Consider the following 51,818-nt stretch of genomic DNA (forward strand, 5'->3'; position numbering starts at 1 on the left):
TGAATGACTACACCGCAATTCGGACAATGATCAATTAAATTTATTTGATGTTTTTCACAACAACAATGCCACCCCATTCGCCACATTAACCGTAAATAAGCTGATCTACCATCACTTTCAAAACATTGAGTACACACCTGCCGACCTGAAAAATTTGATCTACTACGCTGACCTAAACTTAAAACCCATCCACTATTTGAACTCTTAACTAGATAGGGAGCCACATTAGTTAGCATTGTTTTCAAAATTTTTTGTTTATCATCAAAAGAATGTACAAATAATAATTCAAGCCGATCTTCCGTCATACCTCGATCAAGATCAATCGTTAATGCTCTCCATCTACCCCACAATGCTTCTATAAGTGTTAAAGGGGAACATCCCATGTCTAAGGCTGAACGAATGAGCCATGATGATAATACTTCACCTTGTTCAATGGGGGTATGTATAAACCAATTTTGAGCATAATTAGGCATATTACACCCTCAATAATACTAAATAGAATTAAGCTGAATAGTGCGAATATTACGAGCACCCTCTGTTGGTTTAAGCCACTTGAATTTTTTAACAATTTCGAGGGTAATTTCTTCTTTACCAGTCAATATTGCTTCTTTTGCACATTCCACCAATAAACGATTTAAATCACCAAAATTACCACCTGAAATTTCATAGAGTAAGGTCGCAATTTCTTGTGATGCCAAGTTTGATAATTTTTTTAGGGGAAGTAAGCGAACATAACTTAAAAGAAGTCTTAAAAAATCCGCATCCAATTTCCATAAAGGCAAATCTATAATTTCAAAGCGACTGGCATACTGAGTATCCGTATGAAGAATAAGAGATGCATCACGAGTACCAACACCAATGATATTCATACTAAGTTCATTGCTTAGCGTTTTAAGTGTATTCATCACTTCTTGCCGTTGCCTAGCACTCCCACTTAAACAATTATGCAACTCATCAATAATTAACATTTTGGTTTCATATTTACGCAGTAGATGGGTTGCTTGATACCTTAATTTGCTTTCAGGATCAGTGACACGAAAAGGGACAAAAAAATGATCTAAGATATTAATATATAAATCTTTTACATTTGCCCTAGCAGGGGCTTGAATAGGAATGACTGGTTTAGTCAATGACATAAGCTGCATGTCCATATCATCAACTCTCTTAGTATAGTATTCTTTTGCAAACTCATGAATAATCTTAGTTTTTCCCATATTTGAATCACCAACAATTAAAAGACATTCTGGTCTTAATTTTCTAGGTCGTTTCAAAATATCAGTCAGTGTATTCAAAACTGCAATTGCTTTCTGATAACCAATCCACCGATCCTCATAAAGAATATTAATTCTTTCAGCATCACTAAGAATCATAGTGTCAAGGACATGCTCAGCAAGGTAATCATATTGTTTCATGGTCTTACCTCAAATCGTCAAAAGCAGTTAAATTTTGATCCCATAAACTATTTTGTGACTTTGGAGCATCTACATTTGTATAGATAACTGAATTATTTTTATTTTCATGGTGTAGTGCAGCAACTATCTTACCATTCTCTTTTTTTCTTTGATTCATTCGGCGTTGCTTTTTAGTTAAAGTCACGGCTTGATCTACTTTTTCACGGAGATAAATAATTGCTCTGTAAATAGCATCTTGATCAACTGTATCTAATCGCTCACTCTTAAGATATGCTTGGACTTGTCTATATTCATGCAATCCGATTGATGGAATTTCACGTTTGGCTGTAGGTACTTTAAAATATGTATTTGTATTCGGTTCATAAAACCAAATCATTGAAATATCACGAGGATCTCTTTTAAAAATAAACTTTCTTTTACGCTTTTTCTCATCGTCAGTTGGATCAATCGCATTGATCCAAGGTCTTAAACAATCAGCAAAATAAAAAAGTTTATCTTTTTTTACGCCCGTTCTTTGAATGGTTGATTCAAATTCAGGGGCGAAATCCAAAAATAGTGTTGCTTCATCCGCAACCCTTTCTTTTAAACCAGTACCAACTTTAAATTTTGTTCCCCAAATACCCTCTTCCCACATTTGTTGTGGCGGAATTTCAAGTATTGAATGCTTGCTTTTATGATAAACATTTACAATCCAATAGACGATGTAATGTTCTAATTCACGAAGTGTTAAACAAGCATTCTTAGCGGAATCATAAGTTCCTTTTTCAAAAATATTAGATTTAGTCGTTCCATCTAAAACATGCATTTCAAGATTTACGATTCCAAGTAAACGCTCAATATGCCCACCATATTTTGCACCACCAATAGGTCGATACTCCCAATTAATATCGTACTTTAGACATGCTTTATGCAGATGGTTTGTTCTAAAATCAGAACCATTATCAGAATGGACTGAATCCATAATACCTTCGATATCCCACTCACCATCCACATCTAACTCAAGCAGTTTTCTTTTCTTTGAAATAATGGCTGATGAAATACACATTGCTACCGATGTTGCACTTGGAGCTTCTAAAGAAAGGTAATAACCAACAATCATTCTACTAAAAACATCAATTGCTAATGTCAAATATGCCTTGCCTATTGTTTCACGGTATTGTTCATCAACGATTTCTATATCTAAAGGAGTGTGATCAATCTGCACATACGCCAAAGGATAGTCTGCATTCGGAAAAGTCCCTGCTGATGCTTCATACTTATCTTTAGCAGCCTTTTTTCCGTATCTTGCCTTAGTCACTTCATAGCCATTAAGGGCTTCAATTCTATAGCGAATCGTATTGTCATGAGGTGGTTCAATTTTTCTTTTGAAGCACTCAAGCTTCACTTCCAAAATTGTTTTGGCAACACTTGGCTTTAAACTTGTTAAATACTTAGTATGGATCGCTTGTTGAATAATATGATTTAATTCAGGCGACAACCTTGTTTTTTCTGTTGTCCAACCACGTTTTTTTGGGACTAAAGCTAAGATAGACTTGTTTTCTCGGTAAGCTTTAAGCCATTTCCAAATAGTATTTACATGAAGATTATGTTCACTTGCAGTCTTCTTAACCGCCTCAACTGTGGAATAGTCAATGAGTTCCCTAATAATTTCATAATGATCTAAAGCGATTTGCCATGACTCAGCAGAAATATCCTCACCTTGGTTAAGCTTAGAATTATCTTCACTTAAAACAGATAATTCCCTTATGCTCACTTGTAAACTTCGAGCAGATTCCAAATTTGCAATCACGACATCTTTTGCATTTAAAATATTGATAATTTTATATTTATCACCTTTATAACCAACAATTGCATTTGGTTTAATAACTAGGCGTTTTCTATCAATCTTTACTGAATCATCCTGTATCATTTAAATAACTCCTTGTGCTTTAGAGCCATCATTTACCCAAATAACAGTTTCAGTAGTAAAAGGGTTATATAGATCGCAAGCAAGTATATTTTTTGAAATTAAAACCCATATTTGGCGAATAGCCTTTAATACATTTTTTTCATCTTTAAAAATATAAGCAGGCAATTGATTAACTGTTGAAAAGCCTAGTTTTAATAAAGTTTCAATTAATACTCTCTGATCTACCTCATCAACATGAGAACGTCTGAATCTTTTTAAAAAATTGATATTTTCCCAATATTGATCATACAAACGAGACTCATCAATAATTTTGAATTTCCATGCCTTTTCAGAAGCTAAAGCATAAGCTGCCCTAAATTTTGGTCTAAGGGTATTCCAATCTTCCTTTAATTTTTTTCTAGGCTTAATTTCAATCAATAATGGTGCAGGAAAGAAATCAATATCATTATAAATTGCACTTGAAAATTGCACCAAATAATCAGGGGTATATACCGATTCATTTCCTAATTCAGTTATATAAGGAATAGAAATAGGCTGTTCAACCACATCAATAACATTACTGTTATATTCTTGCTTAAAAAGAAAATCACGCTCCAAAGTGGATTCAAACCAAATCGTTTTTTCTCCCCTAAAAGAGTAATTCCCCGAAATACTTCCGTAAACGGTTTGGGCTTTTCTAACGGGACTATATTCATCACTTATTCTTTTCATATCAGACCTCAAGAGTAATCTACTAGCCCCTATTATTGTAGTTTTGTAATCTACTAGCCCTTATTATTGTAAAAACTAGCTTTTATTTCTGTACAAAACGACATGCAACTAGCTGAATTTATATAATGCCACTAGCTTCTATTATTGTAAATGACAGTGGCTCAAATCCTAAACCTGGTGAAATTACTTTAGCGCATTTAGGCGTTTTATTTTTGGACGAATTGCCTGAGTTTGACAAAAAAGTTTTAGAGGTTTTAAGACAACCTTTAGAATCCAAAGAAATTGTGATTTCTAGAGCCTCACGTCAGATTACCTTTCCTGCCAATTTTCAATTGATTGCTGCGATGAACCCCTGCCCTTGTGGTTATGCCTTTAATCAAGATAGCCGTTGCCAATGTTCTGCCGAAGTAATAAAACGTTATCAAGGGCGAATTTCAGGACCGTTGCTTGATCGGATTGATTTACACATTGATGTACCACCACTAAAAGCACAGGAATTACAAGATCATACCCCTGTTGAAAACTCTGCCACCGTTCGAGAACGGGTGATTCAAGCTTTTGACTTTCAAATTCAACGCCAAGGCAGTTTAAATCACAGCTTATCGCCCAAAGATTTAGAAAAATTTGTAGTGCTGGATGAAGCCTCTAGAAAAATGATTGAAATGGCACAACAACGACTTAATCTGTCTGCACGTGCTTATCATCGTGTATTAAGAGTTGCCAGAACCATTGCAGATTTAGCACAAAGTGATGACATACAAAGCGCGCATTTAACAGAAGCTTTGTCCTACAGAAACCCGCTACAGTCTTAACCGAGAAGCTCTATTAAAATGTTGCAAGATTTAATATTACGTAATGAAACTGTTGAAGATATTGAACCTATTTTCAAACTCACTCAGTCTGCATTTGAACATGCAGAACACAGTAGTCACACTGAACAATTTATTGTCAATGCATTAAGAAATGCACGGAAATTGACGATTTCACTGGTGGCGGAACTCAACCATGAAATCATCGGGCATGTCGCAATTTCCCCTGTTGAAATATCTTCTGGTGCGCAAGGTTGGTATGGTTTAGGTCCAATTTCGGTTGCACCAGAATATCAGCAACGCGGTGTGGGTACAGCGTTAATGAAACAAGTAATACTGCAACTTCAACAACTTGATGCTGCGGGCTGTGTACTATTGGGTGATCCTCATTATTATGCAAAATTCGGTTTTAAACCGCATGAAAACTTAACACTGGCGAATGTTCCTGCTGAATATTTTCAAGTTTTAGCATTTAAGCAACCTGTTCCACAGGGCGAAGTGAAATATCATGCCGCTTTTGAGGCAACCGAATAATTCTTTTCTAAGTTTTAAACATAAAAAAGGTGACTATCGTCACCTTCTTCATTTTTATCAGTCTTAGAAAGCTTTGGTTAAGGTAAATACAGCGCCAGTTTCTACAGCACGTTTTTGAGCATGACTTAAACCATCTGTCTCTGTATTTGTTCCTATTGCTGCCAATTCTGCTGTCACAGTTGGAATTGATTTCAGTGTATAAATCACACCAACTTTCCAATCCACATAATTGTCATCCCCATTGAAGCTATATTTATCTTCATCTACAGTGGTATAACCGACATTGGCAACGCCACCAAAACCTGTCGCCCCAAAAGGCACTGAATAACCAACATTTATATTCCAACTATCAGCCTTAACACCTGCATAATCATTGGTATAGTTGATATTGGTGAGAATACTATCACCCTCAGTAAGCGCATTTTTAAAGGTTAATTTTCCGTATAATTCTGCCCAATTTAGATCACTTGCACTCGGATAGTTATAATACCAAACACCTACATCTAAGACGGGTTTGCTTGCAAAACCATCTAAAGTGGTTGAATAACCAATGAAAGGATCAATCTCTAAGTGTGGATCTGGAGTCCCAAAATTAACATTTGAACCCCACAAACCACCATATACACCCGAACTATGCGACAACGTAAAACCTGCTTGTACAGCTGGATCATTTTGAGTTTGTGTAATCCCACGGAAACGGTAGTCACTGGTGACGGCTGCACTGCCTGAAAAACTTACACCTAATTTTGAAAGTGCAGTATCTTCCGCCATCGCCATTGTTGCTGTAGACGATAAAACTGCCAATGCCAGTGCTTTAGTTGAGAATTTCATCTTGAGTGCTCCCCCATCATACGATGTTTATTTGTTATGCTAAAAATTGATGAACTCCCTATGCATTTAGCAATTGCCATGCCAAATATGAGAAAACACCTCTTAGTTAACTGATATGAAAGACTTAATTTACTGATATTTAATGTTTTAAATTTTGATTTTCGATTTTCATTGTTTAACTGTTGAATAGCATCAATCTCTTTCAACACGAGGCTAAGTTGATTCATGGTGTCCTACTTTGGGTCTACTTTTCACTCAAAATAGTATGGAAAACCAATGCATAAATTTGCTATCACAAGAATGTATAACTGCGTAAAAAGATCATTAACTTTATAAAAGCGTGGTTTGGATAATAATTAGAAACAATATGTGCTGTTTTTGCTCATAAAAATAAAGCATCTTAAAAAATGCTTAAAAAAAGTGCATATCGTTTAAATATGCACTTTATAAAAATTTGCTTAGAAAGCTCAGTTTAATTAAAAGCTATAATTTAAGCCCAATACAGCATTGTCATCAAAATCCTGACCTAAACGATCTTCGCCACCGATCACATAATCAAATGATGCTGTCACACCTGTATCCGCAATCGCTTTACTCACACCAATACGCGCTTCGTTAAAGGCAAAGTCCTGAGTGGTTTGAATCAGACTATCATCACGACTACTGTTATAAGCAGAACCACCAATAGATGCATTCAAGATAAAATCTTGAGGCAATGCATGACTATAACTTGCGCTTAAATATACATCCCCAGCATTACCAAAAGAAGCATCTGCCAATAACACCGAGGCATCAAGACTCACATCTTTATATGCAAGTTCTGCCAATACATCAAATGCTGTGGTACGACGATGCTCATTGCCCTCACCGTAAATAGAGCCACCATTTTGATACACATAAGCTGTTGTTTGAACTTTATAGCTCCAGTCTGAATTGATTTGTTGAGCATAAGCTAGATAGAAATCATGTTCAAAACCATGATCACGACGCTCATCTGTCGCATCATAATCCAAAGTCGATCCCCAATAACCTACACTCACACCACTTTTATGTGCATAGTCCAATCCACCCTGTACGGCAATATCATCATTCTCGACACCACCACGGTAGACATATTTTGAAACGAGCCCAATATTTCCTGATACAAGACCATTTGCAACGGAAATGTTTGATTCTTCAGCACATACCGCAGCTGAAGCTATACATAAAGGCACAGCCCAAAACAGTGGAGAAATAATTGAGTTCATGATATCGAAATAGCAGGAGAATAAGAAAGCGCAATTTTACCGATTTTTTGAATGTTGGGTAAAAAATAAATCATTTAATTCACAATTTCTGAGATATATTTGATATTGCTCATTTTTATATAACCCAGTGGCTTATTAAGCATTTTTTCTGATAAACAAACAATTAAATATTCAAGAATATTTATGACAAAACTGAAATATTTTTAACCAAAATGATGCCCTTTTTATCGAATAAATATACAATTCATACACAAATTGCGCTGAATTTATCAGGCAATGCCAAAATCTCTCGCTTACGAGGCAAAAAATGCTTAAAGCAACAAAATTAACATTAGCAGTACTTATCAATGCTGCAATTATTTCACCTACATTTGCTAGCGAACAAAGTGAAGCAAAAGGTTTTGTAGAAGATGCTGAGGGATCAGTTTTATTCCGTAACGGTTACGTCAATCGCGATAAAAAACATGGAAATACCAATGACACCAGTTCATGGGCACAATCTGCAATTGTGAACATAGACTCTGGTTTCACCCAAGGTGTTGTTGGTTTTGGTGCAGGTGTTGTGGGTGATGGTTCTTTCAAAATTGGAAAGAATAAACATGCCGGTAACCAAATGATCCCTATTGATGATCAAGGCGATGCTTATGATCACTGGGCACGTGGTGGTGCAAACGTCAAAGCACGTTTTTCAAATACCACTGTACGTTATGGTACCCAAGTTCTAGATCTTCCTGTACTTGCAAGTAATACAGGTCGTATGGTTCCTGAATATTTCGAAGGGACTTTAGTTACTAGCAATGAAATAAAAAATTTATCATTAGTCGCTGGTAAATTTACCAAAGACCAAATGTCGGATCAAATTTCTACAGATGCAGATGCAAATGGCAATGGGCTTGATCGTGCAATCGTTTGGGGGGCTAAATACAAATTTGATGACCAACTTAGCGCATCATATTATGGTTTAGATTCTAAAAATGCGTTAGAACGTCATTATATCAACGCCAACTATAAACTCCCGCTTGCAAACAAAAGTTCTTTAACTTTTGATTTCAGTGGTTATCACACTGAATGGGATAAAGATGCTGCAACTTACTCATCTTCTATCGGAAATTCAGATGTCGAAGGTCGTAAAAATAACATCTGGGCACTATCAGGAACTTATAACCAAGGCCCTCATTCTGTGATGTTGGCTTATCAACAAAACACTGGTAATACAGGTTATGACTACGGTCAAAATGCTGATGGTTTCCAAAGTATTTACCTTCCAAACTCTTATATGTCTGATTTTATTGGAAACCGTGAAAAATCGGCTCAACTCCAATACAATCTTGATGCAAGTGCCTATGGCGTACCAGGCCTGAATTGGACAAGTGCTTATGTCTATGGTTGGAATATCCATACAGGCGCTGAAACCAATGCAAAAGAACGTGAATTCTTTAACCAAGTGAAATACACCATGCAAAGTGGTTTTGCCAAAGATGCGAGTTTACGCGTTCGTTATTCACACTACCGTGCTAGCGATGCATACCAATCGAATGCCTACATTGGTGACACTAACGAATGGCGTTTATTCCTTGATATTCCTGTGAAATTCTTCTAATTCACAACTGAATATTTAGCATAAAAAAACCTGCATCAACTGATGCAGGTTTTTTTATTGAGTTAAGGTTCAAAACCCTCACTCAAATTCTGATATGGAATTATTTATTTGCCGCTTTATAAGCTTCGATTGAGTCAAGAACTTCTTGTTTTGCAACTTCAGAACCTTCCCAACCGCTGAGTTTAACCCATTTGCCAGCTTCAAGATCTTTATAGTGAGCAAAGAAGTGTTCAACTTGTTTGATCAATAATTCTGGAAGATCTGTATATTCTTGAACATCTTTATAAATTGGTGTTAATTTATCATGTGGAACTGCGATCAATTTCGCATCAACACCACCATCATCTTCCATGTTCAATTTACCCACTGGGCGGCAACGAATCACTGAACCTGGCTCAACTGGATGTGGCGTTACAACCAATACATCTAACGGATCGCCATCTAAAGATAATGTATTTGGAACATAGCCATAGTTTGCAGGGTAGAACATTGCTGTACCCATAAAACGGTCTACAAATAATGCATCAGAATCTTTATCAATTTCATACTTAATCGGTGCTGCATTTGCAGGAATTTCGATAATTACATAGATGTCATTTGGGGCATCTTTACCAGCAGGGATATTGCTATAGCTCATAGGATACTCTTTCAAGTGAGGTCTTATTTAAAATCGTGCCGATTATAACGCTAAATGCAGTCAACTGATAATGAATTGCGTTAATCTGTAGCAGACTTACATCATCCGAACAATCATTAACAATAAAATAATCGGGCATGCCATCGACAAAGTCCAAATAATCGAACGTAATGTCGCCAAATTGGCAAGATAACAAATCCCGTAAATAATCCGTAAAATAATATATGCCATCCCCAACATCATGATGAGATATTGTGAGACCACCATATATTCTGCCATGAGAATTGCGGCGATAAATAAAGGCAGACTTTCAAAACTGTTCTGTTGTACTGCATTGGCACGTGCTGCCAAGCCTGTGGTTTTGGCTAAAAACTCACGCGGATTTTGATTATCTGCAATTTTAAAGCCACCAGATAGTTTGGCAATCGCCATAAAAACATAAGGAAGTAAGCAAGCAATTAAAATTAAATATATGATGCCATCTATCCCAGACATGATTTTTTTCTCATGAAGTATCAATGCGGTTATCATAGCATGGCATGAACAAAATAATTTTTTGTTCCAGACAGAGATTTGCAAAATTGTGTAGTGAGGACAATATCGTGCAACAAGATCAAAAAGAGTTGTTTGAGGTTTTAGAAAAACAACGTCAACAACAGGCTGAGATTGACCGTATATTGAAGATTGTATTGCCGATTTTGGCTTTTCTACTGTGTGTGATTTGTGCCAATTACAACTGGCAATCGACCGTAGGCACGCTCATCGTTTTAGTTGTGGCTTTTCTTGCTGTTGGCATTAAACGTATGAATTTATATTTATGGCTAGCGATCATTGCGATTTATTGTCTAGTTGATATTTATTTGAGTTATGGAACCATTCAGCCGTCTGCACTTGGACGTCAAATGGGTACCATGCTGACCTTTACAGGTATTGTTGGTATCAGTCGCCCATATATTGATGGTTGGTTTATCCGCTCTAAGAACAATCAAATTCTTTAATCATCATACTAAATTTAAATTTAATGTTCATTGCGTATTGATCATTAATACATTTGAACCACACAAAATAAAGCACCCATTGTGGGTGCTTTATTTTTATTTATAAATTACTTACGTAAATCTTTACGTAGGATTTTACCCACGTTTGATTTCGGTAATTCATCCATAAACTCAACATAACGAGGACGTTTATAGCCTGTTAAGTTTTCTTTCGCGTACTCAAGCACTTCTTCTGTTGTTAAAGATGGATCTTTTTTCACCACGAATAACTTAGGTACCTCACCCGACTTCTCATCAGGTACACCAATCGCAGCAACTTCAAGCACTTTAGGATGTTTCGCAATCACTTCTTCAATTTCAGAAGGATAAACGTTGAAACCAGATACCAAAATCATGTCTTTTTTACGATCTACGATTTTGAAATAACCGCGTGTGTCCATTACACCAATGTCACCAGTACGGAAATAACCATCCGCAGTCATCACTTTGGCAGTTTCATCAGGACGGTTCCAATAGCCTTTCATCACTTGAGGACCACGGATCGAAATTTCACCCTGCTCACCTTGAGCCAAGTGATTACCATCATCATCCAAAATCGCCACATCTGTTAATGGAAGTGGAACACCGATCGTGCCACTGAACTCAGTTGTTGCAGGTGGGTTTGCTGTTGCCACTGGTGAAGTTTCAGAAAGACCATAACCTTCGATAATGATCGTTCCTGTGACTTTTTTCCATTCTTCCGCAGTTGATGGCAATACAGCCATACCACCACCCATTGCCATTTTCAATTTACTGAAATCTAGCTGACGGAATTCTTCGTTATGTACTAAAGCATTGAATAACGTATTTACCGCAGGGAAGAAACCTGGTTGATACTTACGTAATTCCTTAATCACGGCAGGTAAATCACGTGGGTTCGGAATCAAGATATTCGCTTGACCTTTGTACATGCCGTACATAGCACAAACCATGAATGCAAAAATATGATATAGCGGTAAAGCACAGAAGATACGGTCATCTTTCGCACCATCTCCCGCACCAAATTTACTTTGGAAAATACCATCACATTGCAACAAGTTCGCCACTAAATTACGGTGAGTCAGTTCAGCGCCTTTCGATACACCTGTAGTACCACCAGTATATTGTAATACAGCAGTATCGCTCAACGTCATACTTGGGCGTTTATAATTACTTGGACTTACTTTCGCTAAAGCAGTATTAAATTTGACGTGACCTGGAATATTCCAATCTGGAATTTGTTTACGTACTTTACGCAACACAAAGTTAACCAGTGTCCCTTTTAACGTACCGAGCATATCCCCAACTGAAGCAACAACGACATGCTTCACAGGTGTTTTACCTAAAATTGCTTGGTAAACAGTCGCAAAGTTTTCAACGATCACTAATGCTTCTGCACCTGAGTCATTGAGCTGATGTTCTAATTCACGTGCGGTATATAGTGGATTGACATTCACCAATACCAAACCAGCACGGAACACTGCCAAAGCAACCACAGGGTATTGAAGAACGTTCGGCATCATCACAGCAACACGTGAACCTTTAGCCAAACCTAAACTTTGCAAATATGTTGCAAATTTACGGCTTGCAAGTTCAAGCTCACTGAATGACATCACTTTATCCATGAAGATAAAGGCATCTCGTGAACCAAATTTTTGGAAATTACGCTCAAAAATATCAATAAGAGAGGTATTTTCCTGTGGCAATTCTACTGTCTCTGGAATCCCAGTCTTTTGGTATTCAGCGAACCAAATCTTTTCCATAATGCCTTAATCTCCAATCAGTAATCCTTAGTTTTGAACTGTTTTTCTCTATATCGAACATAATTTTTTAGCTTGTTTGTGTTCAATATTGCATCCATCATTCCGAATACATTGCATATATAACGTATTTTGATCAATGGATGCTAGTTTTATCTTTGAATCAACAGTTTATTTGCTTTTTGATAGCCACGTGGTAAGAGTTGACCTTTCGATGCACGCTTACCGATATATTTCTGTAAATCATCACCTTTTAGTTTTAATTGTTGCTGTCCTGCAAGCACTTGAATTATTTCATCTAAATTCAAAGTTAGCATAAACTGAATCTGTTCATCAGCCTCAAGTTGTATCAACTTATTACCTTTCCCTTTATTGAGTGTTGGCAATTCTGACAAATCAATTAAAAGTAACCGGCCCCCTGAACTGAGTATAGCCAAATGCGTATGATTTTCAATCACTTCAATTGGCATCGCTTTAGCATCATCCGCGACAGTCAGGAATGCTTTGCCCGCCTTCGCATTGGTATCCAGTTGTTTTGCTTGAGATTTAAAACCATAACCTTTGGTACTCACAGCAATAATTTCTTTTTCCTCATCTTCCACAAGGACTTGTATAAAACTCACACCATTGGCAGGAGCAAGTTTTGAACTCAACGGTTCACCTAAGCCACGTGCTGAAGGTAAACTATTAATCGCCAAGGCATAACTTCGCCCAGTTTCATCCAAGATGTAGACTTTCTGATTGGATTTACCTTGCGCTGAACTGAGGTACTGATCACCTGCACGGAAATTTAAATTCTCGGCATCAATATCATGACCTTTGGCAGAACGAATCCAACCTGCTTCAGATAAAACCACAGTGACCGATTCGGCAGGAACGAGATCTTGCTCACTGATTGCATGCGCTTCTTCACGTAAAACAATTGGGGATTTACGATCATCACCAAATTTTTTCGCATCATCTTTAAGCTCTTCAATAATTAAAGACTTTAAAGATTCAGGATTTGCCAATTGCTCACGAATCACCGCTGCTCTCGCTTCCAGTTCTTCTTGTTCACGGCGCATTTCCATTTCTTCAAGTTTTGCCAAATGACGTAACTTCAGTTCTAAAATGGCTTCTGCTTGAATTTCATCAATATTAAAACGCGACATCAACACAGGTTTAGGCTGATCTTCTTCACGAATGATGCGAATCACTTCATCAATGTTCAGATAGGCAATGATTAAACCACCAAGAATGTGCAGACGTTTTTCAATTTTATTTAAATGATATTGCAGGCGACGTGTGACAGTATGTTTACGAATCTCGATCCATTCTAATAATATTCTGCGAATTGATTTCACTTGTGGACGACCATCCGCACCAATCATGTTCATATTGACACGATAGCTAGACTCTAGATCAGTCGTTGCAAATAAATGACTCATCACTGCATCGGCATCGATACGATTTGAACGCAGTACAATGACTAAACGAGTTGGGTTTTGATGATCTGATTCATCACGTAAATCACTAACCAAAGGCAATTTCTTGGCTTGCATCTGATCTGCAATTTGCGAAATGACTTTTGAACCTGAAACTTGATACGGTAGTTCCGTGATCACGATTTCATTTTTTTCAATCGTATAAACTGCACGAGTACGATAGCTTCCACGACCCGAAATTTGAATTTTTAATAGTTCTTCTTTTGAAGTAATAATTTCAGCTTTGGTTGGTAGATCTGGTCCTGGAATGTATTCTGCAACCTTCTCATCACTCAGATCAGGTTTACGGATTAAAGCAATCGTACCTTTGACCACTTCACGTAAATTGTGTGGTGGAATATCCGTTGCCATCCCGACAGCGATACCCGTTGTTCCGTTTAATAGAATATTCGGTACACGCGCAGGTAAACTCACAGGTTCTTTCATCGTACCATCAAAGTTATCTTGCCAGTCGCAGGTACCTTGACCCAATTCTGAAAGTAGTAAATCACTATATGCTGATAATTTTGCTTCGGTATAACGCATTGCCGCAAATGACTTAGGATCATCAGGTGAACCCCAGTTGCCTTGCCCTTCAATAAATGGGTAGCGATAACTGAAAGGTTGCGCCATCAACACCATTGCTTCATAACAGGCTAAATCACCATGCGGATGGTATTTACCCAACACATCACCGACCGTACGTGCAGATTTTTTGGGTTTGCCACTTGGTTTTAAACCCAACTCGCTCATTGCATAGACGATACGGCGTTGTACGGGTTTTAGACCATCACTAATATGGGGCAATGCACGATCCATGATCACGTACATGGCATAGTTGAGATAAGCTTGTTCGGTAAATTCTGCTACAGAACGATTCTCTGTTGCTTGATGCGCAAGGCTTGTCATAACAACCTTTAATCCTAAGTAAATGCGTTTTAAATATTTCTAAATCTAAGTTCTTATGCTAAGTCGCAGGATCAGCCTATACAAGTGTAAGTATGTGCTTCAACGACAATTTGCGTCTTTAGAAGTTTCTAATGTCGTAAAATTATCCATTTTTAAGGAAATGAGCAACTAAAAGTTTTTTATTGAATAAAAAGCAAATGAAATCTAATAACGAGAAGTCTACTAAAATCATAGTATGATTTTTCAAAAGCAGTAATTTACTAAATCTAACTTTGAAATATTAAATTGGAGAGGATACTCTCCAATTTAAACTAACCTTTTGTAATATGTGTAAATACCTATTCTTTTAATATTGTTGCCTACAGTCATTTTCTTGCATTTTTTCACCAAAATGTTCATTTAGCTGAACTTTCCATATCTGTTGCTTTTTATCAATCCAGTTATAATTTTCAGATTCATCTATCTGTTTTGGTTTATATTTTTCATAAGATTTTAAAAAATTACCCGCCAAACATAAGCTGTTTATTTCATGAATGTTTAACTCATCTTCTATTTTATAACTCACACCGAACTGCTTTTCAAATTGCCTAATAAGTGAGATTTTAAGTAAAGTTGATTTGTATAGCTCTTGGGTAATTGGTGTCAACTCAGATGCTACGGCTTTACTATAAACTGTTCGATCGAGATCAATACTTGTCATAAGTCCATAATTAAAATCTTTTAATTTAGTAACATCGTCTTTTTTAGTTGTTGCACAACTGAGAATAGGTAGCATTAAACAGAAACTACCTACTATTTTTATTAACTTGATTAAATTGAACATTTTTTGAGTCTCCAAGATACACGCCCTCATTCTTTAAAATTTGTACCATTTTAGGATTGTAATCTTGCTTAAACAGCTTAATAAACATTTCTCTATTAATATGTAATGGACCAGTATTTTCATTGATTAATGCCATATCTATAGATGCCCTAGTTGGATTTAATTTATCAATCTGCTCTTTTAGTTTTTTTGCTTGTTCATAAGATTTTTTTATGAATTCTCGTTTAGTTTCAACATTTCTGAGTTCTTTTAAATCATCAAAAGCATATGTACTCAGAAATCGAGCTGTAAATGCTGCACTATGAAACTCTGCAACAAGTTGCGTTGCATCATACATCACTTTTTGCATTAAATATTTATGAAATCTAATATACATTTGAGTATGAAAAGCAGGGTCCGTTAAAGCTACATCTGCTTGTTTATTCATATCCCATTCCATTCCAAAACGAATGGCAGTAGCTAATTCAACAGTATTCCTTACTGAAATCCAATCACTATCGCTCATCATAAAATTATAGGGTAATGCCATATAATAGTTACGTATTTTTATATAATCATTACACATCGGCTCTGTAATTTCACATACTTTGGTTTCTTTTGGAAAATTACCAAAAGCATCTGCATCAGGAGCAATTGATCTTCTATAAGCCGAATATAACTGACTTTCACTCATAATTATTATTCCCATTTATCCATAGGTTTTGAAAAATCAAATACATGTAAATCCACATCTTCTGGACTATCGCCTGTATTTACAGTATCTGTATACCCACTATCATCAGTAAAGCCTGAAATTTCTTTCCCTTCTTTTGTAATAAGTAGATAGAAAGCTTCTGGAATTGGTAATTGACTATCTTTATCTACGAGTTGAAATTTTAATCCATGTTCATTTTGAGAATTATTGTTGGAAATAGAAGCAAAGTTACTCATTTGTTGTATCTCATTGGACTGGAGCAAACTTTTCCCCAATCCACCACCATTATCGCCCACAGTTAAATATTGATCGCCAATACATTTACAACCACAAGACAAAGGAGAATTATGCTGTGCCGCTGGCTTACCCATCACAATCATATGATTATCACCAGAAACAATCGTAGAGACACACTTATGTTTTGGACAAGTTGCTTTGTCTCCAACACAAGCAATGGGTTTACCCTCAATCAAAAAAGATGATTGACCAGAAATAACTTTTCCCCCACCTGTTGTAGGTGAACCTAAAGTAATATAAGGAGTTGCCATAGCTTTTTCCTTTCATTATATTTTGTTATAAAATATCAAAATAGATGCAATAATTTTTCTTCTATAGATAGATTAAAGAGTTTTGATTCTACTAACTAATTATTTTAGCATTGTATAATGTTTTTACTTTCCACCCTTCAACTTATTCTAATCTAGATAAAACTCATAATTACGAATTAATCTATTAACCTAACAACAAGTGAGCAAATAGAACATTTCTAATTTGTAACTATCTGCCATAAAGTCGTTGACGAGAACCTGTAAAAGTAAGGAAATTCTAAATAACAATTTCCTTACTTTGAATTACAACCCCATCTCTTCCAAGGTCTTCCCTTTCGTCTCTTCACCTAGAATTAGAATGACTAAAGCAACACCAACAAGCACTGCAGTAAACATCATAAAGACTGCACTAAAACCATTATTTGCCACCATCATATGGGTCACAACCAATGGTGCAACAATCCCGCCCATACGCCCAATCGCCGATGCCCAACCCGAACCAAAAGCACGAATATTGGTTGGATATTGTTCAGGTGTGTAAGTATATAACACACCCCAAGCACCCAAATTAAAGAACGACATCAAACAGCCCCACAACATAATCATACTGACTGAAGTGGCTTGCCCGAAGAAATAAGCAGACACTGCACACATGCCGATAAAGCCTGCCAATGTCGCTTTACGTCCTAATTTTTCTACCAACCATGCGGCAGCAACATAGCCCGGAAGTTGTGCCAAAATCATTCCTAAAACATATTCAAATGACTGAACAATGCTATAGCCTTGTTTGACCAATAAACTTGGTAACCATGTGAAAATACCATAATAAGAAAATACGATTCCAAACCAAATCAACCACAGCATCAAAGTACGTTTGGCAAAAGGACTTGACCAAAGCTGTGAAAATGAAATGCTCTGCTTTTCCGCCACAGGTTTGACTTCAATGGTTTCTATCACTTCCACACCACATTGACGTTCAAGCTTTTGCACCAAAGCATGTGCTTCTTCAATACGTCCGCGATTAATCAAATACGGTACAGATTCAGGCACTTTTTTCAAAATCATGAATACATAAATCGCAGGTAAGCCCCCGATCAAAAAGGCAATATGCCAACCATAATCAGGAATTACAAAATAGGAAATTAATGCAGCAACGAGCCAACCTAAGCCCCAAAAACTTTCCAAGAGGACAATAAAACGCCCACGTACTTGTGCAGGGATATATTCACTCACCAAAGTCACAGCGACAGGCAACTGACCACCAAGCCCTAAACCGACAATAAAACGAAATACCAGCAACCATGTTAAGTTTGGAGCAAAGGCACATAGAGCCGTCGCAATACTATAAGTGACTAAAGTAATCGCAAAGACGGTTCGACGACCAATACGATCTGCCAAGCCACCTGAGAACACCGCCCCGATTGCCATACCAACAAAGCCTATAGATACTACCCAGCCTTTTTCTGAGGGCGTCATTTGCCATTCTTCTGCCATTTTGGTCAGGATAAAGGAAATGAGTCCTGTATCCATGGCATCGAACATCCAACCGAGTCCGATTACCCATAGCAAGGTATAGTGAAATTTTCCAATCGGTAGGCGTTGTACGCGTGAAACTAAATCCATAATCGTGCTCTATGAATATGCTGTATCAGGTGAAAGGGAGATGCTGCCTTCACAACAGGATTTATAATTGTATTCATTATTATAAAGGTTCTGACTTTGATCTAAATCAGAACCCGATATCTATCATTTAAAAGCTAAACTTTTTATTCGGCTAAATCAAGATTCATCTTTGGACGATGCAGATTGTTCATCATCATCTTTATAGATAAATTTCGGCATTTCCAAACCAAAATAAATCGCAATACAGCGCAGTGAAAAACCAAAAACCAAAGTCGAAATCACTGTCACTTCTAAAGACAATCCGACATCCATACAGAACCAATAGAAGATCACCGCAACAAATGAAATTGAGGCATATAGTTCACGGCGGAACACCAAAGGCACATCATTACACAGAATATCACGCAGAATACCGCCTGAAACCCCTGTCAATACACCTGCAACCGCTGAAACAACAAAGCCATGTCCCATATCTAATGCGATCTGACAACCAATGATGGTAAATCCAATCAAACCCAAAGCATCAAGCAACAAGAAGATAGAGTGTAAATGCTTCATCCATTTAGCAATTAGGATAGTGACAAATGCAGCCGCACAGGTGAGTACCAAATATTCAGGATGCTTGACCCAAGTCAGTGGATAATGCCCAAGCAATACATCCCGCACTGAGCCACCGCCAAGTGCTGTCACACAGGCAATCAAAACTACGCCAAACCAGTCCATACTACGCCGACCCGCTGACAAAGCTCCTGTCATGGCTTCAGCCGTAATTGCAATAATATAGATGACTAATAACAACATTGCCCTTCTTCCGCTGAGGGTTATCGATGCGCGTATTCTAAGTCAAATTGCATGAAAAGTTACAAATATTGTGCACAACATTGCTTAAATTTTTTAGCTGAACCACAAATACACGGTTGTTTCATCGTGATCTGCTGATCTGTGGTTGGATCTAGGAAATACCACGTATTTTCAAATTTTACAAAATGCGAAACTTCATGGTGAATTTGTAGAGATTGATCTGCTCCATCCAAGGCTGAATAATGTGCTTTAAATTCAACTTGGGCATGGTTTTTATCGAGTTTTTCTTGGGCTTGTACGACTTCAAGCTTTAACCATTGATTGGCTTTACTCCAATCTGCAATGGCTTTGACATCCAAAGCTTGTTGCTGCCCAAGCGCAGTCGTTTTGACAATATAATCAATCTCTTGTTTAGCAAATGCACTATAACGTGAACGCATCAATTGTGCTGCTGTTTCAGCCTTTTTCTGACCTAAATGTAGAGCTTGGCAACATTCGCTATAAAGTTCAGAACCACATGGGCAAGCGAGATTAGACATGAAATTACTCAAATAAATTTGAATGTAGTTTAACAAAAACCATCATTCATAGTTGATCGAGATAATTTAAGAATGGTAAATCATAGTGGTTTTTACTCACTGTCGATTTATCGCTAAAAACTTTGCCATTCATAGAATTTTGATCAAAAATTAATTTTACTCTAGTTTTATTTTGCCCTAAGCGCATCGTATTTTGATATTTGATTCTAGCGTACTAATTCTTATATTTGGCATAGATAAAATAATCATGCGCTTTACTGATCCCTTTACCTTGATAATCTTGCATTTTTCCATCATTAAACAGCACAATAAACTGATGTATTTCATCAAAATTCTCAGCGTCTTCATAACCACATATATTTTTTCTATACGGGCTTATCAATACTTGAAGCTCCTTTTCATTAAATGCTTCATCCATAAATTGAAATTCAACATCTACATCATTTTGTTCGATAGGATGAAACAACGTTGCTGTTAGAACAACCACCCCGATCAAAAGCAATATAGCTAAGTAAATTTTTTTACTTCTTATTTGTTTTAACATTTTTATGACCCGTTCTTACAAATCGTTGTGCATCAATATAAATAGATCAGTAAATGTACATTGACACACTTTGAAATTCTCAATATAACTTGAATCAATAATAATTTTAGAAATATCAAAAATGGAAAATAAAACCATTACATCTACAAGCTTATGGGTATTTGCATTCATTCTCAGTCTAGGCTTTGTGATCTCTGCTACCGTCATAGGTTATGCGCTGAAACAATCCAATCGTTCACAGAACTCGATCAGTGTAAAAGGTCTTTCCGAAAAACCAATCAAAGCGGATTCTGCACGTTGGGAAATTAACGTTCAAACACCTACGGCTTCAAATAGTATTCCTGAAGCTTATCAATTGCTTGATCAAAATCTTAAAACACTACAGGCTTTTTTTGTGGAGCAAGGTTTTAAAACCACTGATTTACAACAAGGTAATAAAAGCTCTCAAGCCTATTATGAAGAAGTACAAGATGAGGAAGGTAAGACTCGGCGTGAGTTTCGTGGTTATATCGCGATGCAATCTATTGTAATCAGTAGTCGTGATATTCAAAAAATTGAAAAAGCAGCAAAAAATGCTTATTTACTCGATGAAAAAGGTCTTTCGATTGAACAAAAACCTGAATATTTGGTCTCTAATTTAGAGGAAATTAAAATGTCATTGATCGCCAATGCAACTCAAAATGCGCATAGCCGTGCCAATGAATTTGCCAAAGTTGGTGGTGTAAAAGTCGGTACAATGCGCTCAGCAAGTCAAGGCGCTTTCTATATCTTGCCTGAAAGTGGTTCTGATGATGACAGTGACTATGGTGGTGCTTATGACAAAGCGACTATTAATAAAATCGCGCGTGTTGTTGTGACCATTAACTATGCAATTGATTGATTAAAAATAATCTTATTTTCAATACAAATATTATTGATGTAGAAAATAATAGAGGCTCTGAAAATCGATTAATTTAATTTTGTGTTTTATTTCACATAAGCCCATTATTTTAGATTATTGTATTAATGAGCACAAAATTTATATCCAAAATGATTAAGACACACCTTGATTCCTTTAAGTGAGTAATCCATACACCCTTTATGAATACACTTATTCTCTGAAAATCCTTCATGAGCTAAAACCACTAAGAATTGCTTAATGCTGTTTATTTGATTTTGGCTTAGTGTTTGCTTTATATCTATAAGTTTTATTCCAAAAATAGGGTTAGTTGGTGTGTCTGGATAACATTCAAAATACCAAGGTTGCTGACATTCTACACAGGCATAATAAAACTCACCATAATCAAATTCTGGTTGTGCTTTCTCACAAGGAATACTTTCAAGTATGTAATTAGGAAAGCTATTTTTCACATCATAGTTTTGACTAAAAATATCCAAAAAGCTATTAGGACATACAAAAAAACTACCTACAGAATGACATTCACACATAGTTTTTGTTCTTTAAAATTTATCTAAAATTAACTTCATACACCTTATGCGAAGTACAATTTATTAGTCAAATTATTTCAATAGCGTGAGAATCTTATAAACAAAAAAAGCCAGTCTTTCGACCAGCTTTTTTACTATTTCTAATGCAGTTTAATCATCATCTTCCGACTGTTCCAATGCCTTGATATGCACCTTCTCAATCTTATGACCATCCATCGTCACCACTTCAAACTCATAACCATCTGCTTGAAGTTTAGAGCCATTTTCAGGTAAGCGACCTAAATGGAATAACAAATAACCTGAAAGTGTTGAATACTCTTCAGAATCATTGACTAAATCACGCCCTAAAAGCAATGAAACATGACGAATATCCGTTGAGCCTTCAAGCATCAACGAACCATCCTCCAGACTTTCCGCAGCAGCTTCGAGTTCATCTTCATCAGGGAACTCCCCTGCAATCGCTTCAAGCACATCAATCGGTGTTGCAATCCCTTCAATCGAACCATATTCATTCAGGACAATTGCCATTTGCAACGGTGCTTGGCGCAGCTGTTCCATCACCATCAACACCTGTGCATTTTCATGGACGATCACTGGCTCACGTAAATGCTTTTTAAAATCTAAAACACCCGTTTCAATATAATCATTCAACACTTTATGAGTTAAAACAATCCCTTCAATATTGTCCAATTCACCACGCGCCAGAATTAAACGTGAATGTGACATCTCCATTAAATTTTCTTTAATGGTTGCTTCATCTTCATCTAAGTCTAGCCATTCCAATTCAGGGCGTGGGGTCATCACAGATTTTACAGGGCGTTCAGATAAACCAAGAACACCTTGTACCATGACACTGTGATATGCACCATTTTCATCGTCAAACATTTCATCTGCAAGCGCTTGCGTTGCGATCACATCATCCACTTTACCATTTTGATTGTCAGCAGATTTACCACCGAGCATTTTCAAAACAGCCGAGGCAGTACGAAAACGTAAGTCTGTAGTAGTCACCATTTTTTCTTGGTTCTTACGCATGGTTTGGTTCATAAACTCGATCAGAACCGAGAAACCAATTGCTGCATATAAATAGCCTTTTGGAATGTGATAACCAAAACCTTCCACGATGAGCGAGAAACCGATCATCATCAAGAAACCAAGACACAGAATCACCACAGTCGGATGCTTATTAACAAAATCCATCAAGGCTTTGGATGCCCACAGCATGATCCCGACGGCAATCACAACCGCAATCATCATCACTGAAAGGTGTTTCACCATTCCCACAGCAGTGATCACACTATCCAAAGAGAATACGGCATCTAAGACTACAATTTGGACGATCACCATCCAAAACGCAGCATGGACAGGGTTTTCTTCTTTGACGGCTTGCGCACCTTCAAGGCGTTCGTGCAATTCCATTGTCCCTTTAAACAATAGGAATACACCACCAAACAGCAGGATCAGATCTCGCCCTGAAAATGGATGATCCATAATATGGAACAAGGGTGCGGTAAGCGTGATCACCCACGCAATTGAGGCAAGTAACACCATCCGCATACATAAGGCGAGTAATAGCCCAATGATACGTGCTTTATCACGTTGTTCAGGTGGAAGTTTTTCTGCAAGAATTGCAATAAAAACAAGGTTATCTATACCTAAAACAATTTCCAGTACAACCAGTGTCGCAAGACCGACCCATGCAGAAGGATCAGACATCCATTCAAGAATCATTGATCTTGCTCCATTGAAGATGTGCAATTGCGAGTTTCAGCATATGTGAACTGTAAATTTCGAATTTGATTAGATAACTTTAGTTTATTTTGAAATATTTTTTTGTCTAAAGATTGTGCATTTTCGGAGCGACGACAACCACTACCCATGATGATTCATTTATTGAGAAACAAGCTTCAAGTATAGGTAATTTTGCTAAAAATTTCATCTCATTTATCATGTTTTATATGAACTTTATATGAAATAGCAATAGATTCATCGTGATACATATCATTGCCAAATCAATCACGATTCAACATGTTTTTGTCATATTTTTGACTTAGAGTAGTAGAAACATATAAGAACATGATAAGTTAAGGTGAAAAAATAAATGATGAATAGCGTACTCCCTGTAATGAAAAATGAAATGCTTGAATTAGATCACCCCTCTCGTAAAGCAACGCAATGCCTCATCGCACTATATTGTGGCTCCCGCTTTGGCAATAAACCGATTTATAAAGACACAGCAATAGATTTGGCGAAAGGTATCGCAGAACATGGTTTTGGCATCGTCTATGGTGGTGCAAGCATTGGCTTAATGGGTCAAGTTGCTGACACAGTGACGGAACACGGCGGTGAAGTGGTCGGGGTAATTCCAGAATTTATGCTGGACTATGAAATCGCACATAAACAATTGACTGAACTACACATTGTACAAAGTATGCATGAGCGCAAAGCCATGATGGCAGAGCGTGCCAGTGCATTTGTCGCCTTACCTGGTGGATTTGGAACTTTTGAGGAAATCTTAGAAATCGCGACATGGGGACAACTGAATCAGCACCAAAAACCGATGATGCTTTACAATGTAAATGGTTTCTATGATCACTTAATTGCACAACTCGATCATGCAGTGGAAGAGGGTTTTTTACCGCCTCAGCATCGCGCAAAATTGATTGTTTGTAACAATGCCAATCAAATTTATAATGCGATTAAAAACTTAGAAGCACCGAAACATTTTATTGTATAAATATTCAAAATAGCAGGTGAAAGCCCATCTTTTACCTGCTCATCCACAGCGTTAAAAACAACAATAACATTACTGCACTCATCAGCCCCCAATACAGCAAAATAAATACTTTGGCTTTGCGCAAATGTAGATGATAATTAACCGCCTTATCCCAAATAATTTTATATTTTTTTTGACCTTGTTGTCCCCATACGTATCCCATGTAGTCCCAATATCCTAAAACTACGTTTTTCTCACGCAAATATTTATACAGATGATAATCCACAAAACAAAAAATGATCATCGCGCTTAAAAAGCACAACAGCATCAGTAGTGGCAACATATCAATTAACAGTTCTTTCATTTCATTATTTTCTATATCTGTATTTTTAGAATATTTAGAAATTGCTCATTGCAATATTGACCATTAATTGTGAAATATCTGCCAACCATAAATCAAACCTGCCGCAGCCACGATCCAACATAATGTTGCAACACCAAGACAAGACCACATCGACAATTTTGTTGCGAGTAAATAGACCACAAGTAAATAAATAAAATAGGGAATCAGTGACCATAAGCCAAACAATGCTGTTTGCTTTAATGCGTCTCCACCCTTCTCTTGCGACACAATCACATGGGCAATCAATGCAAAAGTGGGGAAAAGCGGAACTAAACCCGCAATATAAAATGCCTTACTTTTAGAAAGAATCGAAATCAACAAAACCACTGCTGCGCCGATGACACATTTCAAAAACAAAGACAGCATTTATACTTACTCAGCAATAAAACCAATGGGCTGAGTGTAGTGAATTTAAGGTATAAAAGCTAAAAAGTTTGAATGATAAGTTGCTATATTTTGCTTAATAAGCACGTTTGAATTTACGACGATTGATGAAAGCAAAAATTCCCATCACAACAGCGCCCAAAACAAAAATAACCAATTTAACTTCTATTCTACTCAAGTGATATGCTGAACGTTCAGATTCAGACGTCAAAGGCACTGCCATTGGCGCTTTTACCGCTTCCCCTGTAGCAGTTGCAGAGTTCTCTGATGAAGTTGTATAGGATGAGGCTACATTTTTGAAATTTAATTCACTGAGCTGAGTAGGTTTAGCACCTTTACCCACTAAGACATACGCCGCAACAATATCAAAATCGACTGGATTTTCAATCTTGAACTGAACCTTGGTTGGCTCATAACTATTATATTCAGGAATCCAATCATTTACTTGGCTATAAATACGAACTGTATCTGTTTTTTCTAGTACAGGATCTTCGATTAACATCACTGACATTTCATCAATAATCGAAGTTAATTTTTTGAATTGATGAAAAGAATATTGTGAAGTTTGCTTCAAATTTTCAGCAATCAACTGTTGATGGATCGAATGTTCACTGGCATTGGATTTATCCAATAAACCTTGATTATCAATAATAAAGTCAACTTTAGAAGTTAATCCTGGGTAATTTTGACGTCCAATCAAATAAACTGCTGTCCAGATCTGATCACTCGCGTGTACATTCTCCAAATTGACTTCATAAAACTGATTTGGTTTCACATTTAAGACTTGCTCAAAAAGGACAGGCGAAGCATTCTCTGCAAAAACATTGCCAGAAAATATAAAACAAATTATTGCAATCACTTTCTGCATATTCATTTCAACCCACCATAAGTGCGACTTAAGTCACAAATATTATATATTAAGTATCCAAATTTGCGTATGCTACTTGTCTAACAATCAGATTTTTAAGATAAATGGAGAAATTTATAGCTACCAAATTCCCCCCTACTCTCTTCGATTTATACAAAATTCAAAATCCCTATTTTTAAGTATTTGACTGTTTTAAAAATGTCGAATCGTCAGTCTTCTCTTTACACTCAATCCATACTAATCACGGCGAAATTTCCCCCAAAGAACGAAAATCATTACAGCAGCAATTACAAAAAAATTAAAAATCTAGCTTCCATTTTTGCCATCATCGAATCTGGACTTTTAGATGCATTGCGGAACTGTTGCTGTCTTTCCTCAGCACTCATATTGTTATTTTGTAGCATCAAATCCATGACTTGTTTCGGCTTATCACCCTCTCCCACAATCATATAGATCGCGAGTGGCTCAAAGCCTTGTTGTTCAGGAACAGCGACACTTAGTTTAAAATTTTCTACACCATACTCAGGAGCCCAGTCCATAACTTGTGCATAAGTACGGATGACATCTGCATCTTTTACAAACGGATCTTCAATTTCTGTACCTGTCTGCTCTTCGATTTCATCAGCAATATCATCAAACTCTTTCAGTGAAAACTTTTTGCGTAATGGCAAATCATCCGCAACCAAAATCGTTTGATTTATTTTTTCAGTTGGGTTGGCTTTATTGATCAAGCCCTCTGGTAAGATCACCAAATTCATCTGTGCTGTACGATTTGGAATCGTCTGCTTCCCGACCACATAAATTGCCGTCCATGCCTGCGTACTTGGAGAAACATCAGTAAATTCCATTTGTGCAGCATGTTCTTGATCTAGTTTTAAAAATTGTTCAAAAGTCACAATTTTAGTTTTGAGTGCAAACACATGTACGCTCAACGTTAACCCTAAAGCGAATGCGAATATCTGTTTCAGCATGGCAACCCTGATTTATAAAGTATTTTATTTTCAATAAATTATAAGCAAGACATTGATATAATCGAATTAGACCTTGAATATTGGCTGAATATAATTGTAAATATATGAATTAAATCATTTTATGTGAAATTTTAAGCAATTCCGCTTGCTTTAAATGGTCAGTGAAATGACATAATTTGTCGCTTAAAAACTATTTTTTACAGCTTGAACAAAATTAAATCGCTATCATATACAACCTAAATTTGCACAATTCCGAGAAAGTCTTTATGAGCCAAAGTCATATCCGTATTCGAGGCGCACGTACCCATAATTTGAAAAATGTGTCTCTCGATATTCCACGCGACAAGTTTGTGGTGATCACGGGACTTTCAGGCTCTGGAAAATCATCTTTGGCATTTGATACCTTATATGCCGAAGGTCAGCGCCGTTATGTTGAATCACTGTCTGCCTATGCACGTCAATTCCTTTCACAAATGGAAAAACCTGAAGTCGATTCAATTGAAGGTTTAAGTCCTGCCATTGCCATTGAACAGAAATCGACCAGTCATAACCCACGTTCAACGGTGGGAACCATTACTGAAATTTATGACTATTTACGTCTGCTCTATGCACGAGTGGGTACGCCTTATTGTCCTGAACATGATTTACCGATGGTCGCACAAACTGTTTCGGAAATGGTCGATGCAGTCAAAGGTCTGGAAGAAGGCACAGCCCTGATGTTACTTGCGCCTGTGGTGCGTGAGCGTAAAGGTGAATACAGCAATTTATTTGACCAATTACAGAGTCAAGGTTTCGTCCGTGCCCGTGTCGATGGTGAAGTGATTGACATTGATACACCGCCTGAACTGGATAAAAAGAAAAAACATACTATCGAAGTGGTGGTGGATCGTTTTAAAGTCCGTGATGATCTGGGCAACCGTATTGCGGAAAGCTTTGAAACCGCACTGCGTTTAGGTGGTGATATTGCGGTTTTATCGTGGATGAATGGCGAACAGCCTGAACGGGTATTTTCAGCAAAACACTCCTGTCCTGAATGTGACCGTGCTGTTGCTGAACTCGAACCACGCCTATTCTCATTCAACAATCCATTCGGTGCATGTCCAACCTGTGATGGTTTAGGAACACGTAGCCATTTCAGTGCAGACAAACTGATTCCAAGTCCTGATGTGTCGATCAGCCAAGGTGCAATTCGTGGTTGGGACAGACAGCGCCCGTACTATTACAGCATGATTGAAAAAGTGGCTGCACATTTTGGTTTTTCATTGGATACACCGTGGAATGAACTGGATGCCGACACCAAAAAGAAATTTTTATACGGTACAGGCAAAGAAAAAGTCGACTTAAGCTACATTGATGAACGTGGTCGTAAACACAGTCGTGTGCAAGCCTTTGAAGGAATTTTGCCACATCTGGAACGTCGCTATCGTGAAACAGAATCGAATTATGTCCGTGATGATCTGGCACAGTATTTATTCAATGCAGCCTGTGATGCCTGCGGTGGTTCACGTCTGAATGAAATTTCACGTCATGTCCGTGTCAAAGACAAAACCATTGCCCAGATCACCAAAATGTCGATTGGTGATGCGGAACATTATTATCAGGATTTAAATCTTGAGGGTGCAAAAGGCGAAATTGCCGATAAGATTTTTAAAGAAATCCGTGAGCGTCTGCACTTCCTTGTTTCTGTCGGTCTGAACTATTTAAGTCTGTCGCGTTCTGCGGAAACCCTTTCAGGCGGTGAAGCACAGCGTATTCGTCTGGCTTCACAGATCGGTGCGGGCTTAATGGGCGTGATGTATGTCCTCGATGAACCATCGATTGGTCTGCATCAGCGTGATAATGATCGTCTACTTGAAACTTTGGTGCGTTTACGTGACCTTGGAAATACCGTTTTAGTCGTTGAACATGATGAAGATGCGATTCGTGCTGCTGACCATATTATTGATATCGGTCCTGGTGCAGGTGTGCATGGCGGTCATGTGATTGCCGAAGGGACTTATGATGAAATTCTGGCAAATAAAGAGTCTTTAACAGGTCAATATCTGTCAGGAAAATTAAAAATCGAAGTACCAAAACAGCGCACGCAACCGCCTAAACCTGAAGAGCAAATCAAGCTGATGGGTGCATGTGGTCATAACCTGCAAAATGTAGATTTAACCATTCCGCTTGGCATTATGACCTGTGTAACAGGTGTTTCGGGTTCAGGTAAATCTACCTTGATTAACCGTACCTTGTTACCGCTTGCAGCAACTCAGTTGAATGGTGCAACCACACTGACCGCTGAAAAGTTTGATTCAATTGATGGCTTACAATTCCTCGATAAAGTCGTGGATATTGACCAAAGCCCGATTGGTCGTACACCTCGTTCCAACCCTGCAACGTATACAGGTTTGTTTACACCAATTCGTGAATTATTTGCGCAAACACCTGAAGCCAAAGCACGTGGTTATGCTGCGGGTCGTTTCTCGTTTAACGTGAAAGGTGGTCGCTGTGAAGCCTGTGAGGGTGACGGCATGATCAAAGTGGCAATGCATTTCTTACCTGATATGTATGTGCCGTGCGATGCCTGTCACGGTGATCGTTATAACCGTGAAACGTTGGAAGTGGGCTATAAAGGTAAAAATATTTCTGATGTTTTAGGCATGACCGTTGAAGATGCGATGCATTTCTTTGATGCGATTCCTGTCATTCACCGTCGTTTGGAAACTTTAAATCAGGTCGGCCTGGGTTATATCCGCCTAGGTCAGTCTGCCACTACCCTATCAGGCGGTGAAGCGCAACGTGTCAAACTCGCACGTGAACTGGCGAAGCGTGATACAGGCAAAACTTTGTATGTGCTTGATGAGCCGACTACAGGTCTGCACTTCCATGATATTGCGAAGCTTCTGGATATTCTTCATGAGCTGCGTAATAAGGGGAATACCATCGTGGTGATTGAGCATAATCTGGATGTGATTAAAACTGCCGATTGGGTGATTGATTTGGGTCCTGAAGGCGGTGCAGGTGGTGGACAGATTATTGCTGAGGGTACACCTGAAGAAGTCGCGAAATCTAAAGTTTCGCATACAGCGAAGTTTCTGAAACCGATGTTGAAATGATTTAATATAAGAAGTTGGGTTATCATCTAAACTCAACTTCTTATAAATATTAGATTATGGCTAAACGAAAGAAACTAGCAGATAAGGATATTAAATCTCTTTGGGCTTTATCAGCAGGTATTTGTGCTAATCCTTCATGCAATAGAAACATTATTGAATCCACTATTAATCATTCATTGGTCGTGATTGGTGAACAAGCACATATAATTGCTCATAGTGCAGATGGCCCTAGAAATAATCAGGATCGTTTAATTAACGATGTAGATTCTGTTGAAAACCTCATTTTGCTATGTAGTACATGTCATACTTTAATTGATAAAGCCGAACAAGATTATCCCATTGAACTTCTACGTGAATGGAAAAACAAACATGAAGAAAAAGTTCAAACTATATTTAAAGATAAAAAATTTGACAATCTTAATTCCCTAAAATTGGAAATTAAAAAAATATTAGATGAGAATTACTATTTATTTAATCAATATGGTCCAAGATCTGAAGCATCTCAAAACTTACTTTCAAATACTGTAGAATTGTGGCACAAACACATTATTGAAGATATTTTGCCTAATAATAGAAAAATCATTAACTTAATAGAAAATAATATTGAATTATGGACTAATAATTTAGTTTTCATCAAAATGAAAGCACATGTAAATGCTTATGAAGTACATTTTAGTAATCCGCTAGAAAACTATCAGCTTTTTCCTATTGAGTTTAAAGAGTACATATATGAGTGATATTTTCAACAATTGGGGTGTCCAATATTGTCGTATTTTATTTTTAAAAAAAATTTTAGAAAATCATGATAATGTTATTAATCTGAAACGTACCGAAGACATTTATTTTTCTTTTAATCGCATAAAGCAGAATGACTCATTAAATGTACTTTGCTTAGACAGCTATGTGTTTGGTGAAAATGATTTATATAAAGTTTTAGAAGAGTTTCCTAATATTGATATTATTTCTATTGGCGGTGTTTGGAATCGCTATACACGTGAAGCAAAGGAACTTGCATTAGAAAAAAAACTAGGCTTATATCGTGCGGATGAAATAAAAGGAGGAATTTACTTTGACAAATTCTGGCTTTACCACAAAAAAGATGATGAAGGGAATCCAAAATATTGCTTTGGATCACTCTAATGAATTACTCTGTGTAATTGGCTTTGGCTCTTTTTTCCAAGGAAAATCTTCATTTAATGATATTGATATACTCTTTGTCGGTATATCAAATGATAATTTCCAACTTTACAAAACACTAAAGAGCAAATGTGTAAAATTAAGTTCCATGTTTGGAGTAAATATTGACTTTAACTTCTTAACAAAAACAGAATATGAAGAAAACTTATATTTAGACATAAAAAGTAATACTCATACTGTGCTTTATTTAAATTCAATAACATGATTTTATTCCATAGTTAATTGTTACAAGAGTAATCACACCACCACTTTATTCCGCCCTTGCGCTTTCGCTTTAAACAAAGACTCATCCGCTTGACTAAATAACGCTTCCCAATTCTCTGCCCCAGATGCAATCCCAATACTCACAGACACTTTCAGCTGTTCATCTGTTCCAGGTAAATCAAAACGTAACTGCGAAATATCTGCCAAAATACTTTCCGCAATTTGAATCAACCAATCTTGCTTCAAATTTTTCAAAACAATTAAAAACTCATCCCCACCAAAACGCACAATCAACTCAGAACGCGCAATATTGGCTTGTAAACAAGATGCAATTTGAGCGATCACACGATCCCCCAGAATATGCCCATATTGATCATTCACTGACTTAAAATGATCAATATCTACCACAATCAAACTCAGCTGCTGGAATAACTGAGGCTCAGCCGCATACTCATTTAAAAAAGCATCCAAAGCGACACGATTCGACACACCCGTTAAACTGTCGGTGTTCGCCATATTTTTCAATTTAAATTCAAATACGTCCCGCTGTTGCAACATCTCTTTTAAAATATAAATCGCATCATTCAGCGTTTGCGCCTCTTTATACGTTAAATCAACGCCTCCAACATATTCACGCTGATGAGACTTCGATAATTCCACAATCATTTGCTGGGCTTGAATCAAAGGTTCAAACAATTTTTTGCGTGTATAAAGCATTGTAAACATCGCAACAGCTAAAGAGATTAACGATGTGAAAAGTGTCAGCAAAAATTGTTGATGAGATGCGCTCGCTTTTTCTTGAGCATCGAGGCTTTGCATTTCAAGTAAATAGGTTTGTAGATCCACAACAGTTGTAAATTTTCCCACCATCGCATCAGTGAGCTGATTTGCAGTGATGCTATAAGGCTGATGAAGATCACTCTCTTGCAAAAGCTTCACGACTATAGATAAACCTTGATCAATAAAACGATCTTTGACCTGTTGATGCAAATTTAAATAATCTTGTGTTTTCAATGATTCAGGTTGGATCGTATCTAGCAACTGCCATAAATATTTTACTTGTTCCTGTGTTTGCAAAGATCGAAGTTTATTCTTTTCTGGAAATGAGGCTGAAAAACTTAATGGCGCCATAATATTTGATGCAACACGACCTGCTTGATCACGCAAATCCGCAAGTATCAGCACCATAGACGCATAGTCCGTCACTTCTTTATTTCGCTTTTTTGAATCCATGACCAACTGTTGTAAGAGTGTTCTACAACTGTCCCATGCACCAAACATTCCTAAAATGGCTTGGTCCATCTGCTGAACAGTCCGTTTTTCTTTAGATAATGCTAAATATGCATCAACATGTTTACGGGCATTGCCTAAATCATATTTCAATTGCTGATCAACGCGCTTTGCTAACTCAGTAAAGCCTGCTCGATTTAATGTTTTGACGGTTATATCGATTTGCTGATCGACTTCGCTACGATATTTATTCAGTTCATTGATATTTTTTTGAGCTTCAAGGGTTGTACTCGACATTGCTTTATTAGTTGGTGCTCTTTCACGAGATATTTTGTTTGATGTTTCCGCAAATACCCTCAATGTCTGGATGTCTAAAACAGCTTGATGTGAAATTCGATATTGTTGGTAACTACTAATAATTTGAGGAATTGCAATTAACAGCACAGATAAGATAATGATCGACATTAAAAGCAATAAGCGAATACTAATTTGTTCTGAGCGCAATTGCTGTCCCATTTGTTTTCACCATATCTGTTGTTATTGGTCTACTTTGAAAATACAACTATTCGATTTATTTAACATCAATCTCATTATAAATTAGCCATTAAAAATGATCTATGACTCAAATAATTTTATGAATACTACACAATACCTATTTTTACCTAAGTTTGAATACTGTATTTATAGCAATGTTTAACCACAATCTAAAAGCTTAATATTCAAAATAAAATTTGACTTAATTGACGATAATGAGAAGTTCTTTTTGCACCATCAATACATTCATTTAAAGGGTCAAACCAACGTTTAGTCCAAAGAATTAACCATTCGTTTAAAAAACCAACATTTAAAACCAAGTAAAATAATCAAGATTTTATAAAAAACAAATCTACATTCATTTACTTAAATAAAACCTCAATGCTAAATCGCTATTTCAGATCTGTAATATTCAAAATTAACATTTTACATAAAAGTAGAATGAACCTAAAATAAGAAACCAATAGAGATGAACATTATCACTATTTAAGAATTTAACGTTTTCTATGCCCAGTTATCCCCAATAAACTGGGCATTTTTTTGTCTATGATTTTGTAAATGATCTAACGCAAATAGAAAAATAAGCCTAATTTATCCAAAACATCTAAAGACAATTGTTTACGTTGAGCAGGATTATCATCTTTATTCATCTGCATATTTAAAGCAAAAGCTGTGACTTTACCATTGGGCTGTTCCACCCAACCGGTATACCAACCAACTTGAGGTTCAACATCCATTCCCCAGCCACTTTTTGCATACAATTTTGCACCACCACGACTCTCCACATAGAGCATATCTTTCACTTGTTGTTGCACAGAAAGATCAAAAGGCAAAGTCTTCATTGCCAGTTGATAGGCAAATTTTGCTTCTTGCTCAGGTGTAATTTTTAATGGGCCAACCAACCAAAAATTATCAACTTGTTTTCCAATATTGGCATTTCCAAAACCAATGCGTTTCACTTCTTTTTGCATAAGTTCAAGACCAATACGGCGCGCAAGTTCCTGATAAACAGGTACAGCCGATGCCTGCATCGCCTCTCCCAAAGTCATATCTTTTTCCCATGAAGGAAAAAGCCTTTTCTCCCCATGCCATTTAAAAACTTCAGTGGCTGTTGCTTTGTGATGTTGCAAACCGATTAAAGCATTGAGCATTTTGAATGTTGAGGCAGGAATATACTGCGTATTTGCCCGTGTTAAATCATTGCCGTAACGATTTATTTGATTACCGTCATAGGTGATGAATACCGCTTGAGCTTTCGCTTGTTCAAATAACAATGGAATTTCATTCACCCGATCTTCGACTCTATGCTGAGTTTGCACATCGTACATGCAACCTGAAAGTGCAAAGCCCAACAAACAAATACCAAAATATATTTTAACTTTCATAAACTTAACCAAAAATCAAAAAACTATCACCCTTATATATTTATAATCTACTTAACTCCACCAACAATTTCTGTATGATTATTTAAAATATGATTGTAAGAAAATATTTACAGGTGCAATATATTGGTGCATAATGCACTCACTTAGGGCACATTATTAATATTCCTCAGCAGATTTTATTGATTTGCCCCAGATTTTGGCGAAAAATCCCAGTTTTCTTTGAAAATTGGGATTTTTTTTGGCAAAAATCATGCCAATATTTCATTCTATATATCAATAAAGCACCTTAATAGTGCAGTTTAATAAATTATCGAATCATTCTCTGCAAAAAGTTGAGTACTTTATAAAGCTTGTAAGTTTTAAAGCAAAAAAAAGCCCAACCTTGGGGAAAGCTGGGCATATAAACTTCAAAATTCATCATATAAATAAACTCTATTTCTTAATTATGTGAAATATATAAATTTTTGTAAAACAAATTAAATAAATAAAACGCTAAAATCTTATCGTTTTTCCAGATAATTGAGGTTTAATTAACAATATACATAAAAAGTGAAGATTAATTCACAAATTATTATTTTATAAATTTAACCATTCATGACATTAATTTGAAATTACATAAAATAAATCATCGAAAATGACGATTAACAAGTATAAAATCAATCATAAAAGCAATTAATAAGTGTAGTATTTTGTCATACTTTTCAAATGAATTAAAAGTTTTATATTAATTTATTTTATTGTTCTGATTACACTTTTTATACGGTTGACTTAAATTTTAACAAATGAGTAGTTTTTAAACAATTTACTTTTCATGTAATTGATTTGTAACGAATGGCCGCAAACATCATTGACTTAATATCTTGTTACAATACAATGCCATGTGTTTCACCAATTTCAACTATTGGAAAAGATTATGAAAAAACTCGGTTTAGCCACTGCTTTATTATTAGCCATGACCGGCGCTCAAGCATACCAATTCGAAGTACAAGGTCAATCAGAGTATATCGATACAACTGTAAATGACAAAGACTTCACTGGTGGCGTACAAGGTACTTACTACCTTAAAAATGTTGACTCTTCTAAAGGTCCTTTAGCTGAAGCAGCATTCTTAAACCAAGCTTCTAATGTATCTTTAGCTTATAACTTTAGCCAATTAGATGCAGGCGTTGATGTTCATAATTTTGGTGCTAAAGCAGAAGCTTATGTTCCAACTCCATACGTTCCAGCTTATGCTAGCGTTTCTTATAGCCACACTATCCTTGATGGTAAAGTTGGTAACTCAGATGACAAAGGCGACCGTTATTCTCTAGAAGTGGGTGCTCTTCCAACTCAAAACTTCTTGGTTGCTGTAGGTTATACAAGCGTTGCTGACCAAACTGCTTTAGATGCGTTCAATGTAATGGGTAACGGTGCTGCTAAAGCGGTTGCTGAAGCTGCAACTATCGGTGAAGACCAAGACGCGATCACTGCACGTGCTAAATACGTTGGCGGTATCGACGGTACTAACATGTCTTTAGCGTTTGAGTCAGGTATTGTTTATGGTGATGCTACTGCTTACCAACTTAAAACTGATTTGTATTTGAACCCACAATTAAGCGTTGGTGCTTCTTATGCAGAATCTAGCTTTGACGCTACTCCTGATTCAGCTTGGGGCGCAAACGTAAATTACTTTATCACTCCTGCTATTGCAGTAGGTGCAAGCTACGTAAATGCAAACTCGAAAGCTGCGAACGACACTCAAACTGTTGGCGTTAATGCTAAATTCCGTTTCTAAGATCTAATCTTTAGAAATTGAATCAAAAAAAGGACTCTAATTTAGAGTCCTTTTTTTATATAACGAATTAGATTTAATTACGAATCACATTTAAAAAATGTAAATGACGTTCATATTGGTCAATAATGTCTTGTAATAGATCTTCTTGCGTCCAATCCATCACATCATAGCCCTGCCCGCCTTCACGTAAAAACACTTCAGCCTGATAAAACTCATCAATTTCATCATGTTGCTCATCCAACATAAAACTTGCTGCTTCAGTTTGATGGGTTTGTACTTTATAGACAAAGTTGAGTTCACTTTGGTGATCGACACTCAAAGCTAAACCATCATCGACCTCACGGATATTCACCTCTAAATGACGGCGCTTAAATTCACGTTGAATACTTTCAAAAGCCTGTCGTACTTGATGCTGAATATAATCATTCACTTCATCGCGTGTATGCGGATAGTGCATGATCAAACCTAAACGTTGTTGCCAACTGCGAGGATTTTGTACTGCACGCGGGGTAATTCGAGCAACTTGCAAAGCATTCATTTTCGTGACATCTAAACGTAATGCTTTGAGTAATCCCCAACACAGCAACAACATAATAAATGTAAAAGGTAAAGCACTCATCATGGTTGCCGATTGCAATGCCCCTAATCCACCAACAAGCAAAAGAATGATCGACAAAACTGCCATTAATGCCGTCCAAAAGAGGCGCTGCCAAATTGGAGAGTTTTCTGATTTCGCTGTGAGATAATCCGTCACTAACGCACCAGAGTCAGCAGAAGTCACAAAGAATAGCACCACCAAAATCGTGGCAATAAAACTTGAAATACCAGCAAAAGGTAAATGACTTAAAAACTCAAACAGCGCCACTGATGAATCATTTTGAACTGCGGTGATTAAACTGGTGTGTCCTTGTTCTAAAATACTGAACAGTGCAGCATTGCCCATGAAACCCATCCAAATCAGGGTAAAGCCTGTTGGAATTAGCAATACACCCACAATGAACTCACGAATAGTCCGTCCTCGTGACACTCGCGCAATAAACATTCCCACAAATGGTGACCAAGAAATCCACCATGCCCAATACATAATCGTCCAACCACCAATCCAACCATTCGGTTGATACGCATAAAGATTAAAGGTCATGGAGAATAAATTGGACATATACTGTCCAGCATTTTGAATTGTGGTTTGTAAAATATAAATACTTGAACTGGCTAAAAATACAAAGACCAATAAAGACAATGCAAGCACTAAATTCAGTTCAGATAAACGCTTAATTCCTTTATCTAAGCCCAAACCCACAGACAAAGATGCCAAAGCACTGACAAAAATAATCAGCATAATTTGTGTGCTGATCTGGTTTTCCCAACCAAATAAATAACTCAAACCTGAGTTAATCTGTGTGACGCCAAAACCCAATGTCGTTGCAACACCAAAAACCGTTCCAAGTGTTGCAAAGGTATCGACCGCATCACCCATTGGCCCATAGATTTTTTTACCAATAATCGGATATAAACCTGAACGAACTTTTAAAGGCAAATTATAGCGGAATGCAAAATAAGCCAATGTTAAACCAACTAAGGCATAGATTGCCCAAGCATGTAATCCCCAATGGAAAAAGGTGATTCGCATGGCTTGTTGTGCGGCTTGTACCGTTTGTGCATCACCTGTAGGTGGACTGACATAATGCATGACGGGTTCAGCCACGCCAAAAAACATCAAACCAATCCCCATCCCTGCGGTAAATAGCATGGCAAACCAAGAGCCACTACTATATTCAGGTTGGCTATGATCAGGGCCAAGTTTTATTTTCCCCATGTCTGATAATGCAATAAACACAAGAACCAAAAGAAAAATTGCAACCGCAAGTACATAGAACCAACTAAATGAATCGGTAATCCACTGATTCATTTGTTTGGTCATGAGATCAAAAGCATTCGGTGTCAAAATCACGAATGCTAAAAAAATAACGATAATTCCAACCGTACTGAAAAACACATTTGGATTGACATTATCAAACCAAGATGACTTTTTGGAAGGCATATCTTCCTCACATTTTTTTAATTAACGGGCAGACCCTATGGGTCAAGAAAGGCATTCACAAGAAGTGAAAAAGAGCAGACTCAGCTTAAGAAAAGTCCAGATTTGATTATAATTCAAGCAAAAAATCGATACAGTTTACTTACTGTAAAAAATATTCAATTGAAATTATTCATTTTTATGCGCGATATAGTGTAAAGAAATCAAACGCGAAACAATCAATGCCAAGTACATCACGCCACCAAACATTTGTAGCATCGCAACAACCCGTGCAGCGGGTGCGAGTGGAATCACATCAGAAAGCCCTGTAGCAGACTGCAAGCTAAAACTTAAGAAGAGTAAATCCAACCATGTTTGGTACTCTCCTACATGATTTGGATTTTGAAAACTATTGGGCACGAGTAACTGACAAATACTATATAAAAACGCAAAGCCCCATGCGATCAAGGTAAAAACAGCCCCTGCTGCAAACAGTTCATCTTTGGTGAGATAGCGGTCTTCAAACATATAACGTACCAAACCATAAGCAGCGCAGAAATAAGCCATGGCTTCAAAGAAATGCGCTGTGATTTGCATCGGAATGGAACGTTGCCCAATGAGCATCAAAATCGAAAATATAAATGCACCACTAACAAAAATCATGCCCAAGATGGTAAATGTAGGTGTTTGTCGAATTACTTTGGCAATAATCAAAAGTGCCAAGACACCCACTGCCCACGTGAGAATTTGATAGCTTCGGCTTTGACTGGTATAGAGGTAAAGAAATAAGCTACTTAACTGAACCAATAGCAGCCAAGCAGAGGGCAATAGTTTAAAGTCTTTCCAAAAATCAACAATTGGACGCATATTTTAGATTCTGTTTGTTTTTATCAATTTCAAAGTTAGCACATTCATGCATGTTGATACATTTTTTCTACGATGAATACATTTTAAAAACCATAAAAAAACACCTCCAAGGAGGTGTTCTTTATAGGATCAGATCATTTGAATTAGTGATCTGAAGCACCTGAGATGCCAATACCTGTTTGTGAACGAACATACTGTGCATCAAATGCTTTGCGTTCTGCTTCTGCGCGAGCTGATTTATCAGTCACAGAGAATAACCAACAGCAGATGAATGCTAACGGCATTGCAAAGATTGCAGGACCATTGAATGAGTTGATTGGTGTATCAGAGATTTTTAATGTATCTACCCAAACTGCTTTAGATAAGATAATTAACGTTACTGCTGTTACTAGACCAACAACACCACCGATCACCGCACCACGAGTTGTTAAACCTTTCCAGAACATTGAAAGTACAAGTACTGGGAAGTTTGCACACGCTGCTACAGAGAATGCTAAACCAACCATGAATGCTACGTTTTGTTTTTCGAACAAAATACCCAAGATCATCGCGAAGATAGCAAGACCTAAAGTCGCAATCTTAGACATACGTAATTCAGATTCAGGCGTCGTTTGACCTTTCTTCAATACGTTTGCATACAAGTCATGAGAGATTGCTGAAGCACCAGACAATGTCAAACCAGCAACAACCGCAAGGATCGTAGCGAATGCAACTGCTGAAATGAAGCCCATGAACAAGTCGCCACCAACAGCATCAGACAAGTGAACCGCAGCCATGTTGTTACCACCAACAAGTTCTAACTTGCCAGTAACTGCCATTTTTGCAACGTCGATGAATTGTGGGTTGTTTGATACGAAAAGGATCGCACCGAAACCAATGATGAATGTTAATAGGTAGAAGTAACCAATGAAACCTGTTGCAACTACAACTGATTTACGTGCTTCTTTCGCATCTTTAACTGTGAAGAAACGCATAAGGATGTGTGGTAAACCTGCTGTACCGAACATCAACGCTAAACCAAGAGATAAAGCATCTAATGGGTTTTTAGCAAGGCTACCAGGACCCATGATCTTAGATGCATCTTCAAGGCTCACATCATGTACTTTTGCAAATACGTCGATTGATTGCTTGAACATTTCAGAGAAGCTATAACCTACAGAATGCATCACCATGAACGCCATGAATGTTGCACCTGAAAGTAACATCACCGCTTTAATGATCTGCACCCAAGTTGTTGCCAACATACCACCGAACATTACATAAGCCATCATGAGAAGACCCACGATCACAACTGCGATGTTGTAGTTCAAACCGAATAATAGTTTGATTAACTGACCTGCACCTACCATCTGTGCGATTAAGTAGAATGCAACCACAACCAATGAGCTGATCGCTGCAAGCGTACGTACTGGTTTTTCTTCTAAGCGGAATGAAACCACGTCAGACAGGTTGTATTTACCTAAGTTACGCAGACGTTCAGCCACCAAGAACAATACGATCGGCCAACCCACCATGAAGCCTAGTGAATAAAGCAAGCCATCAAAGCCTGAGCTAAACACCATTGCGGAAATACCCAAGAACGATGCTGCTGACATATAGTCACCCGCAATCGCCAAACCATTTTGGAAACCTGAGATACCACCACCAGCAGTATAAAAGTCAGCAGTATTTGTCGTTTGTTTAGCAGCCCATTTGGTAATGAACAATGTTAAACCCACGAAAATCGCAAACATGATGATTGCGTGCCAGTTTGTTGCCTGTTGTTGAGCTTCACCTAAGTCAGGACCAGCTTGTGCGACAGTTGAAAGCAGTGCAGTAGATGCAAGAGCTGCTTTAGTTTTTAAAGAGTTCCATTTCATCATTAGTGCAGTCCTTTTTCATGAGCAATTTCTTCTACTTCTTTCATTGCTTCTTCAGTCAATTGATCCAAAGAATTGTTGGCGATATATGAATACACGCCACATAAAAGAAAAGATAAAACAATAATGCTCAGACCTAAAGGAATTCCCCAAGTGGTGACACCACCTTCCGATACTTTAGATAATAAAAACTCTTTGTTGTAGCCAACTAAAAGCATAAATCCAACATAAACAAACAACATAATTGCCGTAAGTGTCCAGCTCAATTTACTTTTCTTAGCAACCATTTCTTTGAATTTTGGATTTTGTAGAATCGCGTCTACTTGTCTCTCATCCATAACCATGCTCCTTGTTAAGCGACCAGTATCCTGGTTGCTTCTTTTTAATCATTTTTTTACATGGTCAAAATTAACAAGATTGTGGGGTTCTCGTAACTTAGACTTTGGTCGTTAAATTTTGATCGAAATGAACGAGTCAGTTCATAGATAGAGTATTATAGAACGAGATTTTTACATCGTAGTCCTTATGAGCAGTTGGTTAATTATAGGGGTTCTCGCCCTTTACATCCTCATTCTCTTTGTTTGCGCCTTCTTTGGAGAGAAGCATGCGAGTCGATTAAGCACGCGCGGCAGGATGTTACTCTTTAGTCTAACATTGGGGGTTTATTGCTCATCTTGGACATTTTATGGTGCAACGGGTGCAGCGGTTCGTGAAGGGATTATTTTCTTACCCATCTATTTAGGGCCACTATTATTTGTTTGGCTTGGTTACGATATTTGGCGTCGTTTAGGACGAGTTCGTCAGCATCATGCAATCTCTTCTATCGCTGACTTTGTCGCTGCACGTTATGGTAAAAGCGGGACACTGGCATCTTTAGTGACCATTCTTGCTGTAGTCGCAATTATTCCTTATCTCGCGCTACAACTGCGTGCCATTGCACTCAGTGCTTCCGTCATGCTGGATCACAACACGCAAGTGCTCTCTACGACAACGAATGGGGTTCTCTGTTTAACTGCAGTTTTAGCAATTTTGGCCATGATGTTTGGGACACGACAAATTGCCAATACAGAACAACATGGCGGTTTAATGTTAGCTGTAGCATTTGAATCTTTTGTGAAACTCTTTGCCCTACTCTGTGTTGCATTCTTTTTTATATTTGAAGCCCCTGAAAACATCGTCCAGATTTCGCATGATGTGCAAAAGACTTTCCACGAAGTGCAATTGTTTGGTGTCCCTGAAACCTTTTGGGTTCAAACACTTTTAGCAGCATTGGCAATCATCTGTTTACCTCGCCAATTCCACGTAGCAGTCGTTGAATTACGCGATGAAAAGCACATTCGTGGCGCACGTCGCTGGTTCGCAGCTTATTTAATTTTAACCATCATTGCGATTATTCCAATTGCCAGCTGGGCGCTACACGCTGCACCTAAATACTTAACCATTCCCGATGTTGCAGTCCTATCTTTACCAATCAGTTATAACCAAGACTGGCTGTCTTTACTGGCTTTTCTAGGTGGTTTTTCAGCATCTACAGGCATGCTCTTAGTTTCATCTGTAGCATTATCCATCATGCTCAGTAACGATTTAATCATGCCTGCTTTGTGGAGATTTGGCATTCTGTCGCGCCATGATAAACGCCTCCCGCAAGTACTCAAATTCACCCGTCGTGTGTGTATTTTAGCGGTGATGCTGTTAGGCTTTTTATTCTTCCATTTCTTTAATGATATTGACCAACTCTCTACATTTGGCTTATTGGCATTTAGTGCTGTTGCACAATTCTCTCCTGCGCTGATTGGCGGATTATATTGGCGTGGTGGTAGTCGCCAAGGTGTTTACGCAGGGTTGGTGGTCGGCTTTATTCTATGGTCTTATACCTTACTCTTACCGACGATTTTGCGTAGTTTACCGACTGAATATGGGGACTTCGCTCATCAGTTTTTAATGTTTGGGCCTTTAGGGATTACATGGTTAAGACCTGAAGCCTTATTTGGTTTTGAGTCTTTTGCACCATTGACCCACGGTGTGATTTGGGCATTGGGCTTAAATATTATGCTTTACATTTGGGTATCTAGAATTTATCGCCCAAGTATTGCAGAACAAATTCAGGCAGAAAGCTTTTTCTACTATGAAACTAAACCTCTTCCTGCACAAAGTACTTCAACAGACATCAATTATTTACACCATGATGTTGCCAAACTTAAAGTTGGCGACTTAATCGCACTTGCCAAACGTATTACAGGTGAAGGTCCAACGACCCATGCATTCCGCCAATTTTGTATCATGAACAATGTGGTCATGAATGAAAATAGCAGTGCAAACGGGATGTGGTGGCGTTTTACTGAGCAGTATTTGGCAGGTACGATTGGTGCAGCATCAGCCCGTACCCTGCTGACTACAGCCATGGTGAATAATGGTTTAGCACTGGGCCAAGTGGCGAATATTCTTGACCAAGCCTCACAATGGCAACGCTTTAACCAAAACCTGATCATGACCATGATTGACCACATGACCCAAGGCGTCAGCGTAGTCGATGAGAATATGTGCTTGGTCGCGTGGAATAATCAATACCTTAAACTTTTTGATTATCCAAAAGATTTAGTTTATGTCGGTTGTCCAATTGCAGATTTGATTCGCTATAACGCTGAACGTGGTGAATGTGGTCCAGGTTCAGTCGAAGAACACGTTCGCAAACGGATTCACTGGATGAAAGTCGGTAGTGCGCACGAATTTGAACGGATTCGTAAAGATGGTCGTGTTATCCAAATGCGTGGCAATCCGATTGAAGGTGGTGGTTTTGTTACGACCTTTGCGGATATTACAGCGTTCCGTGAAAATGAAGCGGTACTTGAAGCACGTGTTTCAGATCGAACTCAGCAGCTTGCAGATGCATTGTCAGAGCAACAATTGGCTCGTGAGCAAGCAGATAAAGCCAATATGTCAAAAAGTCGCTTTATCGCAGCAGCCAGCCACGATCTTTTACAACCTATGCATGCAGCACGCTTGTTCAGCACCGCGTTAGAGCAAAGTATTCAGTCTGATGAAGACCGTAAAACCTTACAACAACTGGATCGGGCATTGCATGGCGCAGAAAGCATGCTTTCTGCCCTTTTGGATATTGCACGTTTAGAAGGTGGTTCAATCCAACCAAAGCGTCAAGCTTATCCACTGCATGACTTACTCAACGATTTAGAATTGCAATTTAAATCCATTGCCGCACAACGTGACATTCAATTTAGTGTCCATGATGCAAAATTCTGGATTGATACCGATCCACAATGGATTCGTCGTATTATTCAAAACTTTGTTAGTAATGCCCTACGCTATACTGCACGTGGTCGTGTCGTGGTTGGTGTACTTCGCGCTTCTAACCGCCCAAATCATATTCGTATCGGCGTTTGGGATACGGGTCCAGGTATTGCAGAAGAACAACGTATTAAACTATTCCAAGAGTTTGAACGTTGTGGACATACCTCACCTTGGGGTGAGCAAGGTTTAGGCTTAGGTTTAGCCATCGTACAACGTATGACCAGCCTACTTGATTACCCTGTGCATGTTTACTCTACACAAGGCAAAGGTTCATGCTTTATGATCGATGTACCAATTGTTGATGCACCGAAAATCGTAGCCACGCCTGTACAAGCAGTTCCGCTCAAATCAAAAGCCTATAAAATCTTGTGCTTAGATAATGATGAAACCATTTTAGAAGGTATGTCGACATTGCTGACCAAGTGGGGTTATCAAGTCTTTAAAGCCACAGAACCTGAACAAGCTTTAGAGCTGATTCAAACAGAAAATATTCAAGTGTGGTTGGTTGATCAACACTTGAATGATGGCAAAATTGGTTTAGATTTCATCATTGAACATCGTCAGGAAAATGTACCTTCCGCATTGATCACGGCAGACTCAGATCCTGAACTGCCACAACGTGTCAAAGATTTGAATATTGTGTTGTTAAAGAAACCATTGAAGCCAGCTTCGTTACGCTCATGGTTATCTGGTCTAAAAATTTCTCAGTAAATTTTAACTAGGTAGCTGTATCAATTTCATATTTTGATACATTTATAACCTCTATCCAGATGATGGATAGAGGTTTTTGTTTCACTATTTTTAAGTGAAATAGCAATTTATTTTAAACTTTATGCAAAAGCATTCAAAAACAGTAAGAAAATAATCAGAATCATTGACCAAAAATTTCAAAGCTTTATTTTCTATGGCAATTTCAACCAAAATAGTAAATATACACTTGTATAATTAGTTACAATTAAATATATTGCTGATTTTTATAAACAAAAATATCATCTTAACACCGCATACAACTTTAGTCTTATTCCTATTGCAACCCATATAAATCGAAAATTATTACAACACAAAAGCACGCGCTTGTTCAGGGAAGCAACATTTGCGTATTAAATGAATTTAAATAGGATTTTTGCCATGAATATTTCAGAAGTTTCAAATGGGCATCAAGCTCAACAATTCCACCGTCAATATGGTGCAAATGCAATCCTGCCTGAAATCGATTGGCAAGATATTTTTAAACACAGCAAACTGCAAAACACACAAATCCAAGCCTTAAACACACTTTATCAAGCTGCTGTTCCATTGGCTTTACAAGTTTTTGAAGACTTGAAATTTGATGTTTTTGCACCTGTTGCATTCCACCCACAAGGTTTGGGCTTATTTGATAAATTAGCGCAACAAGAAGAAAAACTGGTTCAACGCTTAGAAGATGAATGCGAATGTTTGAATGATGAAATTCGTCATCAAGTATGGAGTATGTTACTGCGTGGTGGTGCAGTACTCGTATTCAAAGCTTGGCTGGGTAAAGTTAAACTGGGAAATAATAGCTTAGATATGACTCAATTTGATGAGCTTTCTGATTTACTGTTTATTAAAACATCACCTACAACTTTAGCACACCGTCTAAGTGTAAATTCACAAGCTGATTATGATCACGTCTTTTTAATGTATGGTAATGACGTATTCTTAGATCGCTTTAACAGCCTTGAAACTGCTGCATTATTTGTTGATCTCGGTGTATATGATGCCGCATTCTTAAGCTTACGTGACGACCGCGTTGCTGAATATTTAAAATCTAAAGGCTATGTCAGCCAAGATCAAATCGAAGACTTAAAATGTGCTTTAAACCCATTGGGTTGCCCAGATCAAGTATCGAAACAAGATTGTTTAGCTTAAACTAAAACGACAAAATAGATCTAAAGAAGCCAGTCATATGACTGGCTTCTTATCAATAATATCATTCAGAGTATATAACATACTAAAATAATGCCTTCGGCAATTTAATCTGAATAATTTCATTATCATCTGCTTTTTTCGCATTTCGCCCAGATGAGCCAGGGAAGTTATTATCATTCAATACCGTTAAGGTATTTTTATTCTCAATAATCACATCTTCAATGGTAAAAAATGGGAATGCGAAGTTTGTACCCGTACCAATGTCACCATCGCGAGCAGTACCATATAAATTATTTGGGTTCGTGATCTTCATTAAATCAACCAATTCGGTACGTTGAACAGCTTTACCCGATTCACCCAATTTAATTTGAATTAACTTTTTATAACCTTCTAATTTATTTTCAGAATCATCACGCTCAATAATCACACCTGATTCATGATCAAATAATTGAAAATCACCAATCGAGGTCGCTTTTTCATTTAAATCAAACAAATAATATTTGCCTGTATACGCTTTTTTCTTCACATCAAACTGTGAAATTAATAACTGACGCTGTACTGAACCTTTCAAAGGTTTTTCTAAAAGCGGATATAAATACTGACCATCTTTTGACAAAGCCATCCCCTCAAAACCACCACTTTGTAGCGTTAAAGGTTCTACATAATTTACATTGGCTTTATTTAATTGGTTTTGCGGTGAACGCAATTCTGTACCGACTTTAAACGGATTTGGAAGCGAAATAGGTGCGTCAATTAATACACCATCTTTATCAAAATGAAGTAAATAAGGACCAAATTCATCTCCAATCCAATACGTTCCATCCGCAGTTCGTTGAATCGACTCAGGATCAAAATCTGCACCTGTTAGTAAACGATCTGAAGTATTTTTATTAGTAATATCAAAGGGAACTAGTTTATTTGGATCGCGCAACTGAATAAAACTCATCACTTGAACTTTTGCTGAACCTGTTGATTTGGTACGAAAATCAGGTTTGATTTGATAGATGCGCAATAGAAAATCTGCTGAATTGTCTTGTGCACCAAAACCATTGTCCGCCATCACCATATACGTTCCGTCACCATTTTTCAAAGCGCCTGAAAAACCTTGTACAGGCTGCCCCTTAAATGGAGGGAAAATACCATTTGCCCCTTTCACTGCTGCACCTGAATTCGGTCCTGCGGCATAGGTTTCAACATCAAGCTTGGCAAATGACACCAACGTAGGCACTGAAACCGATGATTCAAATGAGAAGTCATCTTCATCATTACAGGCGGTTAAACCTAAAGCACTACAGCAGAATAAAGCCAATAAAATTTTCTTGTTCATGGTCTTATACATTTGATAAAAATTTACGCAAATTTAACAAGTTTTGATGACGCTTTTACTGCACTAAAATGAAGACTTCATGGCGGAAAAATGACAATGTAACGCAATACGTTGTGATCTGAATGAAAATAACACTCATCGAATCAGTATTACTCAAGTTTAGTCGGTTGATATTCACCCGCAATCGCTGCTTTTAAATACTTTTGAAAGGTTGGACATTGCATATGATTTTCTGCGGGGCATACGGCAGCATGTCTCAGTCCTTCACTGATGAAATGTAAACGTCGAGTCATCTGTTCGAGTTGCTCGGCTTTCTGATTTAACATTTCTCGATCTAATTCAGGCTGACCATCTTGACTAAACATCTGTGCAATTTCAGTTAGGGAAAAACCTGCCGCCCGTCCCAAAGCAATCAGTGCCAATTGATCTAAAACCTGCTTGCCATACTGTCGGCGCAGGCCATGACGACCAATGGATTTAATTAAACCCTTCTCCTCATAAAAACGTAAGGTCGACGTCGCCATATTTGCCCGTTTAGCCACTTCTCCAATATCCATAAATACCTCTTGACTTCAAGTTGACTTTAATTTGCACACTATCTTTATCGCGTTTTGTGCAGAAAAGATCAAGGTGAAAAAATGAAAACTGCGGAACTGCTGTTTCAAATCCTGTGCTTAGGGATCGGTGCCACACTGATCATGGATATCTGGCTTTTTATCTTAAAAAAATTCAATCTTCCGACACTCAATTTTGCTCTGCTGGGTCGTTGGGTCGGCTGGATATTTCAAGGTAAATTCACCCATACATCAATTGCCCAAAGTCCTGCCACTCAACATGAATATGCTCTGGGTTGGCTGGCACATTACAGTGTCGGTATCCTCTTCGCATTTGGCTTTATTTTAATTATAGGCAAAGAATGGTTATTACAGCCTCAATTCTATTCTGCCTTTTGTTTTGGTCTCATCACGGTTCTGATGCCTTTTCTGATCATGCAACCTGCCATGGGTGCAGGGATTGCTTCTGCTAAAACTGCACAACCTTTGCGCAACGCACTACGAAGTCTGATCAATCACAGTGTCTTTGGCTGTGGTTTATATCTCAGTGCCCAATTACTTGCACTGTTTCAATAAGGAGTCAAACCATGAAATCCATTGCCATTATTTATCATAGCCGTCAGGGTCATACCCAGTTTATCGCCCAACAGATTCAACTTGGCGCAGCACAAGTTGAACAGATTAAAGCTGACTTATTTACCGCTGAGCAGTTGATGTCTCAACCTGAATTACTCTGTCATTATGATGGACTAATTTGGGGTTCGCCAACCTATCTCGGTGGTGTTTCTGGCACTTTTAAGCAACTCATGGATACCACGGGTCCATTATGGAAGAAGCAGGCTTTTAAAGGAAAATTAGCCGCAGGATTTACCGCTTCCTCATTACCTGCTGGGGATAAGCAATCGACCCTGATTTCACTTTTCACCTTTTCGATGCAACACGGTATGGTATGGGTCGGCAACCCTATTTTACCTGAGCAACATCAAGGTGTTCCGTATACGCAAGCAGCCAATCGTCTCGGGTCATGGTCTGGTCTTATGGCACAAGCCGAACATGCCAGTGCGGCAGATGCTTTTGATATTGGCGATATTAAAACCGCTCAGTTATTTGGACAAAACTTTGCATTTCGCTTAAATGCATATCAAGGAACATGATCGAATAAAAGGAGCTAGTCTTTAATTTCCACATGTTTTTAATCTCGGGCATTACTACATTAAAAACATTAGGTGTTATCAATAGTTTCTTTTCTATGTGAATGTCAGCATGGATTAGGAATATCTCTTATGAAGAAGATCCTGTCAGGATGATGGGTTTTCTTTATTTATCTTACAAATTCTGAAAATATCTATACGTTGCCATCATTCTTATCTTTTTTGCAGCATTTATCGCTGGAGAATGAATAACCCTCATATCCATTAAATACACATCCCCTTGTACGCCAGTTAATTCAATGATCTCTAATTTTTTATTCTGAAAATCAAAAGGCTGATTTAATATTTTCGTACTCAATAAATGATTCAGCTGACTTGAAGAAGATCGTTCAGTTAAATGATGTGAACCTTTCAAAACTAGAGTTCCACCACCATGAGGTTGAATATCATCAATGATTAAAAAAAATTGCAGTGACTCAAAAGCTGTTGAATGTGAATCGACATGCCATTTTAAATCATTCAGTGTCCATTTTTCCTGTTGAGGTAATGTCAGTAGAAGTTGCTGTTTCTGATCAGAGTAAAACTTTTTAGCAAAAATTTTGAATACAACTTCACCCAAAATATCTGAATATTTTTCTAAAGTTTTTGGCTGTTTAACTGTTCTGGACAACATGACAATCTGTTGAAAATGACTCAATTTTTTCAATTCTTTAGAGATTATTTTATTATTTTCATAAACTTTTAAACGTTTCAGTTCTTCAACCAAACTCTCTTTGATTAAATTTACTTCTTTTTTATCAATAAACTGAGATAGCTTAACAATTCCATCAACACCTAAGTCAGTTTTAATTTGTTTTAACTTTATTTGATCCAAATCGGCTCCATTATGATTCATTTTAAAAATTTCCAATCCCTAAGATTCAATCAGCTCTACTTAGGCAATAGCCTTAATAAACCAGCATTTTTTCCATCTTCCAACACCCAAATCGAGCCATTATATGCAGTATGAATATCGCGAATCCGCTGCTGCATATCCAAACGTTGTACCTCACGAACAGGTTTTGATTCAGTATCGACAACAATAATTGCTTCAGAAGATAAACCTCCAATTAAAGCCTTATGATTCCATTTCGGGAATAATTCATCCTGATAAAACACTAAACTTGATGGAGAAATAACGGGTGTCCAACTGATTTCAGGTGCTTTAAACTCAGGATGCGTAACATGGTCTGGAATATCTCGTCCTGAATAGTGATCACCATTGGAAACAACTGGATAGCCGTAGTTCTCACCCTTCTTGATAAGGTTTAATTCATCTCCACCTCGTGGACCCATTTCAACCACCCACAATTGATCCTTGGCATCAAAAGCCATACCTAATGGGTTTCTATGACCCAATGACCAGACTTGTTTCGCAATCTCACCGTGTTGAGTGAATGGATAATCGGCAACAACAGTCCCATCATCATTCAACTTGATCACTTTACCTAAGTTTGAACTCATATCCTGAGCAGGGTCAAATTTCTGCCGTTCACCAGAACTGATCCAAAGTTTGCCATCTTTGCCAAAAATCATTCGATGTGCATAATGCCCCTGTCCTGAAACTTTTGGCACTTGCTCCCAGATTCTTTTCATATTACGAAGTTGTAGATTTTTATCTTTTAAATTTAATTCAGCACGTATCACAACCGCGCCATAACCCTCTTTGCTTTTTTCTGCATAACTTAAATAAATTTGATGATTCTTTGCAAATTCAGGATGTAAGACAATATCACCCAATCCCCCCTGCCCGCCATAAGCAACTTCTGGAACACCTAAAATTTCAATGCTTTTCAATGTTGATGGATCAAAGAGTTTTAATTTACCTTTCTTTTCTGTAATCAATAAGTGACCTTCAACCAACTCGGTCATTGCCCATGGTTCATCAAATGTCGCTACTTTTTCAACACTATATTTCTGATTTATCAATGAATGAGTTGAAATATTTTGATCACTTTGAGCATTACAAGCACTTAACAAAATACAGCTCAGCAATAGTGGTAAGTTTCTTAAGTACTGTCGAGAAGCATCCATTTCTTATTCCTCAATACGCTGATGTCTTATTGATTGTAATGCAAAGACCATATTGAACGATTCTTATATTGTTAATGGTGCTTTTTCTGACAGAATCACTGTAAGCATTTTCCTACAAATGCTGCCGAATTTTGCGGATATACAGCCTGATCTAATCATCCTATTATTTAGT

The 51,818-nt window shown here is 37.5% G+C and carries 46 protein-coding genes and 1 pseudogene (1 of these 47 running past the window's edge); 14 read left to right on the top strand and 33 right to left on the bottom strand.

The features are described from left to right. The 4 genes in view from EXE09_RS01365 to EXE09_RS01380 are tightly spaced (at most 18 nt apart) and all read right to left on the bottom strand, a layout consistent with a single transcriptional unit that may run on beyond the window. Positions 1-473: the 5' end (the start) of a TniQ family protein gene (locus EXE09_RS01365; RefSeq protein WP_020752721.1), read on the bottom strand. The gene continues 634 nt to the left of window position 1, outside the view; 473 of the gene's 1,107 nt are visible here — the first part of the coding sequence; it begins with the start codon at positions 471-473; its stop codon lies off the left edge, out of view. Positions 474-491: 18 nt separating this feature from the next. Next, entirely contained in the window at positions 492-1,412 is a 921-nt protein-coding gene (locus EXE09_RS01370) for a TniB family NTP-binding protein (protein ID WP_020752720.1), read from the bottom strand. A 4-nt stretch (positions 1,413-1,416) separates the two neighbouring features. Further along, complete coding sequence (locus EXE09_RS01375) at positions 1,417-3,321, bottom strand: Mu transposase C-terminal domain-containing protein (protein ID WP_120368140.1); 1,905 nt, start codon at positions 3,319-3,321, stop codon at positions 1,417-1,419. Beyond that, on the bottom strand, positions 3,322-4,032 hold the full coding sequence (locus EXE09_RS01380) for a TnsA endonuclease N-terminal domain-containing protein (protein WP_038346575.1): 711 nt from the start codon (positions 4,030-4,032) through the stop codon (positions 3,322-3,324). 158 nt (positions 4,033-4,190) lie between these two features. On the opposite strand from EXE09_RS01380, the pseudogene EXE09_RS01385 reads away from it, so the two are divergent. After that, positions 4,191-4,844: pseudogene (locus EXE09_RS01385) on the top strand (ATP-binding protein); the annotation flags it as partial. 18 nt (positions 4,845-4,862) lie between these two features. Next, positions 4,863-5,375, top strand: a complete 513-nt coding sequence (locus EXE09_RS01390) for a GNAT family N-acetyltransferase (protein WP_416332360.1) — start codon at positions 4,863-4,865, stop codon at positions 5,373-5,375. Positions 5,376-5,438: 63 nt separating this feature from the next. Here the strand turns inward: EXE09_RS01390 and EXE09_RS01395 are convergent, their stop codons facing one another. Next, on the bottom strand, positions 5,439-6,206 hold the full coding sequence (locus tag EXE09_RS01395; RefSeq protein WP_130116078.1) for a TorF family putative porin: 768 nt from the start codon (positions 6,204-6,206) through the stop codon (positions 5,439-5,441). A 476-nt stretch (positions 6,207-6,682) separates the two neighbouring features. Further along, positions 6,683-7,453 carry a TorF family putative porin gene (locus EXE09_RS01405; protein ID WP_068974992.1) on the bottom strand — a complete coding sequence of 257 codons (771 nt, stop codon included), beginning with the start codon at positions 7,451-7,453 and terminating at the stop codon, positions 6,683-6,685. Between the two features lie 307 nt (positions 7,454-7,760). Between EXE09_RS01405 and EXE09_RS01410 the strand changes: the two genes are divergently transcribed. Then, positions 7,761-9,053: an OprD family outer membrane porin gene (locus EXE09_RS01410; protein ID WP_130116079.1), complete on the top strand. Its 1,293-nt coding sequence runs from the start codon at positions 7,761-7,763 to the stop codon at positions 9,051-9,053. Positions 9,054-9,153: 100 nt separating this feature from the next. On the opposite strand, the gene ppa is transcribed toward EXE09_RS01410, so the two are convergent. Further along, positions 9,154-9,690 carry an inorganic diphosphatase gene (ppa, locus tag EXE09_RS01415; protein WP_068974991.1) on the bottom strand — a complete coding sequence of 179 codons (537 nt, stop codon included), beginning with the start codon at positions 9,688-9,690 and terminating at the stop codon, positions 9,154-9,156. A 96-nt stretch (positions 9,691-9,786) separates the two neighbouring features. Continuing rightward, the gene (locus EXE09_RS01420; protein WP_068974990.1) at positions 9,787-10,185 is read right to left on the bottom strand and encodes an MAPEG family protein; all 399 of its coding nucleotides are present in this window, start codon (positions 10,183-10,185) and stop codon (positions 9,787-9,789) included. A gap of 104 nt (positions 10,186-10,289) precedes the next feature. On the opposite strand from EXE09_RS01420, the gene EXE09_RS01425 reads away from it, so the two are divergent. Beyond that, the gene (locus EXE09_RS01425; RefSeq protein ID WP_068975115.1) at positions 10,290-10,688 is read left to right on the top strand and encodes a hypothetical protein; all 399 of its coding nucleotides are present in this window, start codon (positions 10,290-10,292) and stop codon (positions 10,686-10,688) included. Between the two features lie 107 nt (positions 10,689-10,795). Here EXE09_RS01425 and EXE09_RS01430 read toward each other — a convergent pair whose 3' ends face one another. The 9 genes from EXE09_RS01430 to EXE09_RS01470 form a co-directional block, all read right to left on the bottom strand. After that, a complete protein-coding gene (locus EXE09_RS01430; RefSeq protein WP_068974989.1) occupies positions 10,796-12,469 on the bottom strand; it encodes a long-chain-fatty-acid--CoA ligase in 1,674 nt (557 codons plus the stop codon). A 149-nt stretch (positions 12,470-12,618) separates the two neighbouring features. After that, positions 12,619-14,838, bottom strand: a complete 2,220-nt coding sequence (gene parC, locus EXE09_RS01435; protein ID WP_130116080.1) for a DNA topoisomerase IV subunit A — start codon at positions 14,836-14,838, stop codon at positions 12,619-12,621. A 346-nt stretch (positions 14,839-15,184) separates the two neighbouring features. Next, positions 15,185-15,661 (bottom strand): hypothetical protein, encoded by a 477-nt coding sequence (locus tag EXE09_RS01440; protein ID WP_130116081.1) that lies wholly within the window; start codon positions 15,659-15,661, stop codon positions 15,185-15,187. After that, positions 15,624-16,334 (bottom strand): hypothetical protein, encoded by a 711-nt coding sequence (locus EXE09_RS01445; RefSeq protein ID WP_087552840.1) that lies wholly within the window; start codon positions 16,332-16,334, stop codon positions 15,624-15,626. The genes EXE09_RS01440 and EXE09_RS01445 overlap by 38 nt, the downstream gene beginning before the upstream one ends. A gap of 5 nt (positions 16,335-16,339) precedes the next feature. After that, positions 16,340-16,903 carry a PAAR domain-containing protein gene (locus EXE09_RS01450; RefSeq protein ID WP_130116082.1) on the bottom strand — a complete coding sequence of 188 codons (564 nt, stop codon included), beginning with the start codon at positions 16,901-16,903 and terminating at the stop codon, positions 16,340-16,342. Between the two features lie 303 nt (positions 16,904-17,206). Further along, positions 17,207-18,526, bottom strand: coding sequence for an MFS transporter (locus tag EXE09_RS01455; RefSeq protein WP_130116083.1), 1,320 nt, complete (start codon positions 18,524-18,526; stop codon positions 17,207-17,209). Between the two features lie 156 nt (positions 18,527-18,682). Next, positions 18,683-19,327, bottom strand: a complete 645-nt coding sequence (locus EXE09_RS01460) for a trimeric intracellular cation channel family protein (RefSeq protein ID WP_068974986.1) — start codon at positions 19,325-19,327, stop codon at positions 18,683-18,685. A 59-nt stretch (positions 19,328-19,386) separates the two neighbouring features. Further along, positions 19,387-19,866, bottom strand: coding sequence for a YchJ family protein (locus tag EXE09_RS01465; protein WP_130116084.1), 480 nt, complete (start codon positions 19,864-19,866; stop codon positions 19,387-19,389). A gap of 214 nt (positions 19,867-20,080) precedes the next feature. Next, complete coding sequence (locus tag EXE09_RS01470) at positions 20,081-20,410, bottom strand: hypothetical protein (RefSeq protein WP_130116085.1); 330 nt, start codon at positions 20,408-20,410, stop codon at positions 20,081-20,083. A gap of 121 nt (positions 20,411-20,531) precedes the next feature. Between EXE09_RS01470 and EXE09_RS01475 the strand changes: the two genes are divergently transcribed. Then, the gene (locus EXE09_RS01475; RefSeq protein ID WP_130116086.1) at positions 20,532-21,290 is read left to right on the top strand and encodes an SIMPL domain-containing protein; all 759 of its coding nucleotides are present in this window, start codon (positions 20,532-20,534) and stop codon (positions 21,288-21,290) included. A gap of 122 nt (positions 21,291-21,412) precedes the next feature. Here EXE09_RS01475 and EXE09_RS01480 read toward each other — a convergent pair whose 3' ends face one another. Together EXE09_RS01480 and EXE09_RS01485 are read right to left on the bottom strand one after the other, a co-directional pair. Beyond that, positions 21,413-21,838 carry a hypothetical protein gene (locus tag EXE09_RS01480; protein ID WP_068974983.1) on the bottom strand — a complete coding sequence of 142 codons (426 nt, stop codon included), beginning with the start codon at positions 21,836-21,838 and terminating at the stop codon, positions 21,413-21,415. 150 nt (positions 21,839-21,988) lie between these two features. Then, a complete protein-coding gene (locus EXE09_RS01485; protein WP_087552830.1) occupies positions 21,989-23,569 on the bottom strand; it encodes a TerC family protein in 1,581 nt (526 codons plus the stop codon). 373 nt (positions 23,570-23,942) lie between these two features. Between EXE09_RS01485 and EXE09_RS01490 the strand changes: the two genes are divergently transcribed. After that, entirely contained in the window at positions 23,943-24,575 is a 633-nt protein-coding gene (locus tag EXE09_RS01490; protein WP_130116111.1) for a TIGR00730 family Rossman fold protein, read from the top strand. Positions 24,576-24,606: 31 nt separating this feature from the next. Here EXE09_RS01490 and EXE09_RS01495 read toward each other — a convergent pair whose 3' ends face one another. The 4 genes from EXE09_RS01495 to EXE09_RS01510 form a co-directional block, all read right to left on the bottom strand. Continuing rightward, the gene (locus EXE09_RS01495; protein WP_130116087.1) at positions 24,607-24,918 is read right to left on the bottom strand and encodes a hypothetical protein; all 312 of its coding nucleotides are present in this window, start codon (positions 24,916-24,918) and stop codon (positions 24,607-24,609) included. A 63-nt stretch (positions 24,919-24,981) separates the two neighbouring features. Beyond that, positions 24,982-25,323 (bottom strand): GlpM family protein, encoded by a 342-nt coding sequence (locus EXE09_RS01500; protein WP_130116088.1) that lies wholly within the window; start codon positions 25,321-25,323, stop codon positions 24,982-24,984. Between the two features lie 94 nt (positions 25,324-25,417). Beyond that, a complete protein-coding gene (locus EXE09_RS01505; RefSeq protein ID WP_130116089.1) occupies positions 25,418-26,215 on the bottom strand; it encodes a hypothetical protein in 798 nt (265 codons plus the stop codon). A gap of 281 nt (positions 26,216-26,496) precedes the next feature. Continuing rightward, the gene (locus EXE09_RS01510; protein ID WP_130116090.1) at positions 26,497-27,180 is read right to left on the bottom strand and encodes a hypothetical protein; all 684 of its coding nucleotides are present in this window, start codon (positions 27,178-27,180) and stop codon (positions 26,497-26,499) included. A gap of 266 nt (positions 27,181-27,446) precedes the next feature. On the opposite strand from EXE09_RS01510, the gene uvrA reads away from it, so the two are divergent. From uvrA to EXE09_RS01525, 3 genes are read left to right on the top strand one after another with little or no spacing between them, the layout of a single operon-like run. Beyond that, positions 27,447-30,278, top strand: a complete 2,832-nt coding sequence (uvrA, locus tag EXE09_RS01515; RefSeq protein ID WP_130116091.1) for an excinuclease ABC subunit UvrA — start codon at positions 27,447-27,449, stop codon at positions 30,276-30,278. A gap of 56 nt (positions 30,279-30,334) precedes the next feature. After that, entirely contained in the window at positions 30,335-31,015 is a 681-nt protein-coding gene (locus EXE09_RS01520) for an HNH endonuclease signature motif containing protein (RefSeq protein ID WP_130116092.1), read from the top strand. After that, on the top strand, positions 31,008-31,418 hold the full coding sequence (locus tag EXE09_RS01525) for a hypothetical protein (protein WP_130116093.1): 411 nt from the start codon (positions 31,008-31,010) through the stop codon (positions 31,416-31,418). Before EXE09_RS01520 ends, EXE09_RS01525 begins: the two co-directional genes overlap by 8 nt. Before the next feature lie 294 nt (positions 31,419-31,712). Here EXE09_RS01525 and EXE09_RS01530 read toward each other — a convergent pair whose 3' ends face one another. Both EXE09_RS01530 and blaOXA read right to left on the bottom strand, forming a co-directional pair. Next, a complete protein-coding gene (locus tag EXE09_RS01530; RefSeq protein ID WP_130116094.1) occupies positions 31,713-33,425 on the bottom strand; it encodes a GGDEF domain-containing protein in 1,713 nt (570 codons plus the stop codon). A 581-nt stretch (positions 33,426-34,006) separates the two neighbouring features. Further along, the gene (gene blaOXA / locus EXE09_RS01535; protein ID WP_068974973.1) at positions 34,007-34,828 is read right to left on the bottom strand and encodes a class D beta-lactamase; all 822 of its coding nucleotides are present in this window, start codon (positions 34,826-34,828) and stop codon (positions 34,007-34,009) included. A gap of 913 nt (positions 34,829-35,741) precedes the next feature. Here blaOXA and omp33-36 point away from each other — a divergent pair. Further along, positions 35,742-36,602, top strand: a complete 861-nt coding sequence (gene omp33-36, locus EXE09_RS01540) for a porin Omp33-36 (protein ID WP_068974972.1) — start codon at positions 35,742-35,744, stop codon at positions 36,600-36,602. Between the two features lie 73 nt (positions 36,603-36,675). On the opposite strand, the gene EXE09_RS01545 is transcribed toward omp33-36, so the two are convergent. From EXE09_RS01545 to EXE09_RS01560, 4 genes are all read right to left on the bottom strand, one after another. Beyond that, positions 36,676-38,643: a BCCT family transporter gene (locus EXE09_RS01545; protein ID WP_087554346.1), complete on the bottom strand. Its 1,968-nt coding sequence runs from the start codon at positions 38,641-38,643 to the stop codon at positions 36,676-36,678. A gap of 165 nt (positions 38,644-38,808) precedes the next feature. Beyond that, positions 38,809-39,486, bottom strand: a complete 678-nt coding sequence (locus EXE09_RS01550) for an ion channel (protein WP_130116095.1) — start codon at positions 39,484-39,486, stop codon at positions 38,809-38,811. 143 nt (positions 39,487-39,629) lie between these two features. Next, positions 39,630-41,345: a cation acetate symporter gene (locus tag EXE09_RS01555; protein WP_068975111.1), complete on the bottom strand. Its 1,716-nt coding sequence runs from the start codon at positions 41,343-41,345 to the stop codon at positions 39,630-39,632. A gap of 2 nt (positions 41,346-41,347) precedes the next feature. Next, positions 41,348-41,683, bottom strand: coding sequence for a DUF485 domain-containing protein (locus EXE09_RS01560; protein WP_068974969.1), 336 nt, complete (start codon positions 41,681-41,683; stop codon positions 41,348-41,350). A gap of 187 nt (positions 41,684-41,870) precedes the next feature. Between EXE09_RS01560 and EXE09_RS01565 the strand changes: the two genes are divergently transcribed. Both EXE09_RS01565 and EXE09_RS01570 read left to right on the top strand, forming a co-directional pair. Next, a complete protein-coding gene (locus EXE09_RS01565) occupies positions 41,871-45,362 on the top strand; it encodes a PAS domain-containing hybrid sensor histidine kinase/response regulator (protein WP_130116096.1) in 3,492 nt (1,163 codons plus the stop codon). A 417-nt stretch (positions 45,363-45,779) separates the two neighbouring features. Next, positions 45,780-46,541 carry a hypothetical protein gene (locus EXE09_RS01570; protein ID WP_130116097.1) on the top strand — a complete coding sequence of 254 codons (762 nt, stop codon included), beginning with the start codon at positions 45,780-45,782 and terminating at the stop codon, positions 46,539-46,541. An 82-nt stretch (positions 46,542-46,623) separates the two neighbouring features. Here EXE09_RS01570 and EXE09_RS01575 read toward each other — a convergent pair whose 3' ends face one another. Both EXE09_RS01575 and EXE09_RS01580 read right to left on the bottom strand, forming a co-directional pair. After that, positions 46,624-47,868, bottom strand: a complete 1,245-nt coding sequence (locus tag EXE09_RS01575) for an esterase-like activity of phytase family protein (protein WP_130116098.1) — start codon at positions 47,866-47,868, stop codon at positions 46,624-46,626. A gap of 149 nt (positions 47,869-48,017) precedes the next feature. Continuing rightward, complete coding sequence (locus tag EXE09_RS01580) at positions 48,018-48,425, bottom strand: helix-turn-helix domain-containing protein (RefSeq protein WP_130116099.1); 408 nt, start codon at positions 48,423-48,425, stop codon at positions 48,018-48,020. An 81-nt stretch (positions 48,426-48,506) separates the two neighbouring features. On the opposite strand from EXE09_RS01580, the gene EXE09_RS01585 reads away from it, so the two are divergent. Continuing rightward, complete coding sequence (locus EXE09_RS01585; RefSeq protein WP_130116100.1) at positions 48,507-48,998, top strand: DUF2938 domain-containing protein; 492 nt, start codon at positions 48,507-48,509, stop codon at positions 48,996-48,998. Positions 48,999-49,009: 11 nt separating this feature from the next. Next, positions 49,010-49,576 carry a flavodoxin family protein gene (locus EXE09_RS01590; RefSeq protein WP_130116101.1) on the top strand — a complete coding sequence of 189 codons (567 nt, stop codon included), beginning with the start codon at positions 49,010-49,012 and terminating at the stop codon, positions 49,574-49,576. A 172-nt stretch (positions 49,577-49,748) separates the two neighbouring features. Here the strand turns inward: EXE09_RS01590 and EXE09_RS01595 are convergent, their stop codons facing one another. Continuing rightward, positions 49,749-50,483: a phytanoyl-CoA dioxygenase family protein gene (locus tag EXE09_RS01595; protein WP_130116102.1), complete on the bottom strand. Its 735-nt coding sequence runs from the start codon at positions 50,481-50,483 to the stop codon at positions 49,749-49,751. A gap of 20 nt (positions 50,484-50,503) precedes the next feature. After that, positions 50,504-51,646 (bottom strand): PQQ-dependent sugar dehydrogenase, encoded by a 1,143-nt coding sequence (locus tag EXE09_RS01600; RefSeq protein ID WP_087554355.1) that lies wholly within the window; start codon positions 51,644-51,646, stop codon positions 50,504-50,506. Between the last annotated feature and the right edge of the window lie 172 nt (positions 51,647-51,818).

It is taken from the genome of Acinetobacter sp. WCHAc060025 (assembly GCF_004209355.1).
Lineage (GTDB): Bacteria > Pseudomonadota > Gammaproteobacteria > Pseudomonadales > Moraxellaceae > Acinetobacter > Acinetobacter wuhouensis.

What these genes read in the sequence shown, in the direction of transcription:
- EXE09_RS01370 (WP_020752720.1), bottom strand. Translation starts at nt 1,412, where the DNA reads ATGAAACAATATGATTACCTTGCTGAGCATGTCCTTGACACTATGATT.
- EXE09_RS01375 (WP_120368140.1), bottom strand. Translation starts at nt 3,321, where the DNA reads ATGATACAGGATGATTCAGTAAAGATTGATAGAAAACGCCTAGTTATT.
- EXE09_RS01380 (WP_038346575.1), bottom strand. Translation starts at nt 4,032, where the DNA reads ATGAAAAGAATAAGTGATGAATATAGTCCCGTTAGAAAAGCCCAAACC.
- EXE09_RS01390 (WP_416332360.1), top strand. Translation starts at nt 4,863, where the DNA reads ATGTTGCAAGATTTAATATTACGTAATGAAACTGTTGAAGATATTGAA.
- EXE09_RS01395 (WP_130116078.1), bottom strand. Translation starts at nt 6,206, where the DNA reads ATGAAATTCTCAACTAAAGCACTGGCATTGGCAGTTTTATCGTCTACA.
- EXE09_RS01405 (WP_068974992.1), bottom strand. Translation starts at nt 7,453, where the DNA reads ATGAACTCAATTATTTCTCCACTGTTTTGGGCTGTGCCTTTATGTATA.
- EXE09_RS01410 (WP_130116079.1), top strand. Translation starts at nt 7,761, where the DNA reads ATGCTTAAAGCAACAAAATTAACATTAGCAGTACTTATCAATGCTGCA.
- ppa (WP_068974991.1), bottom strand. Translation starts at nt 9,690, where the DNA reads ATGAGCTATAGCAATATCCCTGCTGGTAAAGATGCCCCAAATGACATC.
- EXE09_RS01420 (WP_068974990.1), bottom strand. Translation starts at nt 10,185, where the DNA reads ATGTCTGGGATAGATGGCATCATATATTTAATTTTAATTGCTTGCTTA.
- EXE09_RS01430 (WP_068974989.1), bottom strand. Translation starts at nt 12,469, where the DNA reads ATGGAAAAGATTTGGTTCGCTGAATACCAAAAGACTGGGATTCCAGAG.
- parC (WP_130116080.1), bottom strand. Translation starts at nt 14,838, where the DNA reads ATGACAAGCCTTGCGCATCAAGCAACAGAGAATCGTTCTGTAGCAGAA.
- EXE09_RS01440 (WP_130116081.1), bottom strand. Translation starts at nt 15,661, where the DNA reads ATGTTCAATTTAATCAAGTTAATAAAAATAGTAGGTAGTTTCTGTTTA.
- EXE09_RS01445 (WP_087552840.1), bottom strand. Translation starts at nt 16,334, where the DNA reads ATGAGTGAAAGTCAGTTATATTCGGCTTATAGAAGATCAATTGCTCCT.
- EXE09_RS01450 (WP_130116082.1), bottom strand. Translation starts at nt 16,903, where the DNA reads ATGGCAACTCCTTATATTACTTTAGGTTCACCTACAACAGGTGGGGGA.
- EXE09_RS01455 (WP_130116083.1), bottom strand. Translation starts at nt 18,526, where the DNA reads ATGGATTTAGTTTCACGCGTACAACGCCTACCGATTGGAAAATTTCAC.
- EXE09_RS01460 (WP_068974986.1), bottom strand. Translation starts at nt 19,327, where the DNA reads ATGTTGTTATTAGTCATCTATATTATTGCAATTACGGCTGAAGCCATG.
- EXE09_RS01465 (WP_130116084.1), bottom strand. Translation starts at nt 19,866, where the DNA reads ATGTCTAATCTCGCTTGCCCATGTGGTTCTGAACTTTATAGCGAATGT.
- EXE09_RS01470 (WP_130116085.1), bottom strand. Translation starts at nt 20,410, where the DNA reads ATGTTAAAACAAATAAGAAGTAAAAAAATTTACTTAGCTATATTGCTT.
- EXE09_RS01475 (WP_130116086.1), top strand. Translation starts at nt 20,532, where the DNA reads ATGGAAAATAAAACCATTACATCTACAAGCTTATGGGTATTTGCATTC.
- EXE09_RS01480 (WP_068974983.1), bottom strand. Translation starts at nt 21,838, where the DNA reads ATGTGTGAATGTCATTCTGTAGGTAGTTTTTTTGTATGTCCTAATAGC.
- EXE09_RS01485 (WP_087552830.1), bottom strand. Translation starts at nt 23,569, where the DNA reads ATGATTCTTGAATGGATGTCTGATCCTTCTGCATGGGTCGGTCTTGCG.
- EXE09_RS01490 (WP_130116111.1), top strand. Translation starts at nt 23,943, where the DNA reads ATGAATAGCGTACTCCCTGTAATGAAAAATGAAATGCTTGAATTAGAT.
- EXE09_RS01495 (WP_130116087.1), bottom strand. Translation starts at nt 24,918, where the DNA reads ATGAAAGAACTGTTAATTGATATGTTGCCACTACTGATGCTGTTGTGC.
- EXE09_RS01500 (WP_130116088.1), bottom strand. Translation starts at nt 25,323, where the DNA reads ATGCTGTCTTTGTTTTTGAAATGTGTCATCGGCGCAGCAGTGGTTTTG.
- EXE09_RS01505 (WP_130116089.1), bottom strand. Translation starts at nt 26,215, where the DNA reads ATGAATATGCAGAAAGTGATTGCAATAATTTGTTTTATATTTTCTGGC.
- EXE09_RS01510 (WP_130116090.1), bottom strand. Translation starts at nt 27,180, where the DNA reads ATGCTGAAACAGATATTCGCATTCGCTTTAGGGTTAACGTTGAGCGTA.
- uvrA (WP_130116091.1), top strand. Translation starts at nt 27,447, where the DNA reads ATGAGCCAAAGTCATATCCGTATTCGAGGCGCACGTACCCATAATTTG.
- EXE09_RS01520 (WP_130116092.1), top strand. Translation starts at nt 30,335, where the DNA reads ATGGCTAAACGAAAGAAACTAGCAGATAAGGATATTAAATCTCTTTGG.
- EXE09_RS01525 (WP_130116093.1), top strand. Translation starts at nt 31,008, where the DNA reads ATGAGTGATATTTTCAACAATTGGGGTGTCCAATATTGTCGTATTTTA.
- EXE09_RS01530 (WP_130116094.1), bottom strand. Translation starts at nt 33,425, where the DNA reads ATGGGACAGCAATTGCGCTCAGAACAAATTAGTATTCGCTTATTGCTT.
- blaOXA (WP_068974973.1), bottom strand. Translation starts at nt 34,828, where the DNA reads ATGAAAGTTAAAATATATTTTGGTATTTGTTTGTTGGGCTTTGCACTT.
- omp33-36 (WP_068974972.1), top strand. Translation starts at nt 35,742, where the DNA reads ATGAAAAAACTCGGTTTAGCCACTGCTTTATTATTAGCCATGACCGGC.
- EXE09_RS01545 (WP_087554346.1), bottom strand. Translation starts at nt 38,643, where the DNA reads ATGCCTTCCAAAAAGTCATCTTGGTTTGATAATGTCAATCCAAATGTG.
- EXE09_RS01550 (WP_130116095.1), bottom strand. Translation starts at nt 39,486, where the DNA reads ATGCGTCCAATTGTTGATTTTTGGAAAGACTTTAAACTATTGCCCTCT.
- EXE09_RS01555 (WP_068975111.1), bottom strand. Translation starts at nt 41,345, where the DNA reads ATGAAATGGAACTCTTTAAAAACTAAAGCAGCTCTTGCATCTACTGCA.
- EXE09_RS01560 (WP_068974969.1), bottom strand. Translation starts at nt 41,683, where the DNA reads ATGGATGAGAGACAAGTAGACGCGATTCTACAAAATCCAAAATTCAAA.
- EXE09_RS01565 (WP_130116096.1), top strand. Translation starts at nt 41,871, where the DNA reads ATGAGCAGTTGGTTAATTATAGGGGTTCTCGCCCTTTACATCCTCATT.
- EXE09_RS01570 (WP_130116097.1), top strand. Translation starts at nt 45,780, where the DNA reads ATGAATATTTCAGAAGTTTCAAATGGGCATCAAGCTCAACAATTCCAC.
- EXE09_RS01575 (WP_130116098.1), bottom strand. Translation starts at nt 47,868, where the DNA reads ATGAACAAGAAAATTTTATTGGCTTTATTCTGCTGTAGTGCTTTAGGT.
- EXE09_RS01580 (WP_130116099.1), bottom strand. Translation starts at nt 48,425, where the DNA reads ATGGATATTGGAGAAGTGGCTAAACGGGCAAATATGGCGACGTCGACC.
- EXE09_RS01585 (WP_130116100.1), top strand. Translation starts at nt 48,507, where the DNA reads ATGAAAACTGCGGAACTGCTGTTTCAAATCCTGTGCTTAGGGATCGGT.
- EXE09_RS01590 (WP_130116101.1), top strand. Translation starts at nt 49,010, where the DNA reads ATGAAATCCATTGCCATTATTTATCATAGCCGTCAGGGTCATACCCAG.
- EXE09_RS01600 (WP_087554355.1), bottom strand. Translation starts at nt 51,646, where the DNA reads ATGGATGCTTCTCGACAGTACTTAAGAAACTTACCACTATTGCTGAGC.